Annotated in this window: 48 protein-coding genes and 3 pseudogenes (1 of these 51 running past the window's edge); 24 read left to right on the top strand and 27 right to left on the bottom strand. The window is 61.0% G+C overall.

Going from position 1 to position 57,671, the window contains the following annotated elements; translation table 11 throughout:
* From NKI20_RS19790 to NKI20_RS19775, 4 genes are all read left to right on the top strand, one after another.
* On the top strand, nucleotides 1-448 hold the end of the coding sequence (locus tag NKI20_RS19790) for a tyrosine-type recombinase/integrase (protein WP_352735048.1). 461 nt of this gene lie to the left of the window's left edge; 448 of the gene's 909 nt are visible here — the last part of the coding sequence; its start codon lies off the left edge, out of view; the stop codon is at nucleotides 446-448.
* Nucleotides 449-450: 2 nt separating this feature from the next.
* Nucleotides 451-1,644 carry an IS91 family transposase gene (locus tag NKI20_RS19785; RefSeq protein WP_352833304.1) on the top strand — a complete coding sequence of 398 codons (1,194 nt, stop codon included), beginning with the start codon at nucleotides 451-453 and terminating at the stop codon, nucleotides 1,642-1,644.
* Nucleotides 1,641-1,871 (top strand): hypothetical protein, encoded by a 231-nt coding sequence (locus NKI20_RS19780; protein WP_352833302.1) that lies wholly within the window; start codon nucleotides 1,641-1,643, stop codon nucleotides 1,869-1,871. Before NKI20_RS19785 ends, NKI20_RS19780 begins: the two co-directional genes overlap by 4 nt.
* A gap of 204 nt (nucleotides 1,872-2,075) precedes the next feature.
* Complete coding sequence (locus tag NKI20_RS19775; protein ID WP_352833299.1) at nucleotides 2,076-3,176, top strand: GTP pyrophosphokinase; 1,101 nt, start codon at nucleotides 2,076-2,078, stop codon at nucleotides 3,174-3,176.
* 195 nt (nucleotides 3,177-3,371) lie between these two features.
* Here NKI20_RS19775 and NKI20_RS19770 read toward each other — a convergent pair whose 3' ends face one another.
* A complete protein-coding gene (locus NKI20_RS19770; protein ID WP_352833296.1) occupies nucleotides 3,372-3,536 on the bottom strand; it encodes a hypothetical protein in 165 nt (54 codons plus the stop codon).
* A gap of 36 nt (nucleotides 3,537-3,572) precedes the next feature.
* Here NKI20_RS19770 and NKI20_RS19765 point away from each other — a divergent pair, with 36 nt between their 5' ends.
* The 8 genes and pseudogenes from NKI20_RS19765 to NKI20_RS19730 all read left to right on the top strand — a co-directional run.
* Nucleotides 3,573-4,538, top strand: a complete 966-nt coding sequence (locus NKI20_RS19765; protein ID WP_352833293.1) for a hypothetical protein — start codon at nucleotides 3,573-3,575, stop codon at nucleotides 4,536-4,538.
* A 121-nt stretch (nucleotides 4,539-4,659) separates the two neighbouring features.
* A complete protein-coding gene (locus tag NKI20_RS19760) occupies nucleotides 4,660-5,454 on the top strand; it encodes an RNA polymerase sigma factor (RefSeq protein WP_352833290.1) in 795 nt (264 codons plus the stop codon).
* The gene (locus tag NKI20_RS19755) at nucleotides 5,451-5,999 is read left to right on the top strand and encodes a hypothetical protein (protein WP_352833287.1); all 549 of its coding nucleotides are present in this window, start codon (nucleotides 5,451-5,453) and stop codon (nucleotides 5,997-5,999) included. The genes NKI20_RS19760 and NKI20_RS19755 overlap by 4 nt, the downstream gene beginning before the upstream one ends.
* 1 nt (nucleotide 6,000) lies before the next feature.
* Nucleotides 6,001-9,438 (top strand): ATP-dependent helicase, encoded by a 3,438-nt coding sequence (locus NKI20_RS19750; protein WP_352833284.1) that lies wholly within the window; start codon nucleotides 6,001-6,003, stop codon nucleotides 9,436-9,438.
* Between the two features lie 50 nt (nucleotides 9,439-9,488).
* Complete coding sequence (locus tag NKI20_RS19745; RefSeq protein WP_352833281.1) at nucleotides 9,489-10,355, top strand: multiubiquitin domain-containing protein; 867 nt, start codon at nucleotides 9,489-9,491, stop codon at nucleotides 10,353-10,355.
* 1 nt (nucleotide 10,356) lies between these two features.
* The gene (locus NKI20_RS19740; RefSeq protein ID WP_352833278.1) at nucleotides 10,357-11,754 is read left to right on the top strand and encodes a ThiF family adenylyltransferase; all 1,398 of its coding nucleotides are present in this window, start codon (nucleotides 10,357-10,359) and stop codon (nucleotides 11,752-11,754) included.
* A 3-nt stretch (nucleotides 11,755-11,757) separates the two neighbouring features.
* Entirely contained in the window at nucleotides 11,758-12,141 is a 384-nt protein-coding gene (locus tag NKI20_RS19735; protein WP_352833275.1) for a ubiquitination-like system serine protease family protein, read from the top strand.
* A 121-nt stretch (nucleotides 12,142-12,262) separates the two neighbouring features.
* Nucleotides 12,263-13,049 (top strand): annotated as a pseudogene (locus NKI20_RS19730) (IS630 family transposase); the annotation flags it as partial.
* 246 nt (nucleotides 13,050-13,295) lie between these two features.
* Here the strand turns inward: NKI20_RS19730 and NKI20_RS19725 are convergent.
* The 3 genes and pseudogenes from NKI20_RS19725 to NKI20_RS19710 form a co-directional block, all read right to left on the bottom strand.
* A pseudogene (locus NKI20_RS19725) lies at nucleotides 13,296-13,532 on the bottom strand (transposase); the annotation flags it as partial.
* 425 nt (nucleotides 13,533-13,957) lie between these two features.
* Nucleotides 13,958-14,248, bottom strand: coding sequence for a hypothetical protein (locus NKI20_RS19715; protein WP_352833272.1), 291 nt, complete (start codon nucleotides 14,246-14,248; stop codon nucleotides 13,958-13,960).
* Nucleotides 14,236-14,403: a nucleotidyl transferase AbiEii/AbiGii toxin family protein gene (locus tag NKI20_RS19710; protein ID WP_352833270.1), complete on the bottom strand. Its 168-nt coding sequence runs from the start codon at nucleotides 14,401-14,403 to the stop codon at nucleotides 14,236-14,238. The genes NKI20_RS19715 and NKI20_RS19710 overlap by 13 nt, the downstream gene beginning before the upstream one ends.
* Here NKI20_RS19710 and NKI20_RS19705 point away from each other — a divergent pair.
* Complete coding sequence (locus NKI20_RS19705) at nucleotides 14,355-15,503, top strand: ThiF family adenylyltransferase (RefSeq protein WP_352833267.1); 1,149 nt, start codon at nucleotides 14,355-14,357, stop codon at nucleotides 15,501-15,503. The genes NKI20_RS19710 and NKI20_RS19705 overlap by 49 nt on opposite strands.
* Before the next feature lie 201 nt (nucleotides 15,504-15,704).
* Here the strand turns inward: NKI20_RS19705 and NKI20_RS19700 are convergent, their stop codons facing one another.
* Both NKI20_RS19700 and NKI20_RS19695 read right to left on the bottom strand, forming a co-directional pair.
* Nucleotides 15,705-17,120 carry a mannose-1-phosphate guanylyltransferase/mannose-6-phosphate isomerase gene (locus NKI20_RS19700; protein ID WP_352833334.1) on the bottom strand — a complete coding sequence of 472 codons (1,416 nt, stop codon included), beginning with the start codon at nucleotides 17,118-17,120 and terminating at the stop codon, nucleotides 15,705-15,707.
* A 240-nt stretch (nucleotides 17,121-17,360) separates the two neighbouring features.
* The gene (locus tag NKI20_RS19695) at nucleotides 17,361-18,347 is read right to left on the bottom strand and encodes a nodulation protein NodZ (protein WP_023711832.1); all 987 of its coding nucleotides are present in this window, start codon (nucleotides 18,345-18,347) and stop codon (nucleotides 17,361-17,363) included.
* A gap of 973 nt (nucleotides 18,348-19,320) precedes the next feature.
* Here NKI20_RS19695 and gmd point away from each other — a divergent pair.
* The 3 genes from gmd to NKI20_RS19680 all read left to right on the top strand — a co-directional run bounded on the left by gmd (nucleotide 19,321) and on the right by NKI20_RS19680 (nucleotide 23,109).
* On the top strand, nucleotides 19,321-20,391 hold the full coding sequence (gmd, locus tag NKI20_RS19690; RefSeq protein ID WP_352833264.1) for a GDP-mannose 4,6-dehydratase: 1,071 nt from the start codon (nucleotides 19,321-19,323) through the stop codon (nucleotides 20,389-20,391).
* On the top strand, nucleotides 20,391-21,335 hold the full coding sequence (gene fcl / locus NKI20_RS19685; protein ID WP_023689384.1) for a GDP-L-fucose synthase: 945 nt from the start codon (nucleotides 20,391-20,393) through the stop codon (nucleotides 21,333-21,335). Before gmd ends, fcl begins: the two co-directional genes overlap by 1 nt.
* Nucleotides 21,336-21,687: 352 nt before the next feature.
* A complete protein-coding gene (locus NKI20_RS19680) occupies nucleotides 21,688-23,109 on the top strand; it encodes a phosphomannomutase (protein ID WP_352833261.1) in 1,422 nt (473 codons plus the stop codon).
* A gap of 169 nt (nucleotides 23,110-23,278) precedes the next feature.
* Here NKI20_RS19680 and NKI20_RS19675 read toward each other — a convergent pair whose 3' ends face one another.
* The 4 genes from NKI20_RS19675 to pdxR all read right to left on the bottom strand — a co-directional run bounded on the left by NKI20_RS19675 (nucleotide 23,279) and on the right by pdxR (nucleotide 28,830).
* Nucleotides 23,279-25,675, bottom strand: coding sequence for a transketolase (locus NKI20_RS19675; protein WP_352833258.1), 2,397 nt, complete (start codon nucleotides 25,673-25,675; stop codon nucleotides 23,279-23,281).
* A gap of 50 nt (nucleotides 25,676-25,725) precedes the next feature.
* Nucleotides 25,726-26,676, bottom strand: a complete 951-nt coding sequence (locus NKI20_RS19670) for a PDR/VanB family oxidoreductase (RefSeq protein WP_023697831.1) — start codon at nucleotides 26,674-26,676, stop codon at nucleotides 25,726-25,728.
* Nucleotides 26,677-26,682: 6 nt separating this feature from the next.
* Nucleotides 26,683-27,174 (bottom strand): MOSC domain-containing protein, encoded by a 492-nt coding sequence (locus tag NKI20_RS19665; protein WP_352833332.1) that lies wholly within the window; start codon nucleotides 27,172-27,174, stop codon nucleotides 26,683-26,685.
* A 159-nt stretch (nucleotides 27,175-27,333) separates the two neighbouring features.
* Nucleotides 27,334-28,830: a MocR-like pyridoxine biosynthesis transcription factor PdxR gene (gene pdxR / locus NKI20_RS19660; RefSeq protein ID WP_502898140.1), complete on the bottom strand. Its 1,497-nt coding sequence runs from the start codon at nucleotides 28,828-28,830 to the stop codon at nucleotides 27,334-27,336.
* Between the two features lie 83 nt (nucleotides 28,831-28,913).
* Between pdxR and NKI20_RS19655 the strand changes: the two genes are divergently transcribed.
* Both NKI20_RS19655 and NKI20_RS19650 read left to right on the top strand, forming a co-directional pair.
* Complete coding sequence (locus NKI20_RS19655) at nucleotides 28,914-30,146, top strand: trans-sulfuration enzyme family protein (RefSeq protein ID WP_023697828.1); 1,233 nt, start codon at nucleotides 28,914-28,916, stop codon at nucleotides 30,144-30,146.
* A 52-nt stretch (nucleotides 30,147-30,198) separates the two neighbouring features.
* Entirely contained in the window at nucleotides 30,199-31,101 is a 903-nt protein-coding gene (locus NKI20_RS19650; protein ID WP_023685525.1) for a dihydrodipicolinate synthase family protein, read from the top strand.
* Nucleotides 31,102-31,628: 527 nt separating this feature from the next.
* On the opposite strand, the gene NKI20_RS19645 is transcribed toward NKI20_RS19650, so the two are convergent.
* Nucleotides 31,629-31,871 (bottom strand): ATP-dependent DNA ligase, encoded by a 243-nt coding sequence (locus tag NKI20_RS19645; RefSeq protein ID WP_023766628.1) that lies wholly within the window; start codon nucleotides 31,869-31,871, stop codon nucleotides 31,629-31,631.
* Between the two features lie 392 nt (nucleotides 31,872-32,263).
* On the opposite strand from NKI20_RS19645, the gene NKI20_RS19640 reads away from it, so the two are divergent.
* The 3 genes from NKI20_RS19640 to NKI20_RS19630 all read left to right on the top strand — a co-directional run bounded on the left by NKI20_RS19640 (nucleotide 32,264) and on the right by NKI20_RS19630 (nucleotide 38,134).
* Nucleotides 32,264-32,722: a (2Fe-2S)-binding protein gene (locus NKI20_RS19640; RefSeq protein WP_023689394.1), complete on the top strand. Its 459-nt coding sequence runs from the start codon at nucleotides 32,264-32,266 to the stop codon at nucleotides 32,720-32,722.
* 3 nt (nucleotides 32,723-32,725) lie between these two features.
* Nucleotides 32,726-34,936: a xanthine dehydrogenase family protein molybdopterin-binding subunit gene (locus tag NKI20_RS19635; protein ID WP_352833251.1), complete on the top strand. Its 2,211-nt coding sequence runs from the start codon at nucleotides 32,726-32,728 to the stop codon at nucleotides 34,934-34,936.
* A gap of 1,134 nt (nucleotides 34,937-36,070) precedes the next feature.
* Complete coding sequence (locus NKI20_RS19630) at nucleotides 36,071-38,134, top strand: carbamoyltransferase family protein (protein WP_352833329.1); 2,064 nt, start codon at nucleotides 36,071-36,073, stop codon at nucleotides 38,132-38,134.
* 185 nt (nucleotides 38,135-38,319) lie between these two features.
* Here the strand turns inward: NKI20_RS19630 and NKI20_RS19625 are convergent.
* The 3 genes and pseudogenes from NKI20_RS19625 to NKI20_RS19615 all read right to left on the bottom strand — a co-directional run.
* A pseudogene (locus tag NKI20_RS19625) lies at nucleotides 38,320-38,989 on the bottom strand (transposase); the annotation flags it as partial.
* 509 nt (nucleotides 38,990-39,498) lie between these two features.
* Nucleotides 39,499-40,176 carry an IS21-like element helper ATPase IstB gene (gene istB / locus NKI20_RS19620; RefSeq protein WP_352833248.1) on the bottom strand — a complete coding sequence of 226 codons (678 nt, stop codon included), beginning with the start codon at nucleotides 40,174-40,176 and terminating at the stop codon, nucleotides 39,499-39,501.
* Nucleotides 40,177-40,192: 16 nt separating this feature from the next.
* A complete protein-coding gene (locus tag NKI20_RS19615; RefSeq protein WP_352833245.1) occupies nucleotides 40,193-40,837 on the bottom strand; it encodes a helix-turn-helix domain-containing protein in 645 nt (214 codons plus the stop codon).
* 89 nt (nucleotides 40,838-40,926) lie between these two features.
* On the opposite strand from NKI20_RS19615, the gene NKI20_RS19610 reads away from it, so the two are divergent.
* Nucleotides 40,927-42,072 carry a trans-sulfuration enzyme family protein gene (locus tag NKI20_RS19610; protein ID WP_352833242.1) on the top strand — a complete coding sequence of 382 codons (1,146 nt, stop codon included), beginning with the start codon at nucleotides 40,927-40,929 and terminating at the stop codon, nucleotides 42,070-42,072.
* Between the two features lie 547 nt (nucleotides 42,073-42,619).
* On the top strand, nucleotides 42,620-44,266 hold the full coding sequence (locus NKI20_RS19605; RefSeq protein WP_352833239.1) for an MFS transporter: 1,647 nt from the start codon (nucleotides 42,620-42,622) through the stop codon (nucleotides 44,264-44,266).
* A 757-nt stretch (nucleotides 44,267-45,023) separates the two neighbouring features.
* Here NKI20_RS19605 and rlxS read toward each other — a convergent pair.
* The 8 genes from rlxS to NKI20_RS19565 all read right to left on the bottom strand — a co-directional run bounded on the left by rlxS (nucleotide 45,024) and on the right by NKI20_RS19565 (nucleotide 51,882).
* Nucleotides 45,024-46,994 (bottom strand): relaxase/mobilization nuclease RlxS, encoded by a 1,971-nt coding sequence (rlxS, locus tag NKI20_RS19600; protein ID WP_352833236.1) that lies wholly within the window; start codon nucleotides 46,992-46,994, stop codon nucleotides 45,024-45,026.
* Between the two features lie 187 nt (nucleotides 46,995-47,181).
* Nucleotides 47,182-47,733: a lytic transglycosylase domain-containing protein gene (locus tag NKI20_RS19595; protein ID WP_352833233.1), complete on the bottom strand. Its 552-nt coding sequence runs from the start codon at nucleotides 47,731-47,733 to the stop codon at nucleotides 47,182-47,184.
* Nucleotides 47,734-47,755: 22 nt separating this feature from the next.
* Nucleotides 47,756-48,304, bottom strand: coding sequence for a S26 family signal peptidase (locus NKI20_RS19590; protein WP_352734910.1), 549 nt, complete (start codon nucleotides 48,302-48,304; stop codon nucleotides 47,756-47,758).
* The gene (locus NKI20_RS19585; RefSeq protein WP_023735797.1) at nucleotides 48,301-48,570 is read right to left on the bottom strand and encodes a helix-turn-helix transcriptional regulator; all 270 of its coding nucleotides are present in this window, start codon (nucleotides 48,568-48,570) and stop codon (nucleotides 48,301-48,303) included. The genes NKI20_RS19590 and NKI20_RS19585 overlap by 4 nt, the downstream gene beginning before the upstream one ends.
* Before the next feature lie 170 nt (nucleotides 48,571-48,740).
* Nucleotides 48,741-49,064, bottom strand: coding sequence for a DUF736 domain-containing protein (locus tag NKI20_RS19580; RefSeq protein ID WP_023735798.1), 324 nt, complete (start codon nucleotides 49,062-49,064; stop codon nucleotides 48,741-48,743).
* A gap of 501 nt (nucleotides 49,065-49,565) precedes the next feature.
* On the bottom strand, nucleotides 49,566-49,862 hold the full coding sequence (locus tag NKI20_RS19575) for a hypothetical protein (RefSeq protein WP_352833229.1): 297 nt from the start codon (nucleotides 49,860-49,862) through the stop codon (nucleotides 49,566-49,568).
* A gap of 284 nt (nucleotides 49,863-50,146) precedes the next feature.
* Entirely contained in the window at nucleotides 50,147-51,109 is a 963-nt protein-coding gene (locus NKI20_RS19570; RefSeq protein WP_352833226.1) for an ArdC family protein, read from the bottom strand.
* Between the two features lie 539 nt (nucleotides 51,110-51,648).
* Complete coding sequence (locus tag NKI20_RS19565; protein WP_352833223.1) at nucleotides 51,649-51,882, bottom strand: helix-turn-helix domain-containing protein; 234 nt, start codon at nucleotides 51,880-51,882, stop codon at nucleotides 51,649-51,651.
* Between the two features lie 104 nt (nucleotides 51,883-51,986).
* Here NKI20_RS19565 and NKI20_RS19560 point away from each other — a divergent pair, with 104 nt between their 5' ends.
* Nucleotides 51,987-52,268 carry a DNA -binding domain-containing protein gene (locus tag NKI20_RS19560; protein WP_081731037.1) on the top strand — a complete coding sequence of 94 codons (282 nt, stop codon included), beginning with the start codon at nucleotides 51,987-51,989 and terminating at the stop codon, nucleotides 52,266-52,268.
* A gap of 95 nt (nucleotides 52,269-52,363) precedes the next feature.
* On the opposite strand, the gene NKI20_RS19555 is transcribed toward NKI20_RS19560, so the two are convergent.
* From NKI20_RS19555 to NKI20_RS19535, 5 genes are all read right to left on the bottom strand, one after another.
* Nucleotides 52,364-54,274, bottom strand: coding sequence for a putative bifunctional diguanylate cyclase/phosphodiesterase (locus NKI20_RS19555; protein WP_352833220.1), 1,911 nt, complete (start codon nucleotides 54,272-54,274; stop codon nucleotides 52,364-52,366).
* A gap of 293 nt (nucleotides 54,275-54,567) precedes the next feature.
* Nucleotides 54,568-55,749 (bottom strand): 5-demethoxyubiquinol-8 5-hydroxylase UbiM, encoded by a 1,182-nt coding sequence (gene ubiM / locus NKI20_RS19550; RefSeq protein WP_352833217.1) that lies wholly within the window; start codon nucleotides 55,747-55,749, stop codon nucleotides 54,568-54,570.
* The gene (locus tag NKI20_RS19545) at nucleotides 55,749-55,949 is read right to left on the bottom strand and encodes a hypothetical protein (RefSeq protein WP_352833214.1); all 201 of its coding nucleotides are present in this window, start codon (nucleotides 55,947-55,949) and stop codon (nucleotides 55,749-55,751) included. Before NKI20_RS19545 ends, ubiM begins: the two co-directional genes overlap by 1 nt.
* 220 nt (nucleotides 55,950-56,169) lie before the next feature.
* Nucleotides 56,170-57,099 (bottom strand): cbb3-type cytochrome oxidase assembly protein CcoS, encoded by a 930-nt coding sequence (ccoS, locus tag NKI20_RS19540; protein WP_352833211.1) that lies wholly within the window; start codon nucleotides 57,097-57,099, stop codon nucleotides 56,170-56,172.
* Nucleotides 57,099-57,671, bottom strand: a 573-nt coding sequence (locus NKI20_RS19535) for an HAD-IC family P-type ATPase (protein ID WP_352833208.1), incomplete at its 5' end; no start/stop codon positions are given. The genes NKI20_RS19535 and ccoS, both read right to left, overlap by 1 nt.

Genomic DNA, 57,671 nt, shown 5'->3' with positions numbered 1-57,671 from the left:
CAGCGAGCGCATGCTGTTGCGCGTCGAGCGCGGCAAGGGCGGGCGATACCGCAACGCCATGCTGTCGCAAGACCTGCTCTTGTTGCTGCGCCAGTGGTGGAAGGTCGGACGCCAGCAGGGCGTGATGCATCGAGACGGCTGGCTGTTTCCTGGGCAGCATGCGATGAAGCCCATCAGCACCCGCCAGCTCTATCGCGTGGTCGTCGAGGCAGCGCAGGCGGCCGACATCGCCAAGCGGGTCGGGCCGCACACGCTGCGTCACAGCTTCGCAACCCACCTGCTGGAGGACGGCACCGACATCCGGATCATCCAGGTCCTGCTCGGGCACGCCAAGCTGAATAGCACCGCCTTCTATACCAAGGTTGCAACCCGCACGGTGCGCACCGTCACGAGCCCGCTCGACAAGCTTGGCCTGTTCAAGCCGGAAGAGATCTCACCCGACGGCTGAGCGTGCGCGCCTCGGTCGAGGTCGCCGACATCTTCCGTGCTGCCGGACCCGCCTACCGGGCCGCCCATACCGGGCACCTGAGCCTCGCCCAGCTCAAGGTCATGTCGGCGATCGAGCACTGCCGCACCGCGGCCCTTGGCGGTCACGTCGAAGCCTGCGAGGACTGCGGCCAATGGCGGATCGCCTACAACTCCTGCCGCAACCGGCACTGCCCGAAGTGCCAGGGCGCGGCGGCGCGGACTTGGCTGGCCGAGCGCGAGGCCGACCTGCTGCCGGTTGGCTACTTCCACGTTGTCTTCACGCTCCCGGCCGAGGTCGCCGACATAGCCTTCCAGAACAAGGCGCTCGTCTACGACCTGCTGTTCAAGGCGGCATCGGAGACGATGCTGACTATCGCCGCCGACCCGAAGCACCTCGGCGCCAGGATCGGCATCACCGCCGTCTTACACACATGGGGCTCGGCGCTGACCCACCACCCGCATGTCCACATGATCGTGCCGGGCGGCGGCATCGCGCCGGGCGGAAGCCGCTGGGTCTCGTCGCGTCCGGCCTTCCTGCTCCCGGTGAGGGTTCTCGGCAGGCTGTTCCGCCGCCTGTTCCTCTCCCGGCTGGTCGCGCTGCACGACGCTGGCCGGCTCACCTACTTCGGAACAATGGCGCACCTGGCAGATCGGCGGGCATTCCTGCGCCACCTGTCGCCGGTCCGGAACAAGCGCTGGGTGGTCTATGCCAAGGCCCCGTTCGCCGGGCCGGAGGCGGTGCTCGCCTATCTGTCGCGCTACACCCACCGGGTCGCGATCTCAAACAGCCGCCTGATCGCCTTAGACAAGAACAGCGTCACCTTCCGCTACAAGGACTACCGCCGCGACGGCGCCGATCGCCAGCAGGTCATGACACTGGCGACCGACGAGTTCATCCGCCGCTTCCTGCTTCATGTTCTGCCGCGCGCCTTCCATCGCATCCGGCACTATGGGCTACTTGCCAGCAGTTCCCGCAACACGAGCCTCGCACTCGCCCGCGAGCTGCTCGCGGTCGTGCCTCCCCCCACGAACGACCCTGCGGCGGAACCGGACGACTTCCGGCCGCCATGCCCCTGCTGCGGCGGACGCATGATCATCATCGAGACGTTCGAACGATGGAGGCAGCCGCGCGGACCGCCGCACAAGGCGGCGACAGACCGGGAGAACTGTCCATGACCCCGCATGGTATGATCCAGCCTTCAGCCGCAGGCACCCAGCCTCCGGCAACGGACCCACCCGTCTCTATGGTGATCATCGACGCCGAACCGGCCGCGTCCGGCCGCGCGACGAGCCGACGATACCGCATGGCTGAAAGGCAAAGCGGTCCGGCCGCATCAAACCCGCCGCTTCCCGGCGGCGGTCGCGCCATCGCCGACACCAGCCGCAAATCGAAATCCCCATAGCCATCGACTGTGGCCCGCGGGTTCCTTCCTCGGGGACTTTCGTACGCCTGCCGGCGCCCGAAACTCTTCACGCTTCCTGCCTGTCCGGTTTCAGTTGTAGCATTCAGAAAGCGGACATACTCGCCCGAGTTCGCTCCGGGGTTGCAGAAAGCGCTTGGCTGGCGACTCGCTTCAAGCTTTCATGTGGCCTGGGGAGGAATCAACATGCCGTCACTCGATTTCGAGGCCGAAAAGGCCGCATTCCGTGACTACTATAACGACAATGCTCAGCGCCTTGACCAGGCGAAGAGTGCGTTCCTGACGCTTCTGAGCTCGCTTCTCGCCCACGGCGATCACGTTGTGACGGCTACCGGCCGCATCAAGGATCGCGAGGAATCGATCAAGAAATTTACACGCAAGTATCAAGAAGCTCTCGAAAAGAGCCAAACGCCCTACGAAATCAAGGATAACATCACCGATCTGATCGGCCTGCGCCTCGTTTGCCTGTACGACGACGAGATCGAGCCGGTGGGCGAACTGGTCCGTCAGCACTTCAACGTGATCGACGTGACCGATAAGACTGCCGAGATTGAGAGGACCGAGAACTTGTTCGGCTACAAGGGTCTGCACCTCGACCTCAGGCTCGATGGCGCGCGCGCCGCAATGCCGGAATATCAGTTATTCGCTCCGTTTCGCTTCGAGCTTCAAATCCGAACGATTGTCCAAGACTCGTGGAGCACGCTCGACCACAAGATCAAATATAAGAAATCGATCCCTGCCTCACTGAAGCGCCGTATCAACACGCTTGCCGCCTTGTTTGAGCTAGCTGACCGCGAGTTCCGCCAGGTTCGCGACGAGACGACAAGCGAAATCGAGAAGGCTGAGGCAGAGCCTGAGGCGGAAGTTGCGGAACCTGCCCCGGACGATGCCGTTGCCGAGCCGTCTAGCTCGAATGATGACATCGAGCGCGGGCAATACGCTCCCCTAAACGCCTTTAGGCTGCTGCGCGTCGCTCGCCACTTCTTCCCAGACGTAGACTTCGAGCCCAGTAGGCTCGACGGCTTCACCGCCGAGGTGATTGAGCGGCAGCCCCAAATCAGCCGGGGCAAATTCAACTACTATCTTCGATCGAAGATTGGGCTCGTGCGCCGCTATAAGACCCTCTTCTTGGAGAGCGGCCGGGGCGACAAGTTCAACGCGTTCACAGAGATGCGGCACGCCCTGTACGCGGCTAATCCCGATGCGTTCGCCGGCATGCTGACGAACATCGCGCGCGAGAACTTCGACACTTGGCGCGCGGCCAATGATCTACAAGAAGAAGGGTAGCCGACTTACCCTGAGCCACGCCTGCATCGGGGCCGTTTTCAGACTGGCGGCTTTCGGGTCAACAGAGCGAGGTTAGCTGCCGTTCATCGCAAGCAGCGCGTCCGAGGATTACCGCCCTCGAAGCCAATTCTGGTCTCTCAAATGATTTCCCCTTGCCGTTCCTAATTTTGAATAGACTTTAATCTCGCGATACCTTCACTGGAAGCGTATTGAAGCAGGCTCTAACCACAGCTGCTGCTGGCGACGCTTATTTAGGACACAACCGAAAAGGAGGCTCAGCACATCGCGACCCGCGGCGAAGAAATAGACGCAGCCTTTGATGACGCGCTCGCCGCGCTCGATGCGCTGCGTCTGGAGCATTACGAAGACGCCACCATTCGCTCGATCATCGAGCGCTTGGGGTCGCGGGTCGAGCGCTTTTTCAAGACGGCGGTTTTCCCGGGCGCCATTGCTGCCGAAACATTCGATACCCTTATCAACCGTCTTAAGGCGATCGGTATCGACAAAACTGTACGTCGTCAGCTGCATGGTCTGCGCGACCTCTACAATGACGCCAAGCACGATCCGACCACACCCATTCGCCTGAAGCGCACGGTCGATATGGCAACCGCAGGGCGGGCAGCCGTTCAGACGCTGATCGAGGCTGGAATCGGCGCGACTTCGGCGCCGGTCGAGACGGTAATCAGTCGCCTGCTGTGGATCTCGGCTTATGACGTCTATGTCGGCGGCGTTACTGAAGTTTATGTAAGTCTGCCGCTCCCCGAGGATATCTTCGCCACCCATCTCGACCTTGTATGGATCAAAGGGCTAGAGTGGGACACGATGAAGGCGGAGCTGCTCGCGACCGGCTGCTTCCATTATGGCAAGGAGCACTTCGATCCGGTCGTCTATAGCCGGTTCGTCGAGGAGCAGGATTTTCTCAACGCCGGCATTTGGGACGGCGACTACCGGCAGCTCATCCGGATCATTTCGAAATATGAGGACCGGCCAACAGCCGCCCGGCTCATCCCGGACCTGCGACGTGACCATATGTGTATCGCTGTTCTTTCCGCGATCGCGCTAGCCGCTGTGGACGTCGCAACCGTGGCGCCCGCCCCAGTGGCCGTCGAGAAGCTACGGAGCCAAATCTTGGAACATGCCGATGAGGTCTATGCGATGCCCAACGAGCGCGTCTGGGTACACGCGGCCGCGACCGGTCTGGCCGAATTAATCGTCCAGCTCCCCATTGCATCGTGGGCACAGCTCAGCGGTCCGTTCTGGAATCTCTGGAATCCCAAGCAGCTAAATGCCGTGGTTGCGCCAGCCGACTTGAAGAAGGTCCCGTACGTAATCGACGACGCGAACAGGGTTGTCATCACTTGAAGCGAGCGTGGTCATCGATCCCGCAAACGACAATGGTTGGGGGTTGAGGCTTGCATGCGCTGAAAATCGGACCGGCTCGGTGATAGTTTGATTTGGCTGCTACTAGTACGAGGGGGAATTTTTGGCAGAGCCATTGAGGAAGAGAAAAGACGGCGGGGAGCTCTATCGCCGGCGCGATGAGGTTGAAGCTCTGATCGATCGATTGGAAGAGCTGCCTCGCGATGAACTGATCGAGCGTATGCGCATCGCGTCGCCGGCGCACCCAGATTTCTTGCCGCCGGAGTGCCTGCTGCATTTCGTCCGCAAGTCGAAGCGCGATAACTCCACCCGTCACTTCGAACTCATGTACAAGGCGCTCATCGCCAGAGTGGAACGTGCGGCCACGGTCGCCAGGGCCATTCACTACGTAGATGGCAAGCGCGCCATCACCGCGCGAGCGGCAAAGATCATTGAGGCCGTCATTTTCGTGTTCGAGGTCAAGCTGACGCAGGATCGGAACGGCTACTACGACGGCCTCGACTACTTCGAGATCAACTTCGCATCCGCCGTGAAGCTGCTGCGATCCACTGCCCGCACCAAAACCGACACCGAGGAGAGCCGCGAGCAGCCGCTTTGCTACAACGACGATGAGGCCATCTCTCCCGAGGTGGAAGCAGCCGCCGGTTCGTTCGATCCCTTCAACCCCGAAAAAATCGACGATCCGACTTACCGGTCGGCGCTGGGTGCTGCGATCAGGGAACTACCGGCAAACGAGCGCGAAGTCGTTGTGCTCATGCTTAAGGGCTATCAAATTGATTCAAACGAAACCAACACGATCACGGTCAGGAGCATCGTCGGATGCGCTGAGAAGACGGTCCGCAATCGAAGGGACCGCGCTCTCGATAAGCTCCGACAAGCACTGGAGGCGCTAGAATGATCCGTCACCCAGACGAGACCGAGGAAGTTCTCGCAGCTTTCGCAATCGAACCGAGCCACGACAAGGAAACGCTAGACCGTTACCTCTCTGCGTACCCGGATCTCAGATCCGACCTCCTTGCCCTCGCTCTGGAGCTTGAGTTCGACGAGATCGACGATTCTTCGCTCGATCTCGAATCCTCTGTCGTCGCCGACTCCTGGGCGAGATATTCGCAGATATCTTCAGAGCCGCTAACCGCAGCGCGTTTCACGAGGGAGGTGGCGAGGTCTCTGCGCGTGAAGACCGCGGTCGTGGTACAACTGCGTGACCGCGCGATATTGTTCGCGTCCATCCCACAGCGATTCTTCGCACGCCTCGCGAAAGCCTTGGGAGCAGGCCTCGAAGAGCTATCGGCGTACCTCGATGCACCCCGAAACTTGGCGCCGGGCGCGAGCTACAAATCGGGCCGCAAGCCCGCCGCTGCGCAACAGATGACGCTGGCCGACGTCATGAGAGAATGCGGCCACACTTCCGAAGAGATCGCGAAGCTGCTCGACGAGGAGTGACATGGACGGGATCGAAATCGCACGTCGTCGCGCCGCCGAGATCAACCGAGAGCTGATCGCGAAGGGCTCGGACATCACCAAGCCCTACCAACTGGCACTGGCCGCGGCCGACGCTGCGGGTGTCGAAGTACAGAAGGTCGATAGGGGCAGCCCGATGCTCAACGGCGCCAGGGCGGTCTACGATCCGGCCACGCCGCTGATCACGCACGAAGCAACCGGTTCCGACTTCGAAGACGCTTTTCTGGTCGCCCATGAGGTCGGCCACGTCCAGTTGGGGGACCGCACCCAGCGGGACGAAGCCAGGCACATCGATCCGTCCCGCTCTTCGGAGATGCCACCGGTCGGCGCAGAGCGGGTGGAGGACTACAGCCGTCGCCAGCGGCGAGAGGTCCAGATGGATTTATTCGCAAGAGAACTTCTCCTGCCTCGCGCGACTGCCAAGGCTCTTCATGTCGAAAGCGCCATGACGTCGGAAGACCTCATGCGGATGATAGGAGCGCCGCGCCCCGCCATCCTCCAGCAATTGCTCGATGCGCTGCTGCTGCCAGAAGCCGATCCAGAACTCATTAAGGTGCCTGTGGAACGCCCCCTGAACGAGAAACAAAGGGAGGCCGCCGAACACTGGGGCGAGCCCTACCTCCTCGAGGCTGGTCCGGGCACCGGCAAGACGCAGACCCTGGTCGGACGAGTCGCATGGCTGTTAGCCAAAAAAGTCGACCCGCGCAGTATCCTGGTGCTCACTTTCTCCAACAAGGCGGCGGGCGAACTGTTCGATCGCATCGCCGCCTTGGACGCCGCTTCAGCGGCAGCCATGTGGATCGGAACGTTCCACTCCTTCGGCCTGGACCTCATCCGTCGCTTCCACGACCGTCTGGGTTTGCCCGATGATCCAAAGATGATCGATCGCGCCGATGCCATCGGCCTGCTCGAAGTCGAAGCGCCCAAGCTCGATCTCCAGCACTACAAGAACCTCTGGGATCCGACCGAGAACCTCGACAAGATCCTCGCTGCCATCTCGCGGGCGAAGGACGAGCTGGCAGGCCCGATCGAGTTCGAGCACCTGGTCACCCTCATGGCAGCGGCGGCTGAAACGGTTGAAGCTAGGGTCGAGGCCGAAAAGCAGGCCGAGGTCGCCCGCGTCTACAAGCGATACGAAGAGATCAAAGGCGCAATGCCCCGGCTGGATTTCGGCGACCTCGTCACTCTACCAGTCAAGCTGCTGACCGAGCACGAAGACGTCAGGTCGGAGCTCTCTGTGCGCTATGCACACGTGCTCGTTGACGAGTACCAGGACGTCAACCGCAGCAGCGTCGAACTCCTTAGGAAATTGCGCCCCACGGGCAAACATCTCTGGGCCGTCGGAGACGCCAAGCAATCCATCTACCGATTCCGAGGCGCGTCGTCGGTCAACCTCGCGAACTTCGCCAAGGACTTCCTTGGAGCAAAGGATGGCCGACTGACCATCAACTACCGGTCCACCGGCGAGATCGTAGCGACCTTCTCCAAGTTCGCGGAGGAAATGAACGTAGCCCGCGGCAAGGATTCCTCGCTTGAAGCCGCCAGGGGCGCGTCCGGTCACTTCCCTGAGCATCGTCAGGTCGACTATGCCGCCGACGAGATGGAAGCGGTCGCTGAGGCCATCGAGGCCTTCAGGGCCGAGGGCATCGACTACAGGGACCAAGCGATCCTATGCACCGGTAACGACAAGCTGGCCAAGTTCGGCGCCGCCCTCGAGAGCCTTGGCATCCCAGTACTGCATCTGGGCAGCATCTTCGAACGGCCGGAGATAAAGGACCTGCTGTCGATCCTGTCCATGCTGGTCGACGGTCGGGCCATGGGCATAGTCAGAGCGGCCACAATGCCGCAGTTCGCGATGGGCATCGCCGATGCCGCCCATGTCATCCAGTCGCTCGCGGCCGGCACCGCTCCAGAGCCCGCCTGGTCCGCGACTGCGGAGCACCTCCCAGGACTGACCGCTGGTGGCAGAATCGCGCTGGCCGCAATAGGAAAAGTTATGGCAGGATTCGACGAGAAGTCGCAGCCTTGGGACATCCTCTCTGCGCTTCTGCTGGATCGCACCCGCATCGCGGCCGACCTCGGAACGGGCGCCACCATCGCATCGCGCGCGAAGAGCATAGCCGTCTGGCAGCTCATGAACTTCGTACGAAATCCGGCACCAGGCCGAGGCCTGCCCATCGTTCGACTGCTGGATCGGATTCGGCGCCTCGTTCGGCTCGCCGACGAGCGCGATCTGCGGCAGCTTCCAGCCTCCGCTCAGGGCTTGGACGCCGTTCGCCTCATGACCATCCATGGCTCCAAGGGACTGGAGTTCCGGGCCGTCCACTTCCCCGGCGTGAACTCTAACAGCCTGCCCCGTTCGCCCAATATGTTTCAGGGCATCGAGACGGCCGATGGTCTGATCCAAGGTCTCGAAGGAACCGGCAAGGAAATGCGCCACCGGGCCCATCTCGACGAGCAGGAATGCCTGTTCTACGTGGCCATGTCCCGAGCCCGGGACCGCTTGACGCTCTACACCCCGACGAAGAATGCCGCGGGCTCGAGGTGGGGGCATTCGGTATATATCGACCGTATCGTGCCACCGGCGACCAGGGCCCACATCGATCCGGCCCTGGAGCTGCCGCCGGAGGACGCGGGAAAGGTGGACATCCTGTTCGAAGACACCGTTTCGATCGGCGACACAAAGTTGGCCACGTATGACAGCTGCCCTCGCCGATTCTACTACTCCTATCTGCTCGAGGTAGGCGGGAAGCGGTTCGAGACCACCTTCATGAAGATGCACGATGCCGTACAGCTGGTCGTGGACTGGATGGTGAAGGAAGCGCCCAATCAGGTCGACCCCGCTGACGTCGATCGGCGCCTCGGAGCGGCGCTCGAGGAGACCGGTGTCAGCGCGAACGGCTATGCCGAGGAATACCGGGCCATCGCCGAGACGCTGATCGCGAAACTGGTCGAGAGCCGTGCTGGGATGACCAAGATCGCCAATCCTGGGATCCTTCTCAATTCCGGCCCGGCCACGATCGATGTCCGGGTAGACGACATCCTCGAGGACGCTGCAGGCATAATGCTGGTTCGCCGGGTCAGAACTGGTCACGCCACGAAGAAGTCGCAGACGGACGCAGCCTCGACGTCGTTCTTCTTCGCTGCGCAGGAGTCCTTCCCCGGGTCGACGATTGAGGTCGTGCACCTTGCCGATAGCGAGCCGATGCGGATCGAAATCGACCCGAAGAAGCTGACTGCGCGACGCGCAGCCGTCGACAACGTGATTTCTTCCATCCTGGCCGGCGACCTTCCCGCTGAGCGAAGCAGCCGGTCGTGCCCGCGCTGCCCGGCCTTTTTCATCTGTGGCGCCCTGCCCCCCGGAACGCTTGTAAAAAAGTTTCGGGCAGCGTTACCGGTTCAGTCTAGAGGCTCCGATTAGTTCTTCAGAGGGCCCGCACCACGCGGCTGTCCCGTGGAGAACACCGAACCATGACTACCGAACACCGTGCGGCCGAGGCCGCCATTACCGCCTTCCGCGTCCGCCTCACCAAGGACGGCGTGAACTATCACGATACCTCCGTCGCCGATCCGATTGCCCTTGGGCGACAGATCTTGGCCGCGGCCGGCGTCCGCGACGTGGAGAACTACTCGCTGTTCGCGATCCTGCCCAACGGCGAGTTCGAGGACATCCGCCTGGACGAGACCTTCGACCTCCGCGGCAAGGGCACCGAGGTCTTCGCCTATTTCGAGACCGATCGCTCGTTCAACTTCACCATCGAAGAGCGCCAGATGTCCTGGGGCAGGAACCTCATCAGCGGTAAGGCACTCCGCAATCTGGCCGGTGTCGACGAGCGCTACACCATTTATCTTGAAGTGCGCGGCAGCCATGATCGCCCGATCGCCGACACCGATCTGGTGGATCTGTCCGGCAACGGCATCGAGCGCTTCATCACCGTGATCCGTGAAACGACGGAGGGGCTGGTTGCCCTTCCGTCGGTCGACCGCCGTTACCTCGAGGACAATGGCCTGACCTATGAGATCATCGGCGAAGCCGGTTCCGGTGCCGTCGTCATCAAGAACTTCCCGCTCCCGCCGGGCAAGTTCGACCGCGAGGCCGTCGACATCATGATCCAGCTACCGGCTGGCTATCCGGACGCCAGCGTCGACATGTTCTATACGTCGCCCTGGATTAAGCTGAAGTCGACCGGTGGCTACGCCAAGTGCGCCGATGTCGCCCATCAGTTCGCCGGCACCAACTGGCAGCGCTGGTCCCGCCACGCCGACTGGCGTGCCGGCATCGATGGAGTTCGCACCATGGTCGCCCGCGCCGAGCTGGCGTTCCAGAAGGCGGCCTGAGATGACCACCGTCGACGTCACCATTCTCGAGCAGCACATGGTTCTGCTCCGCCCGCTGCTTCCGGGGCGCGATGCGCCGGAAGCGGCGGCCTATGCGCTGTTGGGCTCCTCCGACATCATCGCCGATCCTTGGACCGCCGAACCCCGTTTGCGTCTGGTAACCCACCAGGTGGTCGACATCCCGGCGGCCGAGAGGATCAGCGCCTCGCCGACGCATGTGACCTGGAGCACTACTGCTTTCATGCGGCTGCTCTGCGATGCCTTGATCGCTGGCAAGGTGCCCGCGATCGTGCACACCCATCCGGGCAGCCACGCCTTTTTCTCCGACCAGGACGACCGCAACGAGCGTGAGCTAGCCCGCACCGCGCATCTCAAGGGCGTGCGCGGTCTGGTCAGCATCGTGCTCGGCGGTGATGGCTCGGTGTGCGCCCGAATCTGGCTTGACGGGAATACCTGGTTTCTGGCCGATGCCGTGCAGATCGTCGGCGGCCGCTACGCACGCCACACGTCTGCGCAGATGGAGGGCATGGTTTCGTCGCATCTCGATCGCCAGCGCCGCCTCTTTGGCGACGGCTTCAACGTGACGTTGCGCTCGCTCCGGGTCTGCGTCGTCGGTTGCGGCGGCACCGGCAGTCCGGTGGCGCTTTTGCTGGCCCGGCTCGGCGTCGGTCGCATCTACCTAATCGACAACGACACCTTGGCCGAAAGCAACCTCAACCGCGTTCACGGCTCCCACAGGTCCGATGTTGGGATGCCCAAGGTCGATATCCTCAAGCGCGAGATCGAGGCCATGGGCGTCGAGTGCCATCTTGTCACCAGCAAGGCTTGGGTGAAGTCGGTGGAGGTGCGCGACGCTCTCAAGGCGTCGGACTTCGTCTTCGGTTGCACCGACGACAACTCAGGCCGAATTTTCATCAATCGCCTCGCCTACTTCTATGGCATCCCGGTGATCGATGTCGGCCTCCGCATGGTTGCACCTACCGAGACGCACAGTGCCGACCTAAATGGCCGCGTGACTACCATACTGCCCGGACGCCCGTGCCTGATCTGCTCGGGCGTGGTGAACGCCGCGCGGGCGAACGAGGAGGATCTGGAGCGCACTCGTCCCGAGGAGTACCAGCGTCGCAAGGACGAGGCCTACGTCATCGGGGGCGGCGAACCCGCGCCGGCGGTCGTCACGTTCACCACCGAGATAGCCTCAGTGGCCGTCGACGAGTTGATCGCCGCTCTCACCGGCTTCCATGGAATAGAGGGCATGATCCCGAACCGAATTCGCCGTTGGCATGCCCGCGACGACCGCTTCATCGCCCACCCGCACCGCGACGGCTGCCCGGTCTGCAGTTCCGATTCAACCAGCGGCGCTGGCGACGTGACACCGTTCCTAGACATTGTGGGCTAGCAGGTGAAAAACAGCATCGCGCGCATCCTGCGCTTCCTCGGGGTCCTCCGGTTCGACCTAATCACCGAGAACACGCCGATCTTTCCCACCAGCGTAGTGATCCCACCTGGTAAACTGCTCGTCGTCCGCGACGGGCAGATCGAGAAGTGGGCATGCCTGTCCTGCCCGGGCGGGTGCGGTAAGACCATCAGCCTGTCGTTGAACCCTAGCCGCCGACCGCGTTGGAACGTGATCCGGGATTTCTGGCGTCGGCCCACAGTGCAACCGTCCGTGCATCAACTGAACGAGTGTGGCTGCCACTTCTGGATAAAGGGGGGCCGGATCGATTGGTGTGCCGACGGACGCCCAATATCCGCCCCAACACAGGAATCGGCCAACATAGTCTAGGCCGGATCCCACCCTACATGGACATCGCTTAGAGCAGTTCAGATTTTGACTGAATCTGCGGGATTCCCGTGAGAGTGGTTTTGTGATTCAAGATGCTGGCTGGATCGGAGGCCAGCATCAGATGACGGCTCCCCTTTCGAACGATCTACGTGAGCGTGTTGTTGGCGCGATCGAGGCTGGCGAGAGCTGCCGCTCGGTGGCGGCTCGTTTTGGCGTGGCGGTTTCGTCGGCGGTGAAGTGGTCGCAGCGCTATCGGGCGAATGGGTCTGTGGCACCGGGTAAGATGGGCGGCCACCGCAAGCGTGTTCTGGAGCCGCACCGGGCGTTCATCGTGGAACGGATCAACCAGACGTTGCATCTGTCGCTGCATGGGCTGAAGGACGAACTTGCGGCGCGCGGTGTGAAGGTCTCGCACGACACGGTATGGCATTTCCTGCGGCGCGAAGGATTGCGGTTCAAAAAAAACGCTATTCGCCCTTGAGCAAGCTCGCGCCGATGTTGCCCGCCGACGACAACGCTGGCGTTCCTGGCAGGCGGGTCTCGATCCGGAACGGCTGGTGTTCATCGACGAAACCTGGATCAAGACCAACATGGCACCGCTGCGCGGCTGGGGACCATGCGGCAAACGCCTGCGCGGCTTTGCTCCGCACGGCCACTGGCGCAAGCTGACCTTCCTCGGCGCCCTGCGGCTCGACCGTCTTGCTGCCCCTTGCGTCTTCGATGGACCGATCAACGGCGAGAGCTTCCGGGCCTATGTCGAGCAGCAGCTCGTGCCAGTGCTCCAGCCCGGCGACATCGTCGTCATGGATAATCTTGGCTCCCACAAGTCGGCCGCCATCCGGCAGATGATCCGCGCCGCAGGCGCCAGGCTTTGGTATCTGCCGCCATACTCGCCCGACCTCAACCCATGTATGGATGGCTCCTGCGGGTCAAGGGTGTCGGATTGGATTTGGTGAACAGGTCGGTTGCGGCCATGTATACGGCGTCTGAATGTGCAACGGGATCGCTGCGCGCCCTGATGAATATCCGCTTGGAGAACAGGTCCCACTCAATCGAGCGCGCTCGAGGCGCTTCGGATTGATCGGGGTGTCCTGGTTCTTCGTCTCCGTTTGTTCGCCATCACCTCACTTTGCCCTGACCATTCCGAGAGCCTGTCAGGCTGCCTGCGGCTCGTAACGCGATCCGTCCCTAAGGACTGCGAAGATTGTTCTTGCCATGCGATGCGCTAAAGCGATGGCGACGACCTTCGCCTTCTTCCGGTTCAACATGCTTGATAGCCAATCCGATCCCGGCTCGCGCTTGAGCCTACGTCTAAGCATGATCTGCGCCATTGCGCCCAGATATAGCAAACGTCGGATATAACGGTTGCCCATCTTCGAGATCCGGCCCACCCCGAACCATCGACGACACCTGGCGACACATCGGCCACCTCGTTTCAACCATCGAACCCAATGAATGCAGAAACTACTTCGCAAACGCTGGATACGCTTCTGTCAAAATCTGAAACGCTCTAGCTGACCGGACCGGCAGGTTTTGGGGTTTCGATTAAGACCGTTCAACGACCGAGATTGGGCGCGCAAAGCGGTCGTTGGCGAAGTAAAAAGGTCGAGGACTGTTCCTGTCGCCGTAACGCCGCCGCCAGTGCCGGCCGATTGTCCCGATTGGGACAACGGGCCCTGTATTCGGCCGTAACGCTGCTCAGACTTGAATTACTCGTCGGGCTTCTGCAGAACGGGCGACGAGGCATTGATGGTTTCTTGAAATTTCCGGAGACGCGAAACGACTTCGTCGAACGACAGTGGCTTTTCATCGAACATCATCGGCGGCATGCCACGGTTGTCGGAGCGCAGGTCCGCAGTCGCATTTCGGACGGCACGAGCTGAAGCGTCCCGGGCCGCGCCGTATCGTAGCTCGCCCAGCTAGAGCGGAAAAAGACCGCCTTGTTCTTGGCTACCTGTTCGAGCAGCTCAAAGTCGAAGGCCGCACCCTTCCCATCTTCGGTATCGAGCAGCATCGCTATATCGTAGTAATGCCGCGAGAGATATTGCGGCGTCGGCGTTTCCTCGGGCCTGTGCGCCTCGGCATCGAGGGCGGTTATCTTTCCCATAAAGTCCGCCGAACCGACAACACGGTCACTGTGGAATCCGGATCCTCGAAGAAATCTGGAAAATCTTCCGCCGCATAGGAACGGGTCGTCTTCTGTTCGGTAGGCCATGGGTCGCCACGGGCGCCGAACTCGAGCTTATGGAGCTGGCGCCGCAAGCTGCTTCGCCGCGGCCAACGTCTTTCGAACCATCTTTGCTTCCCAGCTGACCGGCGCCGAGCTGGACGAGAACATCGACCTCTCTTTATGCACCTACAACAAGAGCAACGCCGGCGATTCCAGCCCCTTAAACTTCCCTGTCGACCTTGGCGAAACGCACCTCGTTGGGCTCGGCGCGATAGGCCATGGCTCGCTCTGGGCGCTGGCGAGGCAATCCGGTCTGTCGGGGCGCCTGCATGTAGTTGATCACGAAGCTATCGAACTCTCAAACCTGCAGCGCTACGTGTTGGCAGGTCAGGCGGTGGTCGGCCTCTCTAAGGCGGCCCTCGCAACCAACGCCCTTCGGTCCACCGCCCTTGAAGTCGAGGCGCACCCTATGAAGTGGGCAGAATATGTTGCGCGCCGGGGCGACTGGGTATTCGACCGAGTGGGTGTGGCGCTTGACACCGCCGCCGACCGTCTAGCTGTCCAAGGTGCTCTGCCCCGATGGATCGCGAACGCCTGGACTCAGGAGCAAGATCTAGGCATCTCGCGGCATGGTTTCGATGACGGCCAGGCTTGCCTTTGCTGCATGTACATGCCGACCGGGAAATCCAAGGACGAACACCAACTGGTCGCGGAGGAACTCGGAATGCCGGAAGCACACGATGAGGTAAAAACGCTCCTGCAGACCAATACCGGAGTCCCCAATGAGTTCGTAGCTCGGGTGGCTACGGCGATGGCTGTGCCGTTTGAGCCGTTCGCCGCGTTTGTTGGCCAGCCCCTCCGTTCCTTTTATCAGCAGGCTATCTGCGGCGGTCTGGTGTTCCAGCTTAGCTATGGAAGTCGTCTCGTTCGAACCGTGGTTCCGATGGCCTTTCAATCAGCGCTTGCCGGGATCATGCTTGCCGCAGACCTGGTCAAGCATAGTGCGGGTTTTCCGATGAGTCCGACAACCAGCACTCGCGTGAATCTACTGCGCCCCCTTGGTTCTCACCTCCATGATCCGAAAGCCAGAGATTCCAGCGGCCGCTGCATCTGCAGCGATGAGGATTTCATTGCCGCCTCCAGGCTGAAATACGGCTGTGCCGTTGGACAGCTGAGCAACGGGTCCGCCTAAGAAATATCTGAAGTCTTCGTTACCGCGGACGGCGAGCTGTCAAGCGCTCACCGATGTTTTCGTCCACGATCGAGTGCCTGATGAGAGTGCGGGGCGGATACTATGACACGCTCGGCCCGCTGCTTGCCAATGTCAGGCCCAGTACCCACGACAGAAATCCTTGAGCGACGGCTCGCCGTTCAACGTTTTTTGTACTGTTATCTACGTTCGACCATATTCGTCGTCTAAGCGAACGATATCATCCTCGGCGAGATAATCGCCGCTCTGCACTTCAATGATAACCAGGTCAATTCTGCCTGGGTTCTCGAGCCGATGCTTATGGCCGCAGGGGATGTAAGTAGATTCGTTTGTCCCCAGGAACAACTCCTGCTCGCCATTGACGATTTTGGCGGAGCCGCTGACCACGACCCAGTGCTCCGAACGATGATAGTGCATCTGCAGGCTCAACTGGCGACCGGGCTTCACCTCGATGCGTTTGATCTTGAAGCGCTCGCCTTCCTCCAGAACCGTATAGGCACCCCAGGGCCGGTGTACCGTGCTATGGACCAGATGAGCTTCATGTCCCGAAGCCTTGAGGCCCTCGAAGAGCTTCTTAACGTCCTGAACGCGGTCGCGGGATGTGACAAGCAAAGCGTCCGGGGAATCCACGATCACCAGATCGCTTACGCCCACCGTGCCGATGACGCGCTTGTCGGAGCTCACATAGGTGCCGGTCGTGTCGACCATGTGCACATCGCCGCGTATCCTGTTCCCGCTTTCGTCGGGGGCGATCAAATCGGCCATTGCGTTCCAAGATCCGATGTCGTTCCAATCCATGTCGCAGGGAATCACGGCAAGTCTGTTAGTCTTCTCCATGACAGCGTGGTCGAGCGAGATTCGCGGCGCGGAACCGAAATGCTCAGGCGCGAGTTCGATTTTGGCAAAGCCTTGGCATTGACTGGCGCGGCCGTTCTCATAGCTGTCGGCGACGGCCTGGAGCACCTCGGGACAATGCAAAACCATCTCGTCGAGCATGGTTTGCGCACTGAAGCAGAAGATGCCGGCGTTCCAGAAGAAGCGTTGAGACGCGACATAGGCTTTGGCTGTATCCAGATCCGGTTTTTCAACGAAACGGACGACGTTCTCACCATCTGCTTCGATGTAGCCGAATGCGGTGTCCGGTCTGGTTGGGGTGATGCCCAATGTGGCGATCCGCCCGAGCTTCGCATGTTCCATGGCCAGGCCCATGACGTCTAAAAACGCAGGCAGGTTGCTAATCAGGTGATCGGCCGGGAAGACGCACAGGATCGCGTCAGGGCCTTGCGTTGCCCTCGCATGGATCGCGGCTGCAGCCACGGCGGCGGCCGTATCCCGAGCTTCGGGCTCGAGCAGAAAGGTGCGTGGCAGGACCACGGAATCCAGTTCGTCAAATTCGTCCTTGGTCAGGAAGAGGTGGTCCCCGGATGTCACAGCGACGAGTTCCACGACACCTTCTATCGAAGCGGCGCGCAGCACAGTCTGCTGAATGAGAGAATATCCATCCGCCACTTTGAGGAAAGGTTTGGGGTGCGATTGCCTTGAGGCGGGCCATAGCCGCGATCCGGCTCCGCCGCTGATGATCACGGGAATGACTTTCATAACCAACCTCAATTTCGTCTCTGGAGTGATCGCCCGCGTTCTTTCGAGCGTCAGCGTCACGATCGCCGTCGCTCTGGCTTGTCTGCGGCCCCCGCGTAACAGCGAAGTTCTGGCGCGTTGCAGGCGGCGTCAGATGACGACGCTATCGGTAATGTACGACGCCTCCACTGGCGTCGGTGAGAAATGCGCATTCAACTATGCCTGTTGGTTGCGTCTGCCGAATTGCGCAGGTGGCGGGTCTTAACTGAGATCAGAGACTTGGCTGCCTTCTATCAAAGTCAAACGACTTGGCTCTTTCAGATCGAATTCAATTACCCGTGGTGCGAAAAGGCGTGCATATCGTGTAAAGGCGCTCGTCGGGGGAAACCGAATTACGGTATCGCAGCGCCCGAGAAGATACATCTCAACGAGGGCGGAAATTCCGCCGTCAATCCCGAGTGCTGCAGTGTGTAAGGGGCCACCTTGATTGGATCCGAAGTGCTTCGGGACAGTGAGCAGATCGGGAAACCTGGCCGACAGAAGATCCAGTATCCGCGCGCTGTCCGTGCATAAGAACAGCCGCACAGGCCTGGGGTGCGGTAACGCCTTAGCCTTGTCAATTGCAGCGCACACTTGCCGAACGGCGAGCTCCGGATCGGCCCAGTAGGGCGCATGCTCCATGATGTCTTCACCGTTACCGTGCCGAACATGAATCCCGATGATGCTGTGCCCCTCAAAACATTCCTGATAAATGGCATCTATGCGGGCTTGAATTTCTGGCCGAGGCTGGACACTCTGGAACACCTGCCGCTCTGCATCCTCATCGCACCGCCACATCAGACAAGCGTCACACACTACTGTGTTCGCTTCGACATCGTGTTCGGCCTGAAAGAGCTCGCCCAACTCATCGCGCTCTTGGAAAATCTGCTCATCTGGCCGGTAAAGGCACTCGATCGCCGGCCTGTTCCACCACTCCGGGAAGAATGGACCAGGGAAGGAAACGTCGTTGATCCGGTCGTCGGAAATAGCCGGCACGCCAGCGATGTCATTGATCGGCTGGAAGAACACCGGAAACGCATTTGTGAAGGGTTGGTCGAGGTAGCAGGCCCCCCGCCAGTCAATGACTAGAGTTCGTCCCGACCGCTGCGCGTAGCGCCAAGCGGCCGCCAATGACCACAGACAATCACCGAACCCCGTACGCCTCCGAGAGACGACGAACCGGCGCTTTTCCAATCCACTAACATGCATTTTCGGAAATCTCGTTCAGAGAGGAGGTTGCCCGGTTTGGTATCCTTAGTCGACACGTAGACCCTTACGCCGGGCGCTTGGCAGAGGCCGGGCCATAGGGCAGAAGAGCTCACTCAGCACTGCCCACTAATCCCGTGACGCTCGCACAGCTTGAAGCCGATGCCCTCGCTTCCGGTTCAGCCTTCTCTACTGGGCCTCCGCGGCATATGTAAAATCTATTGAATGGATGCCGGCCATCCATGTGTTGGATGCCATGATGAAGGGGCTCGGCTGACGCGGGCCCGGCCAATAGAGCCGAAACAGCCGGGAAACGCTGCGACACTGCCTGCCGGAGCAAATCGTTCCGTCGACGCCATACGCCAAGGGTGCAAGGCTGCATACAGCAACCGGTACCGAGCGAGATGAGGTCGACAGCTCGACGCGCCTGGAACCAGCTGATCGACAGAATCTGCAGTCTGCTCCCAAAGTTCTGCACGACCTGTGCCGGATGCTGTGGTGAGGGCTCGCGGCCACGAACGTTGTCCTCGCCCCGAACGGAAGCTCGCGCCTACGACTCCGGGCCGGCGATGCGCCCCCGCTGCTCGGTCAGACCATCCATTCTGTGGATGCACTTTATCCAAACAATCGATTTCACTGATCCAAACAATTCCCATTAGAAGACGCTGAAGCAAGAAAGAAAGGCGTCCTCACTCACTGCTGGATGAGCAAATCAGCTGCAAGGTGCTGGGAGTACATGTCGCTCACGGCGTGAGCTGAGCGGCACTCAGACCGCATGTACGAAGCCGACAGGTTAGCGGCGCAACTCTATTTTGCTGTGACTCCAAGCAAGAGGTGTGCTCGGCTGGCGGACTGTCAATGACGAGCTTCGCGCCGCATCTGTCGAAGTGCTCCATAGCGCACGGGGCTGGCCGCACATTGTGTCGGCGTGGCGAGCCGGAGCCGAAACTTTAAACTTTAATAGAGCAGGAATAGAATGGGCGATAGCAGAAAAGTTGCTCTTATTACGGGCATAACTGGACAGGATGGTGCCTATCTTGCCCGTCTTCTTCTCAAAAAAGGCTACATCGTTCATGGGATTAAGCGACGTTCCTCTTCCTTCAACACGGGTCGTATCGAAGACCTCTACCAAGACCCGCACGAATCCGATCCGCGCCTGATCTTGCATTACGGTGACCTCACTGATTCGACTAACCTCATCCGCGTGGTTCAGGAATCTCAGCCAGACGAAATTTACAACTTGGCTGCTCAGAGCCATGTGCAGGTGTCGTTCGAAACACCTGAATACACAGCAAACGCAGACGGTATCGGTACATTGCGACTTCTTGAGGCGATTCGCCTCCTCGGTCTGACGGGCAAGACCCGCTTCTATCAAGCCTCGACTTCGGAGCTATACGGCCTCGTGCAGTCCGTACCGCAGAACGAAACGACGCCCTTTTATCCGCGCAGCCCTTACGCCGCCGCCAAGCTCTACGCCTACTGGATGGTCGTCAATTATCGCGAGGGCTATGGTATGCACGCTTCCAACGGCATTCTTTTTAATCACGAAAGCCCCCTTCGTGGCGAGACTTTTGTGACGCGCAAGATCAGCCGCGCTGCCGCTGCTATCTACCTGGGCAAGCAGGACAAGCTTTATCTCGGCAATCTCGATGCTCAACGCGATTGGGGCCATGCGCGTGAGTACGTGCGAGGTATGTGGATGATGATACAGCAGGATCAACCGGATGATTACGTGCTGGCTACGGGCAAAACGACTCCTGTCCGCCAATTCGTCGAGTGGGCTTTCGAAGATATCGGCGTCGAGATCGAATGGCGTGGCAAGGGTGTCGGCGAAAAGGGCTATGATGTAGCGAGCGGCAGATGCCTAGTCCAAGTGGACCCACGCTACTTCCGCCCCACGGAAGTCGATCTTCTCCTGGGTGACGCTACCAAGGCGAAGGAGAAGCTCGGCTGGGTGCATGAGACATCCGTGCGCGAGCTTGCTGCGGAAATGGTACGCGAAGACCTGAAGGTCATGCAGACATCTGTAGTCATGAAGGAAGCGTAATGTATGATCTGAACGGAAAAACCGTGTGGGTCGCTGGCCACAAAGGTATGGTGGGCAGCGCTGTTGTACGCCGACTCGCGTCTGAAGACTGCAAAGTTGTGGCCGCCCCTCGGGGAGAGCTAGACCTCAAGCGACAGACCGAGGTTGAAAACTTCGTGGCAGTGATGAAACCGGACGCTATCATTATGGCGGCGGCAAAGGTAGGTGGTATTCTCGCGAACGCCACCTATCCGGTCGACTTTCTTTACGACAATCTGATGATCGAGGCCAATATCTTCGCGGCAGCCCACGAAAACAATGTCGACCGCGTCCTCTTCCTCGGCTCGTCTTGCATCTATCCGAAGATGGCACCACAGCCCATTCCTGAAAGCGCGCTTTTGACCGGGCCACTAGAGCGCACCAACGAATGCTACGCCGTCGCCAAGATCACCGGCATCAAAATGGCTCAAGCCTATCGCCAGCAATATGGCCGCGACTACATCTCCGCTATGCCGACGAATCTCTACGGGCCAGGCGACAATTATGACTTGCAGTCAAGCCACGTCATCCCAGCGCTGATCCGGAAAGCGCATGAAGCTAAGCTCATAAGTGATAAGCAAATCACCATCTGGGGCACGGGCACACCACGTCGGGAATTCATGCACGTCGACGACTGCGCCGACGCATTAGTCTTCCTTCTGAAGAACTACTCTGACCATGATCACGTCAATCTCGGCTGCGGACAGGACATCACGATCCTAGAGCTGACTAGAATGATCTGCCGTGTAGTCGGATTTACTGGGGAGATCGCGCATGATCACTCTAGACCTGACGGTACACCGCGAAAGCTGATGAGCGTCGACAAGCTGCGCACTTTGGGATGGGCAGCAAAGATCACTCTCATGGAAGGCATCGAGAGTGTCTATCATGCATTTCTGAACGGGAGCTACACCGAACGGCGATAGATAAGAGGATTTGCTGCGTCTCAGGCCTGTACGCGCTTTCGGGACCCAGAGCTAATGTAGACTGAGACAATCACTCGATGGCGATAGCGCTCATGTGAGCCAGCCGCGAGGAGCCCTGCCGGACCCGGACCCCATCCGCTCCAACCTCGTCGCCGTGAAGGTCACGGTGCGCTGCCCACGCCGACGCCGACTGCGTCAATCCTCACAAGGGTAACCGTCGATAACCGAACGCGTCTACGGTAACCGAATGTACTTCTTGTTCTCGTCCGAGGGATCTGTCGATGGGCATTCCGGACGAGCCAAAGTTTGAGCATGTTACCTTCAAAACCCGGTTAGCAACGTCGGATTTGGTATGAAATTCGGAACAAGTGGATTACGGGGCCTGGCGACAGAATTGGCAGGAGCCGCCTCTGCCCTATATGCAACGGCATTCGCGACATTCCTGCTGGAATCCGGCCTGGCCAGAATTGGCGACGAGATACTCATAGGGCGCGACTTTCGCGCCTCGAGTCCGGCCATCGCCGCCGTCTGTGCGGCGGCACTGTCCGCGCTCGGCTTCATCGTAGTCGATTGCGGCGCAGTCCCCACCCCTGCCCTGGCACTGTATGCTCAGGCGCGTAAGAGTGGTTGTTTGATGATCACAGGCTCGCACATTCCGGCCGACCGTAATGGAATAAAATTCTATCGACCCGACGGTGAGATCGACAAGGGTGATGAGCGGGAGATAACGCGCATCGCCTTGCAGTTGGAGAAGCGCGGATACGTCCTTGATGGTGCTGTTGCACGTCGGCAGCACCGGGAGGCCGAATGCAAGGCCTTTTTCATGGCGCGCAATCGAAAGCTTATGGAGATTAATGCTCTAAAGGGCTTAACGGTGGGCGTATATCAGCACAGCACAGTCGCGCGCGATCTCTTGGTTGACATTCTCTCATATCACTGTGCGACGGTCGTAACCCTGGGACGTTCGGAAGGTTTCATTCCTGTCGACACTGAAGCGGTCTCTGACGAGACTGCTCAACAGTTCAAGCTCTGGGCCAAAGAGCATCGGCTTGATGCGGTCGTCTCGGCAGATGGCGATGGTGACCGCCCACTGGTAGCTGACGACCACGGAGACCCCCTTCGCGGTGATTTGTTAGGCCTGATTACGGCGAACTTCCTGCAAGCGAAGGCAGTCGTCACGCCGGTCACATCAAACTCTGGCATCGAGACCGCAGGTTCTTTTAAAGTCGTGCGTACCAAGGTTGGATCGCCATTTGTTATTGCTGCCATGCTCGATTTGGTTGCGTCGGGTCACGAGCGCGTGGTTGGTTTCGAAGCAAACGGTGGTTTGTTGACCGGCACGGACTTTGACCCGAACGGAACTAAACTGCCAGCGCTACCTACACGCGACAGTTTTCTCCCCATCCTTGCGGCACTTTCCCTTGTTAGTACAAGTGGGCAGCCACTGTCGGAGATTGGCAGTTCCTTTCAATTGCCGGCAGCGGCGGCGGATCGCTTGGAAAATTTTTCCGTCGAAAGCAGCACTCGCCTCATGACATACCTTCGTTCAGCGGAAACTAACATCGCCGCCTTCGTCGGGTCGATTGGAGTGGTAAGCAAGGTTAGCGATGTTGACGGACTTCGTATCACTCTCGCGGATAAGCGTGTCTTGCATTTGCGTCCATCCGGAAATGCCCCGGAAATGCGGTGCTACGTCGAAGCCGAAAATCGGGAGGACGCGGAGCTTTTGCTCCGGACTGGATTGGATCGAATTCGTAATTGGACGCAAGGCTAAATAAAAGCCGCCTCCCTGCGTATTCCCAGGTGACCCTGGGGGTCGCACAAGCTACTCAAGCGCGATCAGAACGTCCACAGTGTCCCGGCCCTGTCCGCTTTGAAGCGAACCGGAACGCCCGTGGAAACAGCCGATCCGTACCAGCCACGGAGCATCCGGTCGCTCATGGTCAAGGCAGCGCCTTCCGGTAGCGAACAGCCGGTCCCGCACTGACCGCCTGCGCCGCATGTACGATGGCGTTGGTGTCCAGGCCGTGGTGACGGTATAGGTCCGCAATAGTCCCCGTCTGGCCGAACTGCTCGACCCCGAGCGCCTTCACGCGATGCCCGTTAACCCCACCGAGCCACGCGAGCGTCGCCGGGTGGCCGTCGATCACGGTGACGATGCCGCAGTCACGCGATAGCGGCGCGAGCAGCCGCTCGATATGACTCAGGGCGCCAATCGCGCCACGCTGCCGGGCACGTTCCGCCGCCTGCCAGCCCGCATTAAGCCGGTCCGCGGAGGTGATCGCGAGCAGCCCGACATCGCGCCGGTCCTCCGCCAGAAGACCCGTCGCGGCAATCGCCTCCGGCGCGACGACGCCTTGATAAGCAATGACGACACTCGCGTTGGGCCCAGGCGGACGCAGCCAATAGGCGCCATTGACGATGTCCCGCGCGAGCGCCGGGTTCATGTCGCGCAGCGGCTGCTCGAGCGGCCGGGTTGACAGGCGAAGATAGACCGATCCTCCGGTCTGATCACGCAGCCACGTCGTCTCATCCGGATCCCCCTCGCCATTACGTTGCATGTAATCGAAGGCAAAGCGCATGATCACGGACAGTTCGCCGACGAAGGCCGGTTCGAAGGCGCAAAGCCCATCCTGCGCCATGCCGATCAATGGGGTGCCGATCGACTGGTGTGCTCCGCCCTCGGGCGCTAGCGTCACGCCCGAGGGCGTTGCGACCAGCATGAAGCGCGCATCCTGATAGCAGGCGTAGTTTAGCTGGTCGGCCGATCGGTAGATGAAGGGATCATAGACTGTCCCGATCGGCAGCAGGCGCACGCCATTGATCGAGTGCGAGAGACCGAGCGCCCCGAGCATGATCATCAGGTTCGACTCGGCGATCCCGAGCTCGAGGTGCTGCCCCTTCGGCCCAAATTCCCAGGTAAAGGTCGACGGAATGCGTTCGGCCTTGAAGGTGTCCGCCATGGTCTCCCGGGCGAAAAGGCCGCGCCGGTTGACCCAGCCACCGAGATTGGTCGAGACCGTCACATCGGGCGAGGTGGTGACAATGCGGTCGGCAAGCAGACTGCGCTCGCGTGCGATGTCGTTCAGGATCTGGCCGAACCCCATCTGGGTCGAGAGCGGCTTGCCGGGCTGCCCCGGTGACGGAAGGGTTTCAGGCACCGGCACCGACGGCGCAGACAGCCTCCTACGCCCCTCACTGAAGAACGGCGCCTTTGCGAAGAAGGCGTCAAGTTCCGCTTCCGGCAAGGTGGCGGCCGCCCATTTGTCCCACTCCTCACCCCGCTTTACGCCCATTTGCAGGCGGTAGTCTTCCATCTGCGTGGGCGTCATCTGCCCCGCGTGGTTGTCCTTGTGTCCGGCAAGCGGCAGACCGTAGCCCTTGATGGTGTAACAGATGAAGCAGACGGGACGGTCATGCCTGGACGCCGCCTCGAAGGCTTCGAGGAGGCTCGGCATGTCATGCCCGCCAAGGTTCGTCATCAACGCCTGCAACTCGTCGTCGGAGCGGCGTTCGATCAGAGTGGTGACCGGCCCTTGGTCTCCGATCTCGTCGAGCAGCCGCTTGCGCCAGGCAGCACCCCCTTGGAAGGTCAGCGCCGAATAGAGCTGGTTCGGACAGCGCTCTATCCACTCGAGCAGCTTCTCGCCCCCCGGCTCGGCAAAGGCAGCCTCTTGCAGAGCGCCGTGGCGCAGGACCATCACGTCCCAGCCGAAGTTGCGAAAAATCTGCTCGAAACGCTGCCAGAGGCCCTCCCGGATCACGGCGTCGAGCGACTGGCGATTGTAGTCGACCACCCACCAGCAGTTCCTGAGCCCGTGCTTCCAGCCTTCGATCAGGGCCTCGTAGATGTTGCCCTCATCCATCTCGGCGTCGCCGATCAGGCTGACCATTCGGCCCTCGGCACGCTCCTTCATCCAGCCGTGACCCGAGACGTAGTCCTGCACCAGCGACGAGAACAGCGTCTGAGCAACGCCGAGACCCACCGACCCGGTCGAGAAGTCGACATCGTCGACATCCTTCGTCCGCGAAGGGTAGCTCTGCGCGCCCTTGTAGCCGCGGAAGTTCATGAGCTTTTCGTGGGTCTGGTTGCCCGCCAGATACTGAAGTGCGTGGAAGATCGGCGCCGCATGGGGTTTGACCGCCACCCGATCCTGCGGGCGCAGGACCGAACCGTAGAGCGCGGTCATGATGGTACTCAGCGACGCGGACGAGGCTTGATGCCCCCCGACCTTGATCTCATCGCCCTCGCGGACGTGGTTGGCGTGGTGGATCGTCCAGGCTGCGAGCCAGGAGACGCAGCGCTCGATCTCGTTCAGATATTCCAGTTTCCTCGTCATTCAGTTTCCCGCAAATCAGCTGCCGGTCTCACAGGACCCCGCCCAAATGGTCAAAGATCGAGTTTCAACACACCTGTCGCGCGCGACACGCAGGGGATGAAGCGGTGGCCGCGTGCCTCCTTGGACAGGACGGCATCCCGATGGATCGGCTGTCCCGCCAGCATTGCGCATTCGCAGGTCCCGCACACCCCGTTCTCACACGAGGCCATCAACGGCACACCGGCCGCACGCAAGGCGGCCAGTGCCGTGGTCTCAGCCGAAACCTCAACCACCCTGCCCTCAGCCAGTTCTATGACGAATGGTTCCGGTGGCGCGCCATCAAACTCGGGAGGCTGGAAAGTTTCGAAATGAACAGTACCCTCGGGCCAGTGTTGAGCCGCGCGCCCCACAACCGCCATGAAGCCAGGCGGTCCGCAGTAGTATGTCTGCGCGTCGTCCGAACGGTTCGCCAGCAGCGCGGCGATGTTCTGCCGGGTCTGAGGCTCGTCGTCGAAATGGATCCGCACATTGCCGCCAGGAAGATCGCTCCCGATCGCCGCCAAGAGTGGCGTGAGCGCCCGGCTGCGGGTGAAATAGTGCAACTCGAAGGGCTTGGCCTGCCGGGTGAGCGCGCGCGCCATGGCCAGAATCGGGGTGATCCCGATTCCCCCTGCCAGCAGCAAAGTCGGCCCCTCGCCTGGCTTGAGCGCAAAATGGTTGCGTGGCGCGGAGACAGGCAGTGTGGAACCGACGGCAATGGTTTCGTGGATCCACGCCGAGCCGCCACGGCCGTCATTCTCGCGCTTCACCGCGATGGTGTAGCGGCCAAGCTCGGTCGGGTCGCCGCAAAGTGAATACTGACGCACCTTCCCTTCAGGCAGATGGACGTCGACGTGAGAACCCGCTTCGAACGCCGGCAGCACAGGTTTGCGTGGGTGTTTCAGGTCGATGACCAGCACGTCGCCCGGCTCCTTGCGGGCGGCGGTCACGGTCAGCTTCATGATGATGCGCGGCGAGGCCATGGCGTTTCACTCGTCGATGGGCAAGATCAGATCACCGGGGCGGATCACGCCCCCGACCTCGATTGTGCAGTTCAGGCCGGAGCGGTTCAGAAGCCCCTCGTAGAGACCCGGAAGCCCGAGCAACTCCTCGATATACTTGCACGGCACATTTATCCGGGCGGCCCTGAGAATCGTTTCCCCGACCCGGAAGCGTTTGCCGACAAGATGGCTAAGCGGAACGCCTCGTGTCGTCAGATTGCGCCGGTGATCTTCGGGTCCGAGCTTGGCCTTGAAGCCCGGAATCCTGGGCTCGCCCTTCGCGATGGCGTCCAGAACTTCAGCTTCGATCAATGTCACCTCCCGAACGTCGGGACGCGCCGAATAGGTCCCCGTCCCCAGGTAGTAGCGGTCTCCGACAATGCCTTGGCCGGCAATAAGCTGCGCCTGCGCCAGCTCCTCCATTTCATAGGAGGCGGCAGGCGCGATATGGACGTGAAGCAGCTTTCCTCGCCAGGTCATCATCGCTCTCGGAAATTCGTCTCGTGGAAACCTGCTGCAAAACTGGCCTGATCAACAGCGCCAGTTGCATGGCATTTTCCCGGTCCAGTTGGCTGTTTGGAAAGAAATACGGGGGGCCCTCGGACCGTTTTCAGCGCCAGCTTTCGGCGTCGCCCCGTCTCAGTTGTTCCGCGCCGGCATCGCGTCTTGCACCTGCTTGACAACCTCTCGCAGGACCTCAACGCCCTTCCCGATCTGCCGAATGCTCAAGGCGGCATAGCCCATGACAAGTCCGACGCGATCGGTGCGGCCTTGGTCCGATGGCCGTTCGTAGAGCGGCGAGATCAGGTGTAGCCCCAGGCCAGCGTCGCGGGCGGATTCGACCAAGGCCGTTTCCCGCGATCGTGGCAGGTCATTGAACCAAACCGCGACGTGAAGTCCCGCATCTGCTCCCTGGACAGTGATGCGATCCCCGAAGCTGTGCTGCAAGGCACCCAACAACGTTTCCCGACGCTCGCCGTTCAGCCTGCGCACACGGCGCACATGGCTTTCGTAGCCGCCGCTCTCGATCAACGATGCCAGCGCTTCCTGTTCAGCGACCGGCGAATGCCGGTCTGCGAATTGTTTGGCGGTTGCGAAGACCTCCTGCAATTCGGGCGGGACGACGAGGTAGCCGATGCGCAGCATCGGCGAGAGCGTTTTGGAGATCGTGCCGAGGTAGATGACAGCCCCGTGGTCCTCGAGACTGTGCAGCGGAGGGACCGGATTGATGTCGTAGCGATATTCGCTGTCGTAGTCGTCCTCGATCACATAGGCGTTGTTGTGCCGCGCCCATTTCAGAAGCTGATGGCGGCGCGCGATCGGCATGACGCCGCCCAGCGGAAACTGATGCGATGGCGTCACATAAGCCAGTCGTGCTCCGATCCCCGCCAGCAACTCGGTCCTCATCCCGTCTTCGTCGACGATGACCGGGATGGGTGAGGCACCCGTACTGGCAAAGACCTGACGCGCCATCCTGTAGCACGGATCCTCGATGACGAAACGGTCGGCGGGATCGAGAAGCAGGCGCGCGCACAGATCAAGGCCCTGCTGCGAACCGTTCACAACTATGATCTGGTCGAGGTCGCAGCTCAGGGTCCGGGCGCGCCAGAGATAGCCCTGAAGCGCCTGGCGAAGCCGGCGCGAGCCGCGAGGATCGTCATAGGCAAGACGCAGCGGGCGCTGCCCCATCGCCTCGTTCATCGCGCGTTTCCAGACCAATGATGGGAAATCCGACGGCGCGAGGTCGCCATAGCGGAACTCGACCTTCAGCCCAGTCGGCAGATAATCTGGCCAGGGTGACGTCGCGCGCAGCCGCTCGCCATATGCGGACAGGTGGATCGGGCCGACCCGTTGCGCGTGAGTGCGCCCCGCCCCATGGCCCATCAACGAAGACGCAACGCGAGGTCGTGCGCCTTGACGGACTTCGATGAAACCCTCCGCAGCCAGTTGCTCATAGGCGACCGTCACCGTGGTTCGCGAAACGCCGAGGTCATTTGCCAGGGCCCGGGAGGATGGCAACTGACTGCCGGTTTCGTAGACGCCGCCGAGGATTTGCTCGCGAAGGGCTTCGTATATCTGGCGTGCACCCATCGCGTGCGAGCGCGCTGCAGACCCGGCACTAGAAGACTGGACCATCTCTTTCATCGCCAACTGGATATTTCACATTGGCCAGGTTGCCGTCAATCTTTCGGAACCCCAAGAGAGATCGCAGAGGCCGAATGACCAGCTCCCATCAATCCGAAACCGATGCTCCCACGGGGTCGCTCAACCGCACCAGCCCCGGATTTGCCACCCGGGCGATCCATCATGGCTACGATCCGGCCGGCTTTTCCAATGCCGTCCAGCCGCCAGTGTTCCTGACGTCAACCTATGGGTTCGAAAGCGTGGCAGCAAACGATGCCGCCGCCGCCCTTGGTGGAAGGCTCTATGCGCGCGAATACAATCCCACGACCGAGATCCTCGAGCAGCGGCTCGCGAATCTGGAAGGAGCCGAGGCGGGGCTGGTTGTTGCCTCGGGGATGGCGGCCTTCGGCACTCTGATCCTGTCGCTCCTGTCCCAGGGCGATGAACTCATCGTCCACAAGACGCTTTATGCGAACACGCTTGCCATGGTCGAACAGGCGGTCCCCCGCTTCGGCATCAAGGTCGTCGCGGTCGATCTGTCAAATCCCCACAATCTCGATGCTGCGATCACCGAGCGGACGCGGCTGGTTTTCTTCGAGACGCCGGTGAATCCGCTGAGCCGCATCCTCGACATAGCGGCAATTGCCGAGCGCGCTCACGCGCGCGGTGTAAGGGTTGCAGTCGACAGCACCTTCGCCTCGCCCGCGCTCCAGCGACCGCTTGAGCACGGGGCGGACATCGTGCTCCATTCGATGACCAAGTACATCAATGGTCATGGCGATGCCCTTGGCGGGGCGCTTCTCGGCGACGCCCAAACGCTCCGTACGCTGCATGAAACGGGCCTGCGCTACATCACCGGCGCAGCGCTCTCGCCCATGTCAGCTTTCCTAATCCTGCGCGGTCTCAAGACGCTGACGCTGCGTATGGAACGGCACAGCGCCACAGCCCTTGCGGTGGCTCGGGCGCTGGAAGCGCACCCGGCGGTGGCATTTGTGAGTTATCCGTTCCTCGACTCGCACCCTGATCAGGTGACGGCGCGAAAACAGATGTCCAACGGATCGGGCATGTTGGCCTTTGGCCTCCACGCTGGATACGAAGGAGCGCGCCGGATGATGGACCGGCTCAACCTGATCATTCGCGCCGTCAGCCTCGGCGATGCCGACAGCCTCATCTATCATCCAGCAAGCCTCACCCGTGCTCGGCAGCCGATCCGCAAGGATGCCCATTTGGCCGATGGAGTCGGCGAGGATCTCATGCGTCTCTCGGTGGGGCTTGAAGACGCTGATGACCTGATCGCCGATCTGCGGCGGGCTTTGGACGTCTTGTAATGACCTGGCGTGCGGCCACCTCTGCGCTCACACATAGATCTGGAGCCTTGCCATGGCATTCCTGAGCGGTCTTTCCGCGTTCCCCATCACCCCGACCAATCGTGACGGCCGCGTCGATAGCGTTGCCCTGCGCAGGCTGATTGCTCGGCTTGGCATTGCTCAGGTCGATTCCATCGGTCTTCTCGGCAGCACCGGCACATACATCTATCTGTCGCGCGAGCAACGGCGGCGGGCGCTCTCCGAGACCTTGGACCAAACGGCGGGGCAAATGCCGGTCGTGGTGGGTGTGGGCGCGCTGCGCACCGATGAAGCCGTGGGGCTCGCGCAAGACGCCAAGGCCCTTGGAGCAGCTGCGGGTTTGCTTGCCGCCGCCTCCTACACCCCGCTTACTGATGACGAGGTGTTCGATCATTTCTCCACTGTGGCGCGCGAAAGTGGCCTGCCGATCGTCGTCTACGACAATCCAGGAACGACGCATTTCCATTTCAGTCCACCCCTTGTCAGCCGCCTGGCAAAGGTGGCTGGGATTGTCGCCATCAAGAATCCGACAGACAAAAGCGATGCGATCAAGAACCACCTGACCGCCCAGAGGCGCACACTGCCGGAAGGGTTCTCGATTGGTTACAGCGGCGACTGGAACGCCGCCGAGGCCATGATCGCCGGCGCCGACACATGGTACAGCGTCCTCGCGGGCATCCTGCCCGAGGTCTGCATGACGATCGTCACAGCGGCGCAACAGGGCGATGCGGCCGAAGCGCGACGGATCAATGCCGCGCTGGTCCCGATCTGGAGCCTCTTCAAGGAGTTCTCGAGCCTTCGCGTCGTCTATGCACTCGCTGAATTGCTCGACGTTTGCAGTGCCGAACCCCCGCGTCCCATCCTGCCTCTGCCCCCAGCAGCGAAGCGCCAGATCGCCGCCGCGTTGAAAGGTTTGCCATCGGATGCCAGCCGGTGAACAGCAAACCCCGTTCGGCAAGTGAAAGGTATTTACCCGCTCATTTCGAGAACTGATCGAAAACAACGCACTCGGCGTGCTGATAGCCATGGCTGGAGCGGTCTCGACGCCAATCACACCCCCTTCGAACTCGACAATCGACTGCGGAGGTACAGACTGCGCAGGGCACTCCGCCCATGCCGCACCGTTCGCCTTCAAACTAGGAATCGGTGGTTTATCCATTGGAATGGCATCGAGCCGGCGCTTTACTTCCGGCCCGGTGCGCGCATTGAAGCCGGTGCCAATGCCGCCGGCGAACACCAGATTTCCGTCCTCGACATTCGCCAGAGCACGCTTCCCGACCGCCGTAACTGTTGCCGGGTTCGCAGCCGATGACGATGAACTCATCACTCAGCACGCATTTTGTCTCACCCATTCTTGGCGCCGGCCGGATCGATATGGACTGACACGCAGCTTGGAGACGATGCCCTCGAGGCCGAACTGGGAGACTTGCGCGAGAATGTCGCTGCCGCCGCTGATCTCGTCGCTCAGAACGATGCCGTTTGGCGGCGTCTCAGCAGGTTAACTAGCGCTTTGCGCCGATCGACGAGTGGCCGATCGCGAAGACCCTCGCCGTCGATCTTGAGCAGGTCGAAGCCGGCAAGCATGGTCCTGACGTCTCCCGCCGCGGCCAAGAGCCCGCTGAAGACTGGGAATGCGCGACAAGCCTTCTGGTCAACGACGAACGCCTCACCGTCTATTATCGCGTCCGAGGCGCCGAGCTCGGCCACCGCCCGGGACGATAGCCGGAAACCTGAGGGTCCAGTCGTGGAGGTTGCGGGTCGAGGTAGGCCCCCATCGATAGTAGTCCCATTTCATTTCGTGTAGCCAATCAGGGCCCTGCCGGACGCGGCCGACCAGCGGTCGATGTTCGCGACGACCCGAATGTCCAGTCTCGTGTAACCCAGCCTAAAGCGGCCTGTCCGCCCAAAAAATGACATTCAGTTGCCTCCAGCCTTTCGACACGACCCACTTCACGATCTCGTAACTCGCCAACCTAGCGGCTTGTTGCTTGAGCTGCGCGTTCCTACGGTGTGGTCGCTAGGCCTCAGCAACAAGAGCTCGGTTGCCAGGCGGGCGGAGGCTCAACGAGATAGCCAGCTCAGGACAAGGAGAGCAAGCAATGGTCGCTTTTACCCTCAATGGCGAGGCGCGAACACTCGACGTCGATCCAGAGATGCCGCTGCTCTGGGCGGTCCGTGACGTCATCGGACTCACGGGAACGAAATTCGGTTGCGGGCTTGCCCAGTGCGGCGCTTGCACGGTTCACGTTAACGGCATGCCGACGCGCTCGTGCCAGACCGCAGTCGGCGACATCGAAGGAGCCTCGATCACCACCATTGAGGGTGTGTCGGGCAAGATAGGCGAAACGGTCCAGGCCGTGTGGGCCGAGTTCGACGTACCTCAATGCGGCTATTGCCAGTCTGGCCAGATCATGTCGGCCGTGGCCCTCCTTACAGAAACGCCTAAGCCGACGGACGATGATATTGATTCGGCGATGAGCGGCAACCTCTGCCGCTGCGCCACCTATCATCGCATCCGCGCGGCCATCCACGAGACCGCCAACCGGCTGGAGACTTGAGGCATGTCGCAGTTTCTCTCGAAGCATACTGCCGTGCGGCCCACGCGCCGCTGGTTCCTCGTCGGCGCGGGCGTCACCACCGGCGGCCTCGCAGTGGGCTACCGGCCAGTGCTGGCCGCGCCCGACATCGCACAAACGACCCCTGCAAAGGTTCAGGCGAACCCGTTCCAGACCTATGTCGAGATCACAAAGGAGAACCGAATCATCATCCACTCCTCGCAGTTCGAGATGGGACAAGGCTCCTATTTCGGCATCGCCACCCTGGTTATGGAAGAGCTCGACGGCGACTGGGCGCAGGTGGACGTGGTCGGCGGATATGGCAATACCGCGTTCTACGGCAATCTCGCCTGGGGCGGGGCCGCACAGGCAACTGGTGGCTCCACGTCGATGGGCTCGTCGTGGGAACGCTACCGCAAGGCGGGTGCTGCCGCACGGGCCTTGCTGGTGGCGGCCGCGGCGCAGCGGTGGGATGTGCCAGCCGGCGAGATCAAAGTCGCTTCCGGGGTCGTGTCGCACGCCTCAGGGATGCAGGCGCGCTACGGTGACCTGGCTGAAGCCGCAGCGGGAATGCCGGTTCCCGACGACGTGCCGCTAAAGCCGCGCGACAAGTGGGCCCAGATCGGATCGGACAGCCTCAAGCGCTACGATTCCGCCGGCAAGACCAACGGCGCGCAGACCTACACGATCGACCTCATGATGGAGGGACTCCAGACGGCCGTTATGATCCATCCGCCGAAGTTCGGCGCCGAGATCGAGAGCTTCGACGCAACCAAGGCCAAGGCACTCGACGGCATTGTCGATGTCGTCCAGACGCCGCGAGGCATTGCCGTGGTTGGCAGGGACACCTGGACGGCGCTCAAGGGCCGCGACCTCGTGGAGGTGACCTGGAACGAGGAGAAGGCCGAAGGGCGCGGCACGGCCGAGATCATGGCCGAATACAACAAGGCAGCAGACGATCTGGGCGCGGCCACCGCGCGCGACGACGGTAACACTCCCGCAGCGTTCGCCAGTGCTGAGAAAATCATCGAGGGGCACTACGAATTCCCCTATCTTGTCCATGCTTCGATCGAGCCACTCAACGCGGCCGCCCGAATCAACGAAGACGGCACCATCGACGTCTGGGGCGGACACCAGATGCCCGACCTTTATCAGGCGGCTGCCGCTCAGGTAGGCGGCACCACGCCGGACAAGGTGAGGCTGCACGTGATGAAGACCGGCGGCAGTTTCGGCCGCCGCGCGGTCTTGGATGCAGATGTCATTATCGAAGCTGTTTCCACAGCGCGTGCACTGGGACGCGGCAAGCCAGTGAAGGTGCAGTGGACCCGCGAGAATGACATGCGGGGTGGGCGGTACCGGCCGGCCTATGTGCACGCAGTCAAGGCGGGGCTCGACAAGAAAGGCAATGTCGTCGCTCTCCATGACCACATCGTGGGCCAATCGGTCTTGGGCGGTTCGACCTCTGCGGCGATGATCAAGAACGGCATCGATCCAACCTCCGTAGAGGGCGCCACCAACCTGCCCTATGCGATCCCGAACCTGAAGGTCGAGCTGACCACCACGGACGTGAACATCCCGGTGCTGTGGTGGCGTTCGGTAGGCTCCACCCACACCGCTTACGCGGTGGAAACCCTGATCGATGAGCTCGCCGCCGCTGCGAACCGTGATCCGGTCGACTTCCGCTTGTCAATGCTCGGTCACCATCCACGGCATGCCGCCGTGCTTAAAGTGGCTGCTGAGAAGGCAGGCTGGGACAAGCCTCTGCCGGAAGGCCGTTTCCGCGGCGTGGCCCTGCATGAAAGCCTCTCGACCTATGTCGCCGATGTGGTGGAGATCACCCTCAACGATGAAAATGGTTTCAAGGTCGACCGCGTCGTCTGCGCGGTAGATTGCGGCACCGCGATAAATCCTGACCAGATTCGCGCTCAGATGGAGGGCGGTATCGGCTTCGGGCTAGGCGCGATCCTCCAGGAGGAGCTGACCCTGAATGGCGGTGTCGTAGACCAAGAGAACTACGATACCTATACACCGCTCAGGATCGAGCAGATGCCGCGAGTCGAGGTGCACATTGTGCCGTCCGAGGAGCCGCCCACGGGAGTTGGTGAGCCAGGTGTGCCGCCGATCGGCCCGGCCGTCGCCAACGCGCTACGGGCGGCGACGGGCAAGACTATCCGCAAGCTGCCGATTATAAAGAACATGTCAGGAATGACACCATGAAACAGCCGCGATGAATCGCGCCGTTTTCGAACCCTGACAGGCGCTCATTTCCATGGGTCAAATTCCGGCGGCTGCCCGCTCCAATATCCGGTTTGGAGACGGCACCCCGTGTTCTGAACGACCACAGACGGGCCTTGGCGCCGGTTCCACTGAAGAACCGCTTTCGAGACGCAAATGCGTCCACTCCATGAAGAGCACAACCGTATAGCACCAGGAAGGCTAGCTACCTCCATCGCTTCGGAGACCCAGGATCCCTCAGAAAACCGAACCTCCCGAGCTCAGAGGCGCTCGTGATCACAATCGCGCTGGTGCGTGGATCATTGTTCAAGGGTTTGTCAATAGGCAGGCGAGATGGCCGATCGACATGATCTTCGCCCGATGCCCTACAAACACAATGCCAGCCGCTGTCACGGAGTCGCGAAGACGAAGGCAATGAGGGTCGACGCCGATACTCATCGTTTGGTTGACAGAGCGCTTGGAATGCCATGCGCTTCACATCGGAGTAGCCATCCGGGAAGCCTGAAGCGCTTTGAAAACGCATGTGCTGCGGCTGTTATTCATAGCGTGGATGACTTTGATCAAAACAATCGATTTCATCACTCTTCCGGAATCGTGCATGGACAAAAAAGAGCCTCACGCACCAATCACACGCTGCTCTATCGCGTGACGAAAGCTGCCTTAGGAATAATCCAAAGGAGAAAATCTTCGATGCGCCCTGACGTGCAGTGGAGGTCGTGCCGAGAAAGTGAGTCGCAACTGGCCGACAATGTCGGGCGGTGCGACCATGGTCGCTTCGGAGAATGAAATCGGGCCAGTTCACGGGGGCGGTACTGTTATTCGTCGACGGCCGCCCTTCCCAAGAACAGGCGGCATCGCAAGTTGGTTCTGCCGATGAAAACGACATCGCCGGATACATGTCAGCAGCCGCTCAGGATTGGATGATCCAGCCAAGCTCTCGGCGTGATGGCACTGTAGGCGTCACAGTCGAAGCATCTCATTGATCGTTTATGAGGCTTTCTTCGATGCCGCTGATGCCTGACGGGCGGTCGCAGCTGCAGGCGACAACACGGCCTATTTAGTTGGAAACAGTCGAGGTAAGCCAATTTGGCTTCCCGTTACTATTTGGAGAAAGAAATGCTGTGCCTAGGAATCAGCGGCGGACTTGACCAAGTCCATGAAAACCGATTCGAGCGTCCGAACGCCTTTATGCACGATGGCGCCGCGGTGCTCGTCCGAGACGGAAAGGTGATAGCCGCCGTAGAAGAGGAACGCCTCAATCGAATCAAGCACTCGAACAAGCTGCCAAGTGGTTCGATTCAATACTGTCTCTCGACGGCCGGGGTTCAGCTCAGCGACATTGATCGTGTCGCGGTCTACGCCAGCGAGCCCTATGCCAACGCCATGCTTGAAGGTATGTCCGCTTCCCAACCGGACATTCTCTCCACTCCGTTGGATGCTAAAATGTTGGTGCAGAACCTGTTAGCGCGTGAGTTCGGCACTAAGTTGGACAGTTCGCGTATTTCATTCGTAGGTCATCATCAGGCGCACGCCGTGAGCGCCTTTGCAATGTCGGGCTTCGAACAAAGTCTCATTCTAGCGATTGATGGCTGTGGTGATTTCCTGTCGGGCCTTGTGGCGGTAGGGTCTGGCACAGAAATTACGGAAATCGAGGCTTTCCCGGAGGACAATTCTCTTGGGCTGTTTTATCTCGAGACGATCCGCTGTCTCGGCTACGGCATGTTCGACGAGTATAAGGTAATGGGACTCGCGCCCTATGGCGACCCCGCTCCCTATCGCGAGCTCTTCGAGCAGTTCTACGAGCTCTCCGCCAACGGTGGCTACCGTGTTCACCTCGACCGCATCGGTCCGGCGTTGCTCCGCAACATCGAGATCAGGCGAAAGGGAATGCCTTTCACCCAGCAGCATCGAGATGTGAGTGCGTCACTGCAGGAAGCGCTTGAGCGGATCGTGTTCCACATTCTCCGGCACCACCGTGAGGCCACCGGCATGAAGCGGTTGTGTCTGGCGGGAGGGGTAGCCCACAACTGCACGATGAACGGCAAGCTGCTGTATTCAGGGCTTTTCGAAGACATCTTCGTGCAACCCGCGTCTCACGACGCTGGCTGCGCATTGGGAGCTGCGCTGATAGTCTCTAACGAGATGGGCCGCCCCGCGCCGCGTGAGCGACTGCAGGAGGTCTATTGGGGTCCTGATCTCGGGAGCGACCGCGCCGTGGAACAGGAACTGAATGCATGGTCCGGACATCTCGAGGTTGAACGCTCTTATGACGTAGCGAGCAGTGCAGCCCACTGGATCACCAACGGCGCCGTGATCGGCTGGGTGCAGGGTCGTTCGGAGTTTGGGCCACGTGCGCTGGGCAACCGCAGCATTCTTGCCGACCCTCGGCCCGCTGCAAACAAGGACCGGATCAATGCCATGGTCAAGAAGCGCGAAGGCTATAGGCCTTTCGCACCATCTGTGCTGGAAGAGGATGCGAGCGAATTTTTCGACCTCCCGGACGGTAAACACGAATTTCCATTCATGAATTTCGTCGTTCGCGTGCGTGACTCAAAGCGCGCCTTGTTGGGTGCCATTACGCACGTCGACGGTACGGCTCGGCTGCAAACAGTATCGCGCGATGCCAACCCCGCTTACTGGGAGGTCATCAATGCGTTCAAGAAGCGGACAGGCACTCCAATTCTGCTCAATACGTCCTTTAACAACAATGCTGAACCGATCGTGGATACGGTTGCAGACGCGATTGCCACATTTTTGACGACAGAGCTGGATGGACTTGTGGTCGGGCCCTTCCTGGTAAAAAAACGGGCTGCAACGCTGCAGGATTGGACTGCGCTTGCGATTTCATTGCCTCCCTCAGTCTCCCTCCATCAAACCCGTGCTTACACAGCGCGAGATCATCAGGAGACTGTCTGCGAGATTATTCCGAACCACTCCAGCATCGACAGTGTGCGAATTTCAAACGACCTGTTTAATCTGCTGATGCGGATTGAGGGCGAAGCCGTGTTAAGCGATCACCTCAATATAATTGCGCCGGATCAGGCTGAGCATGAAGCTCTGATGGAGGACCTGCGAAGACTGTGGGAGCAGCGCCTGGTTCGGCTGCATCCCTCACAAGCTGCTCGGATGGATCATGGGTCCGATCAAACGCCGGACCAGCCTAATAGGCTATCAATGTGATAGAGATGCCGCTCAAGCTCGGCCATCAATAGTGTTCATCGACCCCGCCTGCGAGCTCACCGCTGTGATTAGGGGGGTCGAGGTCGCCCTGGTCAGTATGCTTAGGAATGCTATTGAATGGGTCGTGTGCTTGCTGTGAGTTTTCGGGAGGTTGTCCATTCGGACCGAACCGGGGAGACTGGGTTGGAAAGGCGGGTCTGGCCTCGATATTGACCGGACTTCTGTGTCGAGAGGTCCAGCCCGCAGAACTTTAGTAACTGGCGATGATGACCTAAGCGGCGAGGATCGCCGACTTCGGCAATGACGGTCAATGCCTTGATCGGTCCGATGCCCGGGATTTGTCTCAGGAGCTGATAATCCTGGCTGTGCCGCAGCAGATCGTCGGCCTGTGCTTCGATCTCATTGCGTTGCCGGATCAGGCTGCGTGCTTCGTCAATGACCATCCGGAACATGCGAATGGCAGGCGCATCAAGTGGCAGCGGCAATCCGATCGATGGGCGCGCCGTCTCGAACATCCATCACAATCTGTGTCTTGCTGACCTTGCGGCCGACGACATCCCAAGCTGCTGCCACAAACTCCTCCTTCGTCAGCGCCGTGATGCTTGCTGGGGTCGGAAAGGCATGGAGGAAGGCAAAGAACCAATCGCTGCGGCTGTTCCCCCGGAAGCGATCGATCTCGGGAAAATACAGCGGCAGGTAGTGTGTCAGGATGCGGTGCTGGATCTCGGTCTTGGCCCTGGCGATCGCTTCATGTGTCTTCGACAGTTCCTGCACGTCGTTGATGCCGGCTCGCAGCGGATCATGGTAGACCTGCGTCGCCTGGATCCTGAGCATGTGCAGGATCACCTGGGCATCGATCTTCTTGCCGAGTATGACGCCGAAGGCCTTAAGAAGCCCAGGCATCTGTTCTCGATTTTGCCTACTAGGCTGACGAGAAGGTCGCGTGCCGACAGCAGCACCCGCACGACACAGGTGCCGTGGCTCTTGATGCGAACCATCCGGTCCGTCCGATCTGAGCAAGGCCCGCCGCTCGTGGCGGCCCGATTTGTTCGGCATCATCGAGAGGGCGGCGCTTGACACGATCGGAAGTCCGCGCTTCGTTAACTCGTTCCAGAGCCAGACCGCAAGCGGTCACGGCTCCATGCCGATCCGCTCCGTCTCCGCAGTTCCACAGTCCCGCCCGCATCTCCCGGTCGGGCCCGGGTAGCCATTGTGTCAAACGGCTTCCAAAACTGACCCCCGATCGGCGTCCAATTTTGACCCCCCTGATGTAGTGCGCAGCGGTCAGCGTTCGCCCGGGCGGAGCTGGTCAGGGTTGCGCAGCCCGGGCGAGCGCGGATAGGGCTTGGCAGTTGATGGGGTGATCAGGCGCGGTTCTTGAAGCGCCAGGATTCGTTTCCGGTCTCGATGATCTCGCAATGATGGGTGAGACGGTCGAGCAGCGCCGTCGTCATCTTGGCGTCGCCGAAGACGGCGGGCCATTCGCCGAACGCCAGGTTGGTGGTGACGATGATCGAGGTCCGTTCGTAGAGCCTGCTGATCAGGTGGAAGAGCAATTGCCCGCCGGCCTGCGCGAACGGGAGATAGCCGAGTTCATCGAGCACGACGAAGTCGAGCCGGGTGAGGTAATCGGCGATACGGCCCTGCTTGCCGCCGCGGTGCTCGGTCTCGAGCCGGTTGACGAGATCGACGACGTTGAAGAAGCGGCCACGTGAGCCGTTGCGGATCAGGGCCCGAGCAATGGCGATTGCCAGATGCGACTTGCCGGTTCCGGTGCCGCCGATGAGCACGGCGTTGCGCTGATCGGCGACGAAGGTGCCGTTGGCAAGGTCCCGGACCAGCACCTCATTGACCGGCGTGCCGTCGAAGTCGAACTCATCGATGTCCTTGGCGATCGGCAACTTGGCGACAGTGAGCTGGTATTTGATGGAGCGGGCCTGCTTCTCGGCGATCTCGGCCGACAGCAGATCACCGACGATCTTCGGCGGCTCGTGCTGGCGCTTGATGCCGGTCGCCATGACCTCGTCATAGGCGCCGCGCATAGTGATCAGCAAAATCTTACGGAGCGGGCCCAGGCATCTTGGTTGCCGTCGACGAGCGCCCCGCATCTCGCTGTCCACCACGCTCAAGGACGGCCATCGAGAAGTGGGCGGGCACATCAGATGCCGCCGCGTATGAGTGCGGTTGGTCGGTGACAAGCCGCGCACTCTCGCCTTCGCTTAAAATGACCACATGGGTACCTACCACAACGCTCAGGGCACCCTGACTGACCGAGATCAACTCGCGCGTATCCGGACTATGAGCATCTGCGGAAAACACGTCGCCCGGCATAATGACCCAGCTCCACAATTCGAACATCGTGCGCCCCGAGGTCGATGAATGAAGTTGTGCAAAGCTTCCCTTGGCGCTTGTCCAAAGCGTCCTCGTCTCCGTCCGCTCAATAGGAAGGCGAACTGTGGAAGGATCGTCATTCAGCAAATCGGCCACGGAGAGCGAAAACGCCGCCGCCAGTCGGCAAAGTATGCCGATACTAGGGTTCGCCTTGCCTTGCTCCAGCGAGACGACGGTTCCCTTGGACAAGCCGCTCAGTTTTGCCAGGCGATCCAGGGTCAGATTTTGGTCGCGCCTCAAGTCTCGGATTCGAACAGCTATCGCTTTGCCAAGCACCTGCTCGGAACCCATCGCTGTCGTAACATCGGTCATTATATTGACTTAGGACCTCGGCTCACCTATTGCGGTCAGTATAATGACCGGGGCGAAATTGCAACTGCCCGTTAGGAAGGAAATAACCGATGCGTTTTGAGACGAAGGCGATCCACTGCGGCCGAGGGGTCGACGCGTCCACGGGGGCCGTATCCATGCCGCTGCACACCAGCACGACGTTCGAACGCGGTGTCAACGGGTCATTTCCGTCCGGCTTCGAATACACAAGGGATGGAAATCCTACACGCAATGCGTTCGAGGCGGCCATGGCGACGCTTGAGGGAGGGGAAGACGGCATCGCCTTCGCTTCGGGCATGGCCGCGATCGCTGCAGTTTTCGAGAGCCATCCGTCGGCGGGTCGGATCGTTCTGCCGGATGACATGTATTTCGGCATTCGTTCGCTGATCGAAGAGACCGACATTGGGGCTCGCTTCGACTTTGCCCCAGTCGACATGCGCGATTTGGACGCTTTGCGCGCCGCGGTGACATCGAAGCGGACTGGCCTCGTCTGGATCGAGACGCCGTCAAACCCGATGATCCGCGTTGTCGACATTGCGGCCATCTGCGCAATCGCGCACGAGGCAGACGCCTTGGCGGTGGTGGACAATACGTGGGCCACCCCAGTGCTTCAACTGCCACTCGAAATCGGGGCAGACGCAGTGATGCACTCGGCGACAAAGTACATTGGCGGCCACTCGGATTTGATGGCCGGTGTCGTCATTGTCCCAAACGCGTCACCCCTGGGTCGCCCATTGCGGATGGTCCAGAAACACAAGGGCAGCGTCGCAGCGCCCTTCGACTGTTGGCTGGCATTGCGGGGCCTGCAGACATTGCCGGTCCGCATGCGCGCCCATTGCGAAGGCGCCCAGAAAGTGGCCGAGGCCCTGGCGTCTCATCCGCGCGTCGAAAAAGTGCTCTTTCCTGGTCTGCAAACTGATCCGGGACACGATCTTGCTACGCGGCAAATGAGCCATTACGGAGCGATGCTATCCTTTATCGTCGAGGGCGGAGCCGATGCTGCAATGGCCGTGGCCGGCCGCCTGAAGATTGTTGTCCGGGCGACAAGCCTTGGCGGGACGCATTCTCTGATAGAGCATCGCGCATCCGTTGAAGGTGCGAAGTCCAAAGCGCCAGGCGGATTGCTGCGAATTTCTGTAGGGCTTGAACATGCTCAGGACATTATCGATGACCTAATGCAGGCCCTAGGCGAAACCTGCAAAGCGGGAGTCCAATGACGGGTGCAAGAACTCTGGCGCCGCTTTACGTGGCGGCTGGCGCAGCCGACGATCGGCAGAACAATGTTCCTGCTGAGTAGAACGCACGTCCTCTGGTGAACCGCTATCGCCGTGTCGCATCGTCTCGGGCGCGTGGTCCCATGGGTGATGAACGTCTTCGGGTTTCTGGACGATGGCGACGCGCTCGACCGGAAGCGGAAATACCCAGATTTGCCGTTGACCTACTGCTGCTCGACCTCGTCGGAGATCGCGGTCAACAGATGGGATGGATGTGCTGGCACTACGGCAGTTTGACAAGCCGGCCATCGGGGCGCTAGCACCGTCCAAAGCCAAGAGTCGCAGGGCAGAACTGACCGCACCAAGCGGGCTGCGGGACCCATCAGCTGACGGCCAGGTTAGTACCTCAACGCGCATCAGCACCGTGGATGCGACATTGTCCTTGTTGCGAGCGCGATCTCGGAACTTCGTTGTGACGCAGTCTGTGCAGAGAGCGCACCGCTGTAAGCAAAATCAGCGGAAGAACGACACCCAGTGGAGGCGAGAAGTGATGCGGCGTCAAGATCCTCCGCGCTTTGCGGCAAACACACTGATCCCTCTTCACAACCCGGTCTTTCGTTCTATCTGGACAGCCACGCAGATATCCAGCCTTGGCTGGCTGGTGCAGAGCGTGGCTATAAGCTGGCTCATGGCCACGATTTCAGCCTCCGATCTGATGGTTGCGCTCGTACAGGCTGCATCGACACTGCCCGCGTTCTTCTTGTCGATCCTTGCTGGAGCCATTGCAGACAGCTTCAGCCGCCGTGGCGTGATGCTTGCCGGACACTGCCTGATCGCACTGGCATCCACGGCGCTGGCACTCTCTGTGGGACTGGGCTTTGCTAGTCCATGGCTGATCCTGGGACTGAGTTTCTTGGCCGGATGCGGCTTTGCCTTGAACGATCCAGCCTGGCACGCCTCGGTCGGCGATATCCTGGAAAAGCGCGACATACCCGCTGCAGTGACGCTGATGTCGGTGGGGTACAACGTGGTTCGCAGCATAGGACCGGCGCTGGGCGGTGTAATCTTAGCTTTGCTGGGCCCCCTTACGGCTTTCGCCCTCGCTGCGCTAAGTGACCTGGTCCCGTTGAGCGCTGTTCTGCGCTCACAGTGGCAAGTTCGCTCTTCGCCTCTTCCGCGCGAGCGGATGACTACGGCCATTCATGATGGCATGCGATTCACGGCGATATCCTCAGAGATCAGAGTGGCGATCGTGCGTGCAACCCTGTTCGGGCTGTCAAGCATCTCGATCCTTGCTTTGCTCCCCCTCCTGGTTCGCGACCAGCTGGCGGGAGGGCCAATTGTGTACGGCGTGCTATTGGCCGGCTTCGGCACAGGCGCCTTCATCGCCGGCATTGGCAGCAGCTACTTGAGACGCATCACGTCCCAGAACCGATTGATCACGCTCGCATCCGTTGCTTGCGCAACGTGCTGCCTTTTGATGGCCCTCACATCGTCGGTGGCTGTGGCGGCGATCGCGCTTGCAATCGGTGGCGCTGGCTGGGTTGTCACCTGGACCGGAACCGACGTGTGTGTGCAGTTGGCAAGCCCAAGGTGGGTCGTTGGTCGCACCCTGTCCATCTATTACGCCCTGACCTACGGCGGCATGGCAGCGGGTAGCTGGATCTGGGGTGCTGTCGCGCAGTACTATTCGCTGACGTGGGCTTTGGAAGGTGCTGCAGCGGCACTGTTGCTGGTCGCGGCTGTGGGAAAGCTATTGCCGGTGCGGCTATGGGAGGAATCGGATCAAGCGGCCGTCGACTTCAGGCCACCAGAACTGGCCCTCCCTTTGAAGCCCAGGAGCGGTCCGATCGTGATCAAGATGGAGTACTCGATACTCGAGGAGAGTATCGATGAATTTCTGAGCTGCATGCGCGAAAGGCGGCGCGTTCAGAGCCGCGCCGGTGCGCGGGACTGGACCCTCCAGCGCGACCTTCAGAAGTCGACGCTTTGGACCGAGACATTCCGCACGCCGACATGGACGGACTATCTTCGTCTAAACCATCGACTAACGGTGAATGACAGGGACATAGGCGAGCGCCTTGCCGCTCTGCACATGGGTGAGTCTCCGCCTCGCATCTCACTTTCAATCGAGCGGTCGACAAGCCCCGCCCCCGGCAGCCAAGTCCAGCCTGTGCCTTTTGTATCGCGCCCGTGAGAAAACCAAGACTTGTCTGGGCTTGGACACGGAACGAGCTACTCCTTAATTTGTTGAGCCTGCCCGGATTGCAAATCGTTCCGGCCGCTTAGGCGAGCATGAGGATTCGCGTGGCAATTATGTCCATCACGGGTCCCATGTTCAGCCCGAGACCCCCCTCTCTGCCGCCAGATCGGCTTGAGCACGGATTCAGGTCGCCTGTCCTTTGCATAGCGGCGGGCAACGAATAGCAAGGGGGCGGAGGGTATCCCCGTCTGCGAAGCGGGCAGAGGAGGAATCCGCAAGGCGGGTTGCTGGGGAGAGGGGCCGCGCGCCTCTTTCCGCCTAGTTTTCTCCGTTACAAAGTCCCCCCGGGACGGACTGCCAGTTCACGCCAGGGCCAACCGCATGGTTGCCCGCAGGGGCGACGGCCGCGTCTGCCGGTCCTGCGAGTAGAATAAGATCGGGAAGTGCGGCTTCATCCTCGATGCCAGAGCTCGCTTCGCCGTATCGCGGCCGCCAGCGCCCCTTGCGCTGTCACGAGTCAGCCCACCTTTCTAGCTGGCAGCCATCGGGAGCCAATCCGCAGCACCTGTCGGCGCGCCTTCCGTGTCAACGCAGAACATGATGCATATTCCCAGCGCTTTTTGACAGAGCGAACTACAAAATGCAGAACACAGACTCTCCGCCAAATGAATGCTGCGAGCAAGCAGCAGGCGGAGGAACTCCGTCTGGGCTGAGTATGTGTTTCAACGCGGACAAATAAATTATAGCCAGTTCACGAAACGCCGGGCCCGCTCCTCTGGCGTCCGATCGTCCAGGAAATCCCCTCGGCGCGCACCACGCCAGACACCTCCTTGCCGATATGATGCTCAAGCACCGACCGCCAAGGCACCAGCGTGAACTCGCGCGATTTCTCGATGACACCGTATTTTCCGCCGGCGAGCTCGACGCAGCAGCGCAGCGTACCGTCTATTCGATTGCCATGCCGCGCTTCAGAATACGAGAGCCCGAGTTCGTCCGAGAGCTGACTGGCAACACGGTTCAGCTCTCGTTGGCGCAGCATCGAAAGCATGTTGGCGCGATAGATGACCCGATCCTGCGCATCATGGGCAAGACCTTGCGCGATCAGCCACTGCTGTCGGCGGGCCTGGACCTGACGTACTTCGCGACCGAAGCCAGAGTCGCGCAAGGACTCAGGGTGGGCTGATACCAGCTCCTGGTCGATCCAGGTGGCGCCGTCGAAGCCTACTTGGCTCTCCAGCGGCATTGATGAGAGCTTGTCGACGACAACAGGCTGGGCCCTCGCTCGCTGACGCTCGTAATCCGCGACGCGGTTGAGATGGTCGGGCGCGACTGTCCATGTGCCGTCCGGCTCGCGCTCGACGCCACCGGTCGCACGGCGGATCGCCTCCAGTCGCCGCACGTGCGTTTCGGCAAAGCGTTCGGTGGCCGAGGGGTCATGCTTGAGATGGATATCGATGCTGTAGCGCCCGTCGTTGACCGTGGCGATGCCGGCAATTGTGCGGTCGACTTTTCTTGGCCCGGTGTCCCTCGGCCTGACCCGCACTATGCAGCCCTCTGGTGTCGGTTGGGTGGCCTCGCCTTTGCCGATATCAAAATAGTGGCTTTTGCCGTCCACGCCGTCGACGACGAGGTAATGGCGGTCAGTGATTTCGTCGGCCAGCCCGCGCCCGACGACACGTCCGACCACGGTTTGAGCCGACCCGTCGCATCGATCGTGGATAAGATGGTCGGCGGCACTGCGGACGAGCCCCTTGCCGGTCAGCTCGCGATGGATGGTCTTGACGATGTCGCCGCGCGCACCGATGCGGCGTAGCGTGGCTTCGAGCTCATCCTCCAAGCGCCAGCGCCCGGCAGGCGTCTCCTCGGCGAGGCCCATCCGCTCGAGCTTGCGCAGGCGGCCCTGGTGCAGCGTCTGGCGAAAGGTGTCTCGGCTGGCCGGTGAGACACACCCCTCATCGTCGCGCATGCGCATCAGCTGCCGGTCGATGCTGGTGAAGCGTTCCTGATCCATCTCCTGGCGCAAGCGCTGCTCGATCTCGCGGTCGGTGCGCGGGCCAAGGTCGAGGCTAACCAGTTCGGCTGCGCGCTCGCGCAAGCCAGAGGAGATGTAGTCCCGCGCTATGACGAGGTTTTCGCCGTGATCATCCCTGCCGCGCACGATGATGTGGGTGTGAGGATGGCCGGTGTTGAAATGGTCGACGGCCACCCAGTCTAGCCTGGTGCCGAGGTCTTCTTCCATTTGCGCCATGAGGCGCCGGGTGAGCGGCTTCAGGTCATCATACTCGATTCCGTCTTCAGGGGCGACGATGAAGCGGAACTGATGACGGTCACCGTTCGAGCGATCGAGAAAGGCCCTGCCGTCCGCGTGGTCATTGTCGGCAGCATAGAGCTCGCCACGCTCGCCTTCCCGGGTGACGCCGTCGCGCTGGAGGTAGCGGAGGTGCGCACGAGCCCCGTCGACTCCCTTGCCGGCCAGCTTGACGATGCGTGCCTTCACGACTGCGCGCCGCTGCCGAAACGCCGCGTGGCGGTCGCGCGCTCTAAGAACTGTGGCAGCAGCCCCGCCGCGCCCCACCCGGCTTCCGATGAAGCGGCTGCCGCGTCCGCTCCTGCCGCCTGCTCGGTTGACCGCGGCCTGCACCTGGCCAGCGTAGCGTTTGCCCGCCTTCGAGCCGCGCCAGCCAATTTTGCCGAGCTTCGGCGTGAATTCGTCATCCTGCATGCGGCCTCCGATGAACGAGCAGCAATTTCAGAGGCTTGCGCGCCAGACCCTCCTGGACCCGGAGGCAACCTCCTGGGAAAACGATGTGCAGACAAACACTTGGCCGCCTCCAGGAGGCGCTGCCTTTATCTTGCCTTCCGCGCACCTGCCCCCCTGGCCCCCGCCCGAACCACGGTAGCCGCTGCCCTCACCTGCGATCCGGCCGGCCTGACCTTGCTCGCTCCGATCCGAGCGGCACCAGGAGTTGGCCATTCGGGCCGGTCACGGAAACACCGTTTCGGAGAAAAAACAGCGACTGCCCGGACGGGATTTCCGGCGCGCTTTTGGAACGGGATTTGCCGGTGAGCGCGTCCATATCGGCGGCCGAAATGCCCGCCGCCTTGATCTCTTCCAGATACGAAACCGTCTCGCTAGGCAGCGGTCGCCCGCGCTGCAAATGCTGCTCGTAGCGCTCCGGCCCGGCGTTATAGGCTGCAAACAGGCCTGGAAATCCGAAGCGGTCATACATGGCGCGCAGATAGGCAGTGCCTGCCAGAATGTTGTCGCGAGGGTCGTGCGGGGCGGCTCCCAGGCCAAGCTCTGTGCGCAACTCCTCGTAGGTGGCTGGCATCACCTGCATGAGGCCAATGGCGCCGGCGCTCGACGTGACCGGCCGCCCCTTGAGCGTCGTCTGCCCCCGGCTTTCGGGACGACCGGCTTCGTGTTGGTCGCGGCGGAACAGGAGCATGGTGCGAGACACGCCATGCTCAGCATAAGGAGGGTCACTCGGTCCATAGCGGCACGAGCCTCCCGATGATGTTTTCGGTCGGCACCGGCCCGAAATAGCGGCTGTCGAACGAGCGATCTTTATCGCTGCCGAGCAGGAAAACCTCGTCGGCGGCGAGTTTTCGGCATGCATTCCACCAAGGCAGCGGACGGTGCTGCGTGTCGGTTGCAAGCCGGCGCGCGGCTATCTCGCCGCCGATGATGATGGCGTCGCCGAAGGTGCAGACATGCTCGCCGGGCAGCGCCGCAAGGCGCTTGACCAACGGCACGTTGCTGGGCAGATAGAAGCGTTCGGCGGCGAGATCGGCGACCGGTCTTGGTGGGCGGACGAGTACGAGATCACCACGAGCGGGCGATCCGGATGCGACGCGATAGAGGCCGACCGGCGCACTCGCCGAGGCGTTCCAGACCAGCCAGGGCGATGGTTTGCCGAAGGCGGCGAAGCCGATCAGGCCAAGGCCGATTGTGGCAACGACGATCGTCTTGCGGGCTCGAATGCGCCGCAGATGGCTGCCGATCAGACGGATGGTGGGACGCCGGCTCATGAGCGGCCTCCCTCACCGGCCGAGCCGGATTCGTGCGCGCCATCCTCGGGCGCGGTCTCCTGCGCGTGCCCCTTCGACCAGTCGTCGAGTTCGTCGATGTGATAGCGGACATAGCGGCCGTGCTTGCGGAATTGTGGGCCACCGCCTTTGAGGCGCATCTTCTCCAGCGTGCGCTGGGACAGCCCGATATAGAAGGCCGCCTGCGCGGTGTTGAGAAACGGACTGCCCTTCTTGGCGCGGGCTGCGCGTTCGTTTTCGTCGTCCATGATGATCCTCGTTTCGTTACGGGCAAGCGAGGCGAGGATCGGCGAGCGAGATCGTTTTGGGGACGGGCGAAGAGTGGGGGGCGAGTTTTCGCCTCCCCCTTCGGCGGCCTCACGGGTCCTGGGAGAGGCCCTGCGCCGGTTGGCGGCGCAGGGCTTTGCGGGTCGGCCGGTCAGTCGACCGGGTTCCAGATGATGGCGTAAGTGTCGTCGTCATCCTGGCCGGCGGCGCGGCCCAGATTGGCGTAGAGCTTGCGCGGGCCAAACTCGGGGGCCGCAATCGACAGGCTCACATAGTCCTTGCCGGAGGTCTCGCCGGTGCGGATCCAGGCCGCACCCACTTCGACCCCTTGCGTCAGCACCCGGTAGTCCGGATGGGTGTCGGCGCTCTTTGCCTGATTGGGCACGATGTCGATGTCGGCGCGGACGCTGAGCGTCTTGAGCTGGCCCTTGTAGCCGCCGTTTTCCTGTTTGGTGACGTATCCGATTGCGGTCATTTTCAGTCTCCTCTTGGTGCTCGCAGGGGACCATTCCCCTGCGATGGCGGACCGTGATGGGCGCGTCCGGACCGCCGGAACCGGCACGGCCGCAGCGATAGCGGAGGACCCGAGCGGGGAGTTTTTTTGAAGCGAAGCGGCGCGAGGAAGCCGCCGCAGGCGGCGGGGAAAAAAGCTGCCGGCGAGGGTTTCGGGCGGGCCGGATCCGCCCATAGGTCGTCAAGCCAGGCGCAGGGGAATGGTCCCGGAGACACAATGGAGACCGGTTGCGCGATCGGGGGCACAATAAGCATGCGGCACTATGCAGGGGGCCGGCGGCGCGGGCTCTCTCGGCAACCGGATGTACAATTGGCCCCATGCGCCTGGCGCCTCAGCTAGCAATCCGGGGCGGTGCGGGCTGCCGAAATGGGGGCGAATTGGCGTTGGAATTTATCGCACGCGGCACTGGCTCGGCAAGACGATCAATCGGAGCCGGCGCGGCCCGGAGCGGCGCGCGCGTCCTTAGCGGCAGCACTCGAGAAAACGCCGCTCGGACCCTGATCGACTATTCGCGCACGAACAGCGACTGCTTCCTTGCGCACAGATCGGCGAATAGGAAGGCCTCGCGGCTGGGTAGCTTTCGGCCGGGAATTTGATCCAGCGCGGCAGCCAGGCCTCAAGCTGAGGCGGCTTCTCGATGTTCTTGCCGCCGATTTCGGCGAGCATCGAATCGGCGATTTCCTTGTCGCGCAAGCGATCGAAACGCCATTGTCCGGTTGCCGCCATATGCCGACGACGCGCACGAATTGTCGTCGCCAAGCGCCCACCTTGCGCGCGAACATGCCGGCGGCAGCAAGGGGTCGCGATTGCCGCTGGCCACCACCGGGCAGGCCAACAGCTTGTGCCGCATTTGCCGAATGCGGCGTCAGCCTTGCAGCCGGCAAGGCTGGCAGTCACTGTCTCGTTGGCTGCGCGCTGCGACCCGGGGCGCACCTTGGCGATGCAGATCGGCATAGTTCTGCATCGGGGCGGGTGAGTCCCGGGCGCCGTCGGGGAATGGGCATCTCCTCGCTATCCGGCGTCGGCTCGAGCATCGGGCATCGTCATGCCGCAATCCCTTCTTGCGCCTCGCCTTCGGCATCGGCCTGAAGGCCAAGCAGGAAATCGGCGGCCTTCGAAGCGAGGCTGGCGGCACGGAATATAGCGCGGTTGTCCTCGCGCAGCACCTTCAGCCATGAGCCGATGTAATCGGCGTGACGCACGGTCGGCTCGATGCTGAGATTGCTGCAGACGAAGGCGGCAGTGATTTCGGCGACCAATTCTTCACGCGCGTAAGCCTTGGAGCCGAAGGAGCCGGAGAGGTCGCGAGCAAGCCGCGTCGGGTGGCCGGTCCAGTGGCCAAGCTCGTGAAAGCAGGTCCGGTAATAGTCGATCTGCTGACGGAACGCTGGCTGCGGCGGCACCTGAATGTGGTCGCTGCCCGGCATGTAGAAAGCGCGATCGCCGCCGACCCTGAAATCCGCACCGCTGGCGCGAATGAGCGTCTCGGCCTGCGGCACGATCTCGCACTGAGGCAGCGGCTCGGCGGGGGCATGGAGGGGTTCCGGAAGATTGTCGCACTGCGCGACATTGAAGACGGTGAAGCGCTTCAGAAAAGGCACGGCCTGTGGTGCATCGCCCTCGTGGCGTGCGCGCTCCCTCTCGTCCTTGGGGACAAAGCGGTCGGCATGCACGATGGTCGTGCCGCGCTCGCCTTTCCTGACATTGCCGCCCAGCGCAAGCGCCTGCCGGAAGGTCAGCCAATTCTGGCTGGGATAGCTGCGCTCGATGACGGCGCCCCACAGGATGAGGATATTGATGCCGGAATAGCTGCGCCCCGTGGACGCATTCCTCGGCAGGCCAAGGCCTGCTTTTGCGCTGCCCCATGGCTTGACCCATGGCACGGTGCCGCGCTCCAGCTCGGCAATGATGCGGTCGGTGATCTCCTGATAGAGGCTGGCGCCCGGGCGCCTGCCCTTGTCTGCGCCAGCCTCTCCGCTGGTGGTACGCTTGCTGTTTGCATGCATCGTTTCATCCTCCGCTCACCAATCGCCGCGCCTTTCCCCGGAAGCGGGGTGGGCGGCGAGTCGCGACCGGAAAGGCCCGCCGTGGTAGGCGGACCGCATCCGAAGGACCGGAACGAAGAGGAGGACCCTGAGCGGCACGCGAAGGGTTGCGGGCTGCCGCGGCGGGTCTAGAAGGGAGTGCCGCCCACCCCGCGCCGCCGGGAAAGGCCAACAGACAAACCGCGCCGCCCGCAAGGGCGGCGGCCGTCACAGCCCGAAGGGCTGCCCACGCCAAGGGGCGAAGCCGAATGGCCGAGACCGCCTGAGCTTGCCGAAGAAAAGCGGGCTCGGTTCACGAGCACCTGGTGCGCGTCGTCAGGCGCGCGGGCGCGCGCCAAGTTTTTTCGCACATGGTCAGGCGGCGCAGTTACGTCGAGAACCCAAAGGCACCGCCGCCGTGCGCGCGGCTTCCTCCGAAAACCAGCGCTCGCCTTTCAACAAATTGAGGCATTGTCCCAGACAATATTCCTGTCCGGATCATGATAGATGCGGCGCGCCCGCTAGGACCGGAGGCTGGACAGAATCTCGCACGGATCAGCGTCAAGGGCCGCAGTTATGTCGAGAAACTCGATGACGTCGAGACGCCGCTCTGCGCCCTCGTACTTGGCCACGAAGGATTGGGGACGACCAAGCTTGTCAGCCAGCTGCTCCTGGGTCAGGCCTTTGGCCTTGCGCAGCGAAAGCAGCTGGGCCAGAAACCGCTGGTGGCGGGGCGATCGAAGGGATTTGGGCATGGAGGCGAACCGGTCGGGTAAAGACCGGATCAGCGACTAATCCCGGTTTCGGATTATCCCATTTTGGGATAGACTGCGTGCGCTCACAGGCGAGGTTCGCAGGCATGAATGGACCAATGGGAACAGATGAGACTCGAAGCTCAACTTTGAGCGATGAAGTCCCCTGGTCGGAGAACCTCACGAGCTACGACAGGGAGCATTTCACGATCTACCTGCGGATCCTGGATGCCTGCGCCGACAATGCCAGCGAAAAGGAGATGGCCGAGCGCATTCTCGGCATCGACCCGTCCATTGACCCGGTCCGCGCCCGCAAAGCTCTTCGCAGCCATATCGACCGTGCGAACTGGATGGTGACGACCGGCTACAAGGAACTGTTCGCCGGCTGATGCACAGCGCCCACTGCCACGGTGTTTCGAGCAGGCAAGTCTCTGTAGCCAAATTCGGCAGCGCACGGCCGCGACAGCCGGCGCGGCGGGAGCGGTCACAACTGGTTCGCGTGCTGTTTGACTGCCATTTCCAGTGCTTGCATCAAAGGCACAGCCTTGGAGAAGAGGAAGCCCTGAGCGGTTCGGCAGCCAGGCTTGTGCAGGGTTTGCCGATCCGCCTCTGTTTCGACGCCCTCGGCCATGACCTCGATCCCGAGCATCTCACCGAGTTCGATGACCGATTTGACAAGCAGTCGGTCCTCTCGGGACTTGGCCAAGCCGCGAATGAAGCCCTGGTCTATTTTCACCTTGCGTATCCGACGGTCCTTGAGAGATGCCAAGGTAGAAAAGCCGGTGCCGAAGTCATCGAGCGCGATGGAAATACCGGCATGTGAAAGCCGTCCGAGCTTTTCATCCACTCTGTCCGGGTCCACCGGCGATTCTTCGGTAATCTCGATTTCGAACATCGTCGCAGGCAGGCCTCTTGCCGCCAGACCATGCAGAACCATGTCGTCGATATCGCCGGCTTCCAGTTCGCGAGGGGAAACATTCATCGCCACACGAATGTTACGACAGTCAGCCTTCACCAAGCCGTCGATAAAAGCACAACAGTCGGCGAATACGGTTTGCGTCAGCAGCTGAAGCATTCCGGTTTCGCGTGCGGCCGTGATGATTTCGGGTGGAGAGATGGCACCATGCGTCGGATGGCACCATCTCAGCAAGGCTTCAAAACCGACCACGGTCTCGGTTTCGAGTTTCACGATCGGCTGGAACCAAGGTTGCAATTGTCCCGTCTTTATCGCCGAATGAAGATCCCGTTCGATGGACTGGCGACGTTGCAGTTCCCTGTCGAGTTCGGCATCGAACAGGCAAAATTCGTTCCTGCCATGGCGCTTGGCCGTATACAGGGCGATATCCGCCCGCAACAACATTTCAGTCAGGCTCGGCGTCTGCGCCAAGTATATCCCTATCGATGCCCCGACCCGCACGGACGCGACCTCGATATAGGGGCGAGCAATTTTGGCTATGATATTGGAGGCGAGATCACTGGCAGAAAGCGAAGCTCTCGTTGAGGGAAAAACCAGCACGAATTCATCGCCGCCGATACGAGCGAGCGTTGAGCCTTCGGGTGCTTCCTGCTCTATGCGGCGGGCGATCATGACAAGCAGTTCATCACCGGTCCTGTGACCGTAGGTGTCGTTGACAGTTTTAAAGCCGTCCAGATCAATCAGCATTGCCACGAAGGGGCCATCCGCGGTCTTGAACCGACCGATGGCGTGTTCGAGGCCCCGCCTGTTGAGAAGGGCGGTCAGATGGTCCTCCTTGGAGTTGCGCTCCATTTCCGACGCAAATCGCTCTGCCTCATGTCTCAGGCGGCTTGCTTCGCGGAAGCGCGCCTGCCCAACAAACGAAGCTCGGACCAAGCCGCCCATGAAGAGCAGAACGGTGAAAGCCAGAATGTAGCGTTCAAAATTGCCTTTCGCCAAAAGGCACGCGACCGTGATGAGGAGTGGAGGTGTGATGAAGCTGGTCGCCGCCGCGGCATACGAACTGCCATATGTAACCGCACCAGCTGAAATGCCCGCCAGTATGACCAGATGCATCGGTGCTTGTGGTGTTGTGTATCCAACAGTCAGGACGGCCGGGAAGGACCAGGCAAACCCTACCAGAAGGGCAAGGACGCCAAACATGCGAAGGCGCGGCAAAACGCCAAGCAAATCCTGATGGCGCCCCGTTTCCTTTAGCTGAAAACGGGCGAGTGCAAGCCGGGCGGCATTTAGCGCATTGACGACCAGGAACCAGCTTGCAGCGGCAAAGCCGCCGCCAGAAAGGGCCTGCACCGCGCAAATCAGGCCTGACAGGATCGCGCTTATCGGCATCGACACGAAGAGCCCGGCCCTCAGGTCAGCAAGCTGATCCTGACGGATTTTGGCCTCCAGCGATTCTTCTTCCTTTTGGGGTGCCATGAATGGACCAGCTTGCTTGCGTCGTTGTTCGCGAGGACCACACCTATGCAAGCCCACTGAAGGACGGGTTAACTACCCAGCGAGGGTAACCAGTGCGCTCACCATGCTTCGGGTCACACCTTTGGCTTAGCATTGCCGAATCATCAAGGCTTCGCCCGCGCGCGTGCCTTGATCCGAATCATGCCATGATCGGCAACGTCACCAGGAAGCAGCCTTGCCCGCGACGCCGCGCGCCAGCAAGACAAGGAAGCCGCGCCGAGACAGCGCTCCAGAGCGGCAGCGCTCTGTGCGATTCACCGCCTGAGCATGGCCGAAATGCCATGGCGGACAAAGGGAAGATGTTGGGCAAAGCGGAGCGCAGCATGTCTTGCAAGCCGTGCCGCCGGGTGCTCGCTTGAGTAGAGACCGACAAGCATGTTGGTGGCATGATAGAGCGGCCCCGCCGACAGCCGCAGCCGGCTTTCGTATCTGCCGAGCATGTCGGGATCGGCAATGTCGCGGCGGGCGCGACATGCTGTCAGTATTTTATGAGCGAGTTGCTTCTGGCCGCTGAGGCCGATGTTGAAGCCATGCGCGGTCACCGGGTGCATGCCGATGGCAGCATCGCCGATCAGTGCCGCACTCGGAGCCGAGAACTTGTGCGCCCAGGTCGTGACCAGCGGATAGGCATGGCGGGTGCTTGCCAGGGTCATCTCTCCGAGACGTCCTCGACACCGGTTCATCAATTCCATGAGGAACAATTCGTCATCGAGAGCAAACAGTCTGTCGGCCTCACTTGAGCGCAAAGTCAGAAGCAGCGACGACACGCCTCCCATGAGCGGCAACATCGCGATGGTCTGATGGTGGTCGAACCATTCGACCGCGATCTGGTGATGGAAGCGCTCGTGCCTCACTCGGCAAATCAGCATGGAGTGGCCAAGCGGATGGATGTTGGCGCCAATGCCGAGCAGGTCGCGCATCGCGGACAAACGCGAATCCGCTGCGACGAGCAGCCGAGCGGCCAATTGCCTGCCATCAGAAAGCGTTATGACCGCCTCGTCTTCGCTATTTGTTGCATTGACGACCGAGTTGCCGCACAGCAGCCGGGCATGGTCCTGGAAGTAGACAATTTTGAACAGGGCATCGCGGATCCGACAATTTGGGACCAGAAATCCGAGTGGTTCCCCAGATCGGCTGAGAGCATCGAAGCACAGGGCGAAAGGGCTCGATCCGTTGAGCACGCGCGCGCCATGAAGCGGTGATTTGTCCGATGCGGGGATGGCATCCCAGGCGCCGAGCTCGCGCAGGATTCTCACTGATGCGTGGGTCAGCGCGATCTCGCGACCGTCGAAAGCCGGATTCGCCAGGCTGTCGAGCGACTGTCGTTCAACCACTGCCACCTTAAGTTGGCTCCGGGCGAGCGATGCTGCGAAGGCAAGCCCGACCGGCCCAGCTCCGACGACAATGATGTCGAATGTTTCCACAGAGCCGGCCATCAGCGTGCCGCCATAGCGGCTATCTGCGATACGAAGCGCTCTTGAAGCATCGCAATCACCCACGGTTTGCCGCTCATCTCCCCAGCGTCGATAGACATGCGTTCTCCGTTCAGAAGACGGGTCAATGAAACCACGCCGTTGAAGAGATAACGCTGATCTGGATCAACCAGGCTCGACAAACCCGGCAACAGCGGGTTCACGGTCGAGTGGTCGATTGCCGCGAAAACGTCTGCATGTCTAGGCATTCTGAATGGTCGGCTTCCCAATCGCGTGCCCCTCCTACCCAAAGGTTCGGCAACGTATTGTGGCTGATCCGTTCTTCGCACGCGCGCCGATATCGTCATAACGCGGGCAATCGCCAGCAAAGATTCGGTCGACTGACGACCAGCATCCGCACAGTCGTTGGCGCCGCCAACCGGTTCAGTTCACCGAGAACGGATCCGTACTGAGGAGGAGGCCGTCCTTGACTTGCCCGACGCCGGCAACCTTCTCAGCCGCAACGATCGCTGCCTTCCGTTGACGCTCGTCGACAATCGTCCCCTTCAGTTCGACAACGCCGTCGCTGACCCTCACATCGATCAAGTCACCACCGCTCCAGGTTTGTCCCTGCAGCTCGGCAAGGATAGCCTTGCGGATCAGGTCGTCATCGGGTGGCGTAGTGCCCTGTTTTGACATGGCGCGGATCAGGACAAGCAGCAAATCAGTTCGCGTGATGATGCCGACGACCCTTTCCCGATCGACAATCGGGACATTGTTGATGCGGTGTTGCATCATCAGGTCGACAACATCTGCAATCGAGGCGCCAGGAGGCGCCGAGATGACCTGTGGGCTCATCACCTGATGGATGATCCGTCCGTTCGAGCGCACATAGTCATGGGCGGTTGTGCCCGGGCCAAGATCAAGCTCCAGCCAGCGCGGACGCACACGCTGGGTTCCGAGTTCCTCTCGGCGCAAGAAGTCGCTTTTGCTTACAATGCCAACCAGGGTGCCGTCGCTGTTCGTTATCGGCAGGCAGCTGACTTTGTTTGAAAGCATGAGCTCGACCGCTTCGGCGATTGTTGCGTTCGCATCCGTTGTGATGACTGGCTTTGTCATTATGGATTCGGCTTGCATCCTCACCCTCCTGATTTTTCCTCGGACGACGATAGGGCATCCCGACCCGCGGCGCTTTGATCTGGGGCACTTGGAGCGAGTGGCATTCTCCGCGCCGTCGTCGCTGTCGATGAGAATGCGCTCCGCCGCGCCATCGAGACCCTCGTACTGGCCGCTTCTCAACGCCCAAAGGAAGCCGGACAGGCCGAGTGCGCCAAGGAATAGGGCTACGGGGATGAGGTAGACGAGCGTCGTCATTACGATTTGGCCAAGGCGCCGGCCCGCGCGGGCCTGTCTTGCCGCGCAATTGCGGACGACGCACACGTTGCGAAGCCTTGCAGACGCATGGCATTTCCAATCACGAGCAATGACGAGGCTGACATCGCGACCGCGGCGATAAGAGGCGTAACATGGCCCAGAATGGCGATCGGCACGGCAACGGCATTGTAGACAATCGCGATCGCGATGTTCTGGCGGATCAGGCTCCCCGCCTTGCGCGAGACGTCCAGCGCGAGAGGCACTGCCGCAAGGCTTTCACGCAGGAATACGAAATCGGCGGCATTGCGGCCGATGTCGGCCGCGGTGGCCGGCGCGATCGACACATGCGCGGCGCTCAGTGCAGGCGTGTCGTTGAGGCCGTCGCCAACCATCAGAACCCGCAGTCCCTCTCTTGCCAGGGTCTCGATGCATTCGACCTTGCCGGATGGCAGCAAGCACGGAACGAAGTCGTCGATCCCCAGCATCTTCGAGACTTCGCCGCAGGCGGCCGCCGTATCCCCCGACAGCATCCGCACCGACACCCCGGCATCCTTCAATCGCTCGATCGCTGC

Source organism: Mesorhizobium sp. M0830, assembly GCF_040319965.1.
Taxonomy (GTDB): Bacteria; Pseudomonadota; Alphaproteobacteria; order Rhizobiales; family Rhizobiaceae; genus Mesorhizobium.
This window is presented reverse-complemented; position numbering and strand designations above follow the sequence as displayed.

Coding starts and splice junctions, on each gene's coding strand:
- NKI20_RS19695 (WP_023711832.1), bottom strand. CDS start 18,347: ATGCATGTTAGTGGATTGGAAAAGCGCCGGTTCGTCGTCTCTCGGAGG.
- NKI20_RS19775 (WP_352833299.1), top strand. CDS start 2,076: ATGCCGTCACTCGATTTCGAGGCCGAAAAGGCCGCATTCCGTGACTAC.
- NKI20_RS19650 (WP_023685525.1), top strand. CDS start 30,199: ATGGCATTCCTGAGCGGTCTTTCCGCGTTCCCCATCACCCCGACCAAT.
- NKI20_RS19750 (WP_352833284.1), top strand. CDS start 6,001: ATGGACGGGATCGAAATCGCACGTCGTCGCGCCGCCGAGATCAACCGA.
- NKI20_RS19780 (WP_352833302.1), top strand. CDS start 1,641: ATGACCCCGCATGGTATGATCCAGCCTTCAGCCGCAGGCACCCAGCCT.
- NKI20_RS19680 (WP_352833261.1), top strand. CDS start 21,688: ATGAAATTCGGAACAAGTGGATTACGGGGCCTGGCGACAGAATTGGCA.
- NKI20_RS19715 (WP_352833272.1), bottom strand. CDS start 14,248: ATGGGAAAGATAACCGCCCTCGATGCCGAGGCGCACAGGCCCGAGGAA.
- NKI20_RS19555 (WP_352833220.1), bottom strand. CDS start 54,274: ATGGCACCCCAAAAGGAAGAAGAATCGCTGGAGGCCAAAATCCGTCAG.
- NKI20_RS19565 (WP_352833223.1), bottom strand. CDS start 51,882: ATGCCCAAATCCCTTCGATCGCCCCGCCACCAGCGGTTTCTGGCCCAG.
- NKI20_RS19630 (WP_352833329.1), top strand. CDS start 36,071: ATGCTGTGCCTAGGAATCAGCGGCGGACTTGACCAAGTCCATGAAAAC.
- NKI20_RS19605 (WP_352833239.1), top strand. CDS start 42,620: ATGCGGCGTCAAGATCCTCCGCGCTTTGCGGCAAACACACTGATCCCT.
- NKI20_RS19560 (WP_081731037.1), top strand. CDS start 51,987: ATGAATGGACCAATGGGAACAGATGAGACTCGAAGCTCAACTTTGAGC.
- NKI20_RS19570 (WP_352833226.1), bottom strand. CDS start 51,109: ATGCATGCAAACAGCAAGCGTACCACCAGCGGAGAGGCTGGCGCAGAC.
- NKI20_RS19610 (WP_352833242.1), top strand. CDS start 40,927: ATGCGTTTTGAGACGAAGGCGATCCACTGCGGCCGAGGGGTCGACGCG.
- NKI20_RS19675 (WP_352833258.1), bottom strand. CDS start 25,675: ATGACGAGGAAACTGGAATATCTGAACGAGATCGAGCGCTGCGTCTCC.
- NKI20_RS19655 (WP_023697828.1), top strand. CDS start 28,914: ATGACCAGCTCCCATCAATCCGAAACCGATGCTCCCACGGGGTCGCTC.
- NKI20_RS19700 (WP_352833334.1), bottom strand. CDS start 17,120: ATGAAAGTCATTCCCGTGATCATCAGCGGCGGAGCCGGATCGCGGCTA.
- NKI20_RS19635 (WP_352833251.1), top strand. CDS start 32,726: ATGTCGCAGTTTCTCTCGAAGCATACTGCCGTGCGGCCCACGCGCCGC.
- NKI20_RS19615 (WP_352833245.1), bottom strand. CDS start 40,837: ATGACCGATGTTACGACAGCGATGGGTTCCGAGCAGGTGCTTGGCAAA.
- pdxR (WP_502898140.1), bottom strand. CDS start 28,830: ATGGTCCAGTCTTCTAGTGCCGGGTCTGCAGCGCGCTCGCACGCGATG.
- ccoS (WP_352833211.1), bottom strand. CDS start 57,099: ATGACGACGCTCGTCTACCTCATCCCCGTAGCCCTATTCCTTGGCGCA.
- istB (WP_352833248.1), bottom strand. CDS start 40,176: ATGCGCGGCGCCTATGACGAGGTCATGGCGACCGGCATCAAGCGCCAG.
- NKI20_RS19590 (WP_352734910.1), bottom strand. CDS start 48,304: ATGAGCCGGCGTCCCACCATCCGTCTGATCGGCAGCCATCTGCGGCGC.
- NKI20_RS19770 (WP_352833296.1), bottom strand. CDS start 3,536: ATGCTCCAGACGCAGCGCATCGAGCGCGGCGAGCGCGTCATCAAAGGC.
- rlxS (WP_352833236.1), bottom strand. CDS start 46,994: ATGCAGGATGACGAATTCACGCCGAAGCTCGGCAAAATTGGCTGGCGC.
- NKI20_RS19670 (WP_023697831.1), bottom strand. CDS start 26,676: ATGGCCTCGCCGCGCATCATCATGAAGCTGACCGTGACCGCCGCCCGC.
- NKI20_RS19665 (WP_352833332.1), bottom strand. CDS start 27,174: ATGACCTGGCGAGGAAAGCTGCTTCACGTCCATATCGCGCCTGCCGCC.
- NKI20_RS19745 (WP_352833281.1), top strand. CDS start 9,489: ATGACTACCGAACACCGTGCGGCCGAGGCCGCCATTACCGCCTTCCGC.
- ubiM (WP_352833217.1), bottom strand. CDS start 55,749: ATGGCCGGCTCTGTGGAAACATTCGACATCATTGTCGTCGGAGCTGGG.
- NKI20_RS19755 (WP_352833287.1), top strand. CDS start 5,451: ATGATCCGTCACCCAGACGAGACCGAGGAAGTTCTCGCAGCTTTCGCA.
- NKI20_RS19740 (WP_352833278.1), top strand. CDS start 10,357: ATGACCACCGTCGACGTCACCATTCTCGAGCAGCACATGGTTCTGCTC.
- NKI20_RS19705 (WP_352833267.1), top strand. CDS start 14,355: ATGGGTCGCCACGGGCGCCGAACTCGAGCTTATGGAGCTGGCGCCGCA.
- NKI20_RS19580 (WP_023735798.1), bottom strand. CDS start 49,064: ATGACCGCAATCGGATACGTCACCAAACAGGAAAACGGCGGCTACAAG.
- NKI20_RS19640 (WP_023689394.1), top strand. CDS start 32,264: ATGGTCGCTTTTACCCTCAATGGCGAGGCGCGAACACTCGACGTCGAT.
- fcl (WP_023689384.1), top strand. CDS start 20,391: ATGTATGATCTGAACGGAAAAACCGTGTGGGTCGCTGGCCACAAAGGT.
- gmd (WP_352833264.1), top strand. CDS start 19,321: ATGGGCGATAGCAGAAAAGTTGCTCTTATTACGGGCATAACTGGACAG.
- NKI20_RS19585 (WP_023735797.1), bottom strand. CDS start 48,570: ATGGACGACGAAAACGAACGCGCAGCCCGCGCCAAGAAGGGCAGTCCG.